Genomic DNA, 54,297 nt, shown 5'->3' on the forward strand with positions numbered 1-54,297 from the left:
AATCTCATCGGTGCGGACCGCGATTTCGAGGATATGGTTGCCGAGGTGGTCGGTTTCGTCGAAGCGCCGCGCATCGGGCTCGACCTGCCGCTTGATCTGCAAGGAACCGCGTTCCAGCAACGCGTCTGGCAGGCCTTGCGAGAAATTCCTGTCGGTAAAACAGTGAGTTATACAGAAATTGCCGAGCGCATCGGCGCACCGAAATCGGTGCGTGCGGTGGCGCAGGCCTGCGCGGCGAACAAGATCGCGGTCGCGGTTCCGTGCCACCGCGTGGTGCGCAACGATGGCGGCCTTTCCGGCTATCGCTGGGGGGTCGAGCGCAAGCGCGATCTCCTGAAGCGGGAGGGCCAGGCATGAACAAAAATGAACCCACGCAGGGCCAGAATATTCCCGCCTATGAATGGCAAAAAATCGGCGCCGAACTCGACCAGTTCGGTGCCACAATTCTCGAAAACATAATTTCGCCACAGGATTGCCGCGAGATTGCCGCAGGTTATCACACCTTGGCCGCATTTCGAACGGTGATTTCGATGCGAAAACACGGTTTTGGGCGCGGAGAATACAAATATTACGCAAATCCCATTCCTGCCTTAATTTGGAATCTGCGCCAGAAGCTCTATTTTCAGCTGGCTCCCATCGCCAATCGGTGGAGCGAAAGACTGGGATCGGATGTCCGGTTTCCGCCCACCCATGATGCCTTCCTGGAGCGGTGCCACGCGGCAGGGCAGACGCGTCCGACACCCCTCATCCTGCAATATGTAGAGGGCGATTATAATTGCCTGCATCAGGATATTTACGGCGATATCGCCTTTCCGTTGCAGGTGGCGATTTTGCTGTCCGAGCCGGAGAAGGATTTTACGGGCGGCGAATTCGTCCTGACCGAACAGCGCCCGCGCATGCAGAGCCGGGCCGAGGTCGTGCCGCTCCGGCAGGGCGACGGCGTGGTCTTCGCGGTCAATGACCGTCCGATGCAGGGCACGCGCGGGGATTATCGCGTCAAGATGCGGCACGGCGTCAGCCGCATCCGTTCCGGCAAGCGGCATACGCTGGGCATAATCTTTCACGATTCCAGATAGAGGTTGAAACCGGCGTTTCGATCGCCTTTGATCGCGACTGGAGCATGATTCCGAAAAGTGGGAACCGGTTTTCGGATAAAAACATGCTCAAACAAAAAGTTTGGAGCGGGATAATGGTTCAACCTGAAAACATCACGCTCTAAGCGATCAAAGGAGTCGGATATGAGCGTGACCATCTACGGTATCAAGAACTGCGACACCATGAAGAAGGCGCGCACCTGGCTTGAAGACCATGGCATCGACTATGCGTTCCACGATTACAAGAAGGAAGGGCTGGACGGCGAAACGCTCGACCGCTTTCTGAAAAGCGTTCCGTGGGAGCAGTTGCTCAACCGCGCCGGAACGACATTTCGCAAACTGCCGGAGGAAGAACGCCAGAACGTTGACGCCGCCAGGGCGCGGGCACTGATGCTGGCGCAGCCTTCCATGGTCAAGCGCCCGGTTCTCGACAGGGATGGAAAGCTTACGGTCGGTTTCAAGCCGGACCAGTACGAAAACTTCTTCAAGCCTTGAGGCGGGAAAATGCTGCCATAGATAGCTGCCGGTAAGCAGATGGAGAAATCGATGCGGCAGCGCGCCAAGAAGGTCGTTCAGCAATGGTCTGCGAGCTGGCGCGATTCCCTGATCGCTTCCTTCGCAGGCGGCGTCGCATGGCTGATCTGCCAGTTGCTTCTGGACCAGCCGAAACCCGTTTTCGCCATGGTGACGGCGGTGATCTGTCTGGCGCCGAACCTGCCCAACCACGGCAAGCAGGCGATCGGCGTGGTCGTCGGCGTTACGACAGGCGTGCTGGTCGGGGAGCTTTCGCTGCTTCTGCCCGAAACCGTTCCGGTCTTCCATACGAGCATCGTGACTTTCGTTGCCATGGTGCTGGCAACCTCTTTCGGCATGGCGCCTGCAATCGCCATCCAGTCGGGCGTTTCGGCCATTCTGGTTCTCGCCATGGGGCCGCAGGTCGCAGGCGTGACGCGGCTGGTCGATGTTCTGGTCGGCGCGGGCGTGGGCTTGCTGTTCAGCCAGATATTGATGACACCGAGCCCGTTGCTTCTGATCGACAAGGCCGCTCGCGGCCTGCTCGACCGGCTGGCAAAGGGCCTGAAACAATCGGCCGTGGCGCTGGAAAAGCAGGACCCGGTGCGGGCGCAAAGTGCGATCAACCAGTTTACCTCGGCCCACCGGGCGGTGATCGCATTGGGCGACGGCATCGCACTGGCCCGCAGCAATGCGCGCTGGTCGCTGCGCGGGCGGCTGGTGGCGCGCGAGGTCACGGAAATGGCGGGCCGTTATGATCGGCGCGGCATCCGTCTTTACGCATCGGCGCTGCTGTTTGGTGAAGCGCTGGGCAATGCGCTGCGCAAGAAGGAGGCACCGCCGCCGCCATGGTTGATGGAAGCCTTGCAGGTAGTCATTGCCAATTGCGAGCTGGAGGAAGGGCAGGAGCCGCGCCGGATCCCGTCCATGCCGAAGGATATTCCGTTCGGCTGGCGCGATTGCGCGCACCGGCTGTCGTCGGTTCAGGACACGCTTCTGCACTTCCTGCATTCGGATATTCCCGACAGCGTACCGGTGCCTGCGCAGCGGCAAAAGGATGAAGCCGCGGCCTGAAGATTTTCAGAAACGCAGCCGCACCTGATGTGCCAGTTCCTCAGCCGCCTGCCCTGCGAGCAGGGGATGGCTTTGCCAGTCGTCAACAGCCGCGCCCCGATAGGCCGCCTGCGCGAGCGCAAGGGCTGCGGCGGTCTCGGGGGAAACAAGCGGCAGCGCCCATTCGGCCGCGGCGTCCTTCGGCGCGAATGTTCCGGTTTCGAGCGTGTACCACATCCGCGCCAGCGTCAGCAGGACATTGCGCTCGTCGCCTGCAAGGTTGCCGATAAGGGCGGGCAGGGCATCGGCAATCGCCCGCCGCACGTCCTCATGCGGCACGGATGGCAGAAGATGCTCACGCGTGGGCCCCACAAGGCTTATTGCTTCTTGGCCGGCTTGCGCGAGCACCAGTGTATATTCGGGGTCGGTATGGGCCTGCGGCACGATCCCGGCCTCGAATTCGTCACGCAGCCATTCTCCATAGATGAAGGCGCACCGCGCAGGATAGCGAGAAGCGGCGAGGTCCTGCCGCAGGAAGATCATCACCTCCAGGCATCGGGGCATTCCGGGGGCGACCGGGTGCCGGCCCGATATCTGCATCAGCCGGTCAACGAGAAGCGCACTGGTTTCAGGTGCCGGATTCCGGTCGCAGACCGCCAGCAGGTCGACGTCGCTATTGGGACGAAGGCCGCCATTCACGGCGGAGCCATGCAGATATAGGGCCTGCAAGGATGAGCCCAGGCATTCCTGCAGGACGATCAAGGCCTTTGCCGCTTCTTCGGGGATTGCTGCGTGATTTCTATCCATCCGGCGTTGATACTGTTCCCGGGGGACATATACAACGCTGCTGGCGACAGAAGGCCCTGCTTCTCACGCCGCCGCAACTTCCCGCCGTTCTAGAATGCGGTCGATCAATCCCCATTCGAGACCCGCTTCCGCAGTCATGAAATTATCGCGGTCAAGCGCGCGTTCCACCTCTTCATAGGTGCGGCCGCAATGTTCGGCGTAAAGACGCGTCATCAGCCGCTTGGTTCGTTGGGCTTCCTCGGCATGGATGAAAATGTCCGATGCCTGCCCCTGAAAGCCACCGGAAGGCTGGTGAACAAGCAGGTTCGCATTGGGAAGGGCGGCGCGATGGCCGGGCTCCCCCGCCATCAGCAGGAAGGAACCCATGGAACGGGCCGTCCCCATGCAGAGCGTGTGCACCGGCGCGCGGGACATAGCGCATGGTGTCATAGATCGCGAGGCCGCTGGTCACGACGCCGCCCGGCGAGTTGATATAGAGATTGATCGGCTGTTTGGAATTTTCCGCTTCCAGAAACAGCAATTGCGCGCAGATCAGCGCGGATACGGTGTCGTTCACTTCGCCATTGAGAAAGATGATCCGCTCGCGCAGCAGGCGTGAATAGATATCGAAAGACCTTTCGCCGCGGCTTGACTGTTCGACGACCATAGGGACGAGTTGCATCGTTTCGCGCATGGCGAACTCCTCTCTTCCAAAATCAGGATGTAGGTGCTTCAGGCGGCGCGCATGACCGGCATCCGGTTGCTGTTGGCGGCAACCGGTGCGGCATGTTTCACCCGCGCGTCGTTCAATTCGTGGATGACGCGCAGACAGGTGCCGCCGGAAATGCCCGGCACGATGCGGAACGTCACCATGCTTTCCAGAAAGGGCGGCTCGCTTTCCCGCATCCGGTAGCTGATCTCCTCGCCGGGCTTGCAGGACGCAGGTTCCGGGTCGGCCAGTGCCTCGGATGGAAGCCAGTTTTGGCGAAATTCCGGAATGCTGATCGCGCGCCAGACTTTCTGCGGCGCGGCATCCAGCTCATATTCCAGCTCTATCGCTTTTTCGCGGTGTTCTTCCTGCCGGTCGGTCATTGGTCCATATCCTTCAGCAAGGTTTTGAGAGCATCGATACGTTCCGGCCAGTAGGCGCGGTATTTGCCAAGCCAGCTGGCGATGAGGGTCAGTCCGTTCGGATCGACTTCATAATTGACGAAGCGTCCCTCACGTTCCTCACGCACCAGTCCCGCGCCGCGCAACACCGCCAGATGCTGCGACATGGCGGGCTGGCTGATCTCCATCCCTTCCCGCAACGCACTGGCATTCATGCTGCCCGATGCCAGCTTCTCGAAGATCATGCGGCGGGTCGGATCGGCAAGCGCCCTGAAAACATCGTTGAATATATCGTTCTCATTCATGCCGTCACATAAGCACGCACTTATGCGATTCGCAAGAGAAACTTTTCGCTCGCTCAAAACGGGGGGAATGTCAGGCAAGTTTGTTCGCCGGCACCCAACCGAAAAATCCATTGGGCGCACTGCACCATGCCCATCCATGCGTTTCTTCGATGACGTGGAGGATGGTCCCTTTGTTGCAGTTCAGTTCCATCGCCGAGTAGTCGCGCAGAGTGATGACCGTATCGTCCTTGACCATGATGCTGTTATCGGGAATCCACCCCGCACGGCCATCCGCTCCCACGGCCCACAGCCACCGGTAGCCGTCCCAGATTTCGGCCTCTCCGGTCAGGGATACCGTCTGGCCTCGTGTGAAGGCGATGGGATCATCGTATGGTGCGACGTGATCTTCCAGCAGACGTCTGGCAACCGCCTTGTCTGGCATCGATCAATCCGCCGAATGAAACTGCATGGTGAAGACATTCCCGCCGATACCCTCTGCCAGCGAGGGCGCAAGTTTTAGCGGCGTGCATTTTTCGACCGCGTCGATAGCAGCGTTCACGAATGCCTTTTTCGCCTTGTCGTCGCCCTGAACGTTGATCGCGCTGGGGCGGGGCGGCCCCATCAGGCTGCCGTTGCGCTTGAAGCTGAAGCTGAGGGTCACGGCTGAATTCTTGCTGCCCGCAGGCGCGGTCCAGCACGCGTTCAATGCGCTGCCCACATCATCCATGGTCCTCAGTTCCTGTGCCTGGACGGATCCTGCGGTGGCGAATGTCACGGTCGCCCACAGACAGAATTTCGACCTGTTCATCCTGATCCTCCATCAAGAGAGTGCAATAGATCTATTGTAGTTCTGCTCCGGCAGAGTTCAAATCCAACTCTGTCGTCGGGTTTCGGAGATCGGGAGCGGTTTCAGCGTCAATCCGTGTGATCGATCCGATCAGAAAAATTCAATTGTCCCTGGATGAATGAAGCTTATTTTGCCGCCAATGACTGAGACCTCCCTGCAAATGACCAAGCCCGCATCTTCACACCATCGCACCGCCGTTCGCTATGCTTTCGGCGGGTTTCTTGCCATGGCTGCTGCCATGGGGATCGGGCGTTTCATCTATACGCCTATCCTGCCCGGGATGATGGCCGATATCGGCTTCACTGCCGCCGATGCGGGGTTCATCGCATCGGCAAACTATATCGGCTACCTGCTGGGGGCAGTCGTGGCCGGTTATGGCTGGTCTGCGGGCATCGAACGGGCAAGCGTGATCGCGGGCCTGATAATCAGCGGTTTGCTCTGCGCAGCCATGGCGCTTTTTGACGGCGTCTGGCTGTTTTCCATTATCCGCTTTGCGGCCGGTTTCATAAGCGCGGTGACGATGATCCTGTGCACGGCAATCGTGCTCAGTCATGTCACGGCGGCGGAAAGGGCCGGGCTTGGAGCCCTGCATTTCGGCGGCGTCGGCAGTGGCATTGCGCTTTCTGCCGTTCTGGTGGCGCTGATCCGCCTTGCCGGGCTCGACTGGCGGGCCGACTGGATCGGCGCTGCCATTCTCACCATTGTGATGGCCGTTCTGGTCGCGGCTTTCGTCCGGGAAGGTCCGGTCGGCGGAAACAGCGGCACGCGCGAACCGCCGCTCCCCAAAAGCCTCGCCTTCAATGCGCTGGCATTGGCCTATGGCATCTTCGGCTTCGGCTATGTGATCACGGCCACATTCCTCATTGCAATCGTGCGCGCGACCGATGGCGGTCCGCTGATGGAAGCGGCTGTGTGGGTGGTGACCGGCCTGATGGCAGCGCCCTCCATCTGGCTGTGGGCTCCCGCAGCCCGTAAATTCGGCCTCTTCAACGCATTTGCCCTGACGGCCACCCTTGAGGCGGTGGGCGTTGCGGCAAGCGTGGTTCTGGCGCCGCCACTCGGTCCATTGGTGGGCGGTGCGCTTCTGGGCATGACCTTCATGGCACTGACGGCGTTTGGATTGCAGATTGCCCGCACGCTCGCACCGTCTTCACCGAAACGCGCTCTGGCGCGGATGACCGTCTGCTTCAGCATCGGCCAGATCGTCGGCCCGCTGGTGGCAGGTTTCATGGCGCAGCGCTCCGGTTCGTTCACGTCGGCAAGTCTGGCCGCAGCGCTCTCGCTGGTGGTCGTCGCGGTGCTTGGCATCGTGGCGGGACGCGCCGCCCGAACAGCGGGTTGAAAACCTTACAGGAATTTAACTGGTAAACGCACAAGGACCGGCTTCTTATGAGGATAATTCCTCAGGAGTTGGATGTAACCCGGTGTTTGTGTCGTTTTTCCCCCGTCCGAAACTGTTCTTCTGGTCCGTCGTGATCTGGTGCCTGCTGGCGATAATCGGCTGGTACGAGGGAGGTGAACGGCTGGGCGCAGTGTTCGGCCTGCCGCCGCTGGCGCCCGACGCCGCGCCGATTATCGGCGCAAGCATCTTCTGGTCGGCGCCGTTTCTCTGGTTCTATATCTACTTCGCGGTGATGATATTCGCCTTCTATCTGTTCTGGGCGTGGTTTTCACCGCATCCCTGGCAGCGCTGGTCGATACTCGGATCGGCGCTGATCCTGTTCACCACCTATTTCGGCGTGCAGGTCAGCGTGGCGGTCAATGCATGGTATGGGCCGTTCTACGACATGATACAGAAGGCGCTGACAACACCCGGCGCCGTCAGCGCGGCCGATTTCTACTGGGGGCTGGTCACGTTTGCCAAGATTGCCTTTATTGGCGTCACGGTCAGCGTTTTGAGCCTCTTCTTCGTCAGCCATTATATCTTCCGATGGCGCACGGCGATGAATGACTATTATGTCAGGTACTGGCCGAAACTGCGTTCCATCGAAGGCGCTGCACAGCGTGTGCAGGAAGATACGATGCGCTTTTCAACAACGCTGGAACAGCTCGGTGTCAATCTGGTGAAAGCTATTCTGACGCTGATCGCCTTTCTGCCGGTCCTGTTCAGCTTTTCCGAGAAAATCACCGAGTTGCCGGTTATCGGCACAATACCACATGCGCTTGTATGGGCGGCTGTTTTCTGGGCTGCCTTCGGCACCGGTCTGCTGGCGCTGGTCGGCATCAAGCTGCCGGGACTGGAGTTCAACAACCAGCGCGTGGAAGCGGCTTACCGCAAGGAACTCGTCTATGGTGAAGATCATGACGATCGCGCCGGGCCAGTCACAATGGCCGAATTGTTCCGCAACGTCCGGCACAATTATTTCCGGCTCTATTTCCACTATGTCTATTTCAACGTGGCCCGCATTTTCTATCTGCAGGCCGACAATATTTTCGCGACCCTGATCCTCATACCGTCCATTGTGGCTGGAAAGCTGACGCTCGGCCTGATGAACCAGATCATCAATGTATTTTCGCAGGTACAGGAATCGTTCCAGTATCTCGTCAAGTCTTGGACGACGATCATCGAGCTGTTGTCGATCTACAAGCGACTGAGGGCTTTCGAGGCGACTATCCATGACGAGCCGTTGCCATCGGCCGATCGCGGAGATCTGGAAACGGTGCCTTCGGCCTGAAGTCAGGACCTGTTCTGGCCTGCGTGGACCGTCTCCTTGTCGAGACTGTCCAGATAATCGCCATAGGTCGTGCATTTGACATCCGGCCTGGTGCAGACTTCCGTCACCAGCCGTTCCATGGCGCGCCAGTAGGCGCCGTCATTCATCAGCACGAAATGAAAGCCGAGCTGAAGCGGAATGCGCTCGCCCGCATATTGCTTGTCGAACGCCGCCCGGAAAGCCTTGTAGGCCCGTTCCTCGAAAGCTGCCGATTGCTGCGGCGCTTCCTTGCCCTTGGAGTGGCGGACAAAGAGATTATAGTCCATCGCCACGATGGGGCGCTGCGACGGACCTTCCGGGATAAGCGGCAATCCGAATGAAGCGAACTGACCGGCGAGGATCGGCGCTTCCGGGCCGCGGGTAACGGACGATGCCTGATAGCGAAAGCCGTTTGCCTTGAGCGCGTCCTGCACCGGCTTCGACGCGGCGAGATAGGGCGCGCGGAAGCCGTTTATGCCCTTCAGCGCGAGGTCGCGCCAGCCTTCCGGCTCGCCGTCGATGCCGTTATTCCTGTAGGCGTCGGCGGTGATGCGGCGAAATTCCCTGATCTCCTTGTCCCAGTCGGCGGTCGACCAGTCGGTGCCGTCGAAATGGCCGCAGCCATGGCTGGCAATCTCGTTTCCCTCCAGATGCGCCTGCCAGATATTGCCAAGACGCGCGACGACTTCATCGCGGCTGAGCGCAAAGCCGACATTGGACGAACCCGCCCGCTTGTGCGGCGGCTGGTAATCGCGCCGGTCCTGTCTGGTCATCAGGAAGACGCAGGACAGGAAATAGGTGAAGTGGGCGTTGTTCTTCTTCGCCAGTTCGCGCGAGCGGGTCCACAGCGCATTGTCATGGGCACCGTCGAAGGAGATCAGCACATATTGCGGCTTTGCGGGCACCGGCTCCGCCTGCGCGGCGCAGGTGGAAAGAGCAAGGGCTGAAAGCAGAAATGAGCGGGGGGACAGAAAGCGCATGGACCACTAAACGAGGGGGAGGGGAAACAGTTCCGGAAATTCCGTGGCTAGTTCTTGAATAAGGCGATTGTCGGACCGGAATGCACTTTGTAACGCATGTGTTGGCTTATTTCGCATACGGGTCTTACATCTGGCGCGAATTCCGACTAAAAGCGCCAGAACGCATAAATATCGAACATCAATTTGGCTTTAGTGGCAGGTCCATGGCAGACGACAGTTTCATTCGCGAGGTAAACGAGGAAATCCGTTCGGAACGGGCAAAGCAGGTCTGGCGGAATTTCGGTCCGCTGGTGATCGGCGCCGCCGTGGCCATCGTGCTGGGGACGGCTGGCTGGGTCGGCTATCAGCACTGGACCGACAGCAAGGCTTCCGCTTCCGGCGACAAGTTCCTGGCCGCGCTGGATCTCGCCTCGGAAGGCAAGAACGACGAGGCGCTCGCCGCACTCGCCGATCTGGAAAAGACCGGCTACGGCTCCTATCCGGTGCTGGCGCGTCTTCGCGCCGCATCGGTCATCGCCGACAAGGGTGATGCCGCCGGTGCCGTGAAGGCTTTCGACGACGTTGCTGCCGACAATGCCGTGCCTGCGCCGCTGCGCGATGTCGCGCGCCTGCGCGCCGGTTATCTGCTGGTCGACAGCGGTTCCTATGACGATGTGGCCAAGCGCGTGGAAACGCTTTCCGCTGACGGCAATCCGATGCGCTCCAGCGCGCGGGAGGCCCTGGGCCTGGCCGCATGGAAGGCCGAACGTTTCGACGATGCGGTCAAGCTGTTCCAGCAGATCGCCAATGACAGTCTGGCCCCGGCCAATATCCGCCAGCGGTCCAACACGATGCTCGATCTGATGCGCAGCGCAGGCGTCAAGGTGCCTGACGCGCAAAGCACATAAATTCGCAAGTTTTGGAGTTATCTTCTTCCATGGGTTTTACAGTCGCCATCGTCGGGCGTCCCAATGTCGGCAAGTCCACGCTGTTCAATCGCCTCGTCGGCCGCAAGCTGGCGCTGGTCGATGACCTGCCGGGCGTCACGCGCGACCGGCGCATCCACGATGCCAAGCTCTACGATCTGAAGTTTCAGGTTATCGATACGGCGGGTCTTGAAGAAGCTGCCAATGACAGCCTGGAAGCGCGGATGCGCGCCCAGACCGAGGCTGCCATTCAGGAAGCCGACGTCATCCTTTTCGTCGTTGATGCCAAGAACGGCCTGACGCCGACCGACAGCACCTTTGCCGAAGTGGTTCGCCGTTCCGGCAAGCCGGTCGTGCTGGTTGCCAACAAGGCGGAAGCGCGCGGCGCGCAATCCGGCATGTATGATGCTTTCCAGCTTGGTCTCGGCGAACCATGCCCGATCTCTGCCGAGCACGGTCAGGGCATGCCCGACCTGCGCGACGCGATTGTCGAGCTTTTGGGCGAAGAGCGCGTCTTTGCCGACGAGAAGGAAGAGGAAGCCGAGGACGAGGTTTTCACGCCGAAGGTTGTAGGTGAACTGATCGGCGACGACATCGAAGACCCGGATGAAGAAGAAATCCCGGCCTATGATGCGACCAAGCCGATGCGCATCGCCATCGTCGGACGCCCGAATGCCGGCAAGTCCACGCTCATCAACACGATGCTGGGCGAAGACCGCCTGCTGACCGGACCGGAAGCAGGCATCACGCGTGACTCGATCTCGGTCGATTGGGAATGGCGCGACCGCAAGATCAAGCTGTTCGATACGGCTGGCCTGCGCCGCAAGTCGCGCGTGCAGGAAAAGCTCGAAAAGCTGTCGGTCGCCGACGGCCTGCGCGCGATCCGTTTTGCGGAAGTGGTGATCATCGTGCTCGATGCGACCATCCCGTTCGAGAAGCAGGATCTGCAGATCGCCGATCTCATCATCCGTGAGGGCCGTGCGCCGATCATCGCATTCAACAAATGGGATCTGATCGAAGACCGCCAGATGGTTCTGGCCGATCTTTACGAAAAGACGGCCCGCCTGCTGCCGCAGGTGCGTGGGCTGCGTGCTGTGCCGATTTCCGGCGAGCGCGGGCAGGGCATCGACAAGCTCATGGAGAATGTCGTCAAGACCCACGAAATCTGGAACCGCCGTGTTTCGACCGGGCGTCTCAACCGCTGGCTGGCAGGCGTCATCGCGCACCAGCCGCCGCCGGCAGTTTCGGGCCGCCGCCTCAAGGTCAAGTATATGACGCAGGTAAAGACCCGCCCGCCGGGCTTCGTCGTGTCCTGCTCGCGCCCCGATGCGATGCCGCAATCCTATGTGCGCTATCTCATCAACGGCCTGCGCGAAACCTTCGACATGCCGGGCGTGCCGATCAGGCTTTCCTTGCGTACCTCGGACAATCCGTTCGCAGGCCGCGCCAAAAAGAAGAAATAAAAAAAAGCCCGGAGCGATCCGGGCTTTTTGTTGTCGTCTGCAGCCGCGTCAGGCTTGCCGTGATTTCGATAGCCATGGATTATTAGACTTATCGTAAACATAGGTTCGCTTCGGTCTTGCGGAATAAAGAAGGTAGGGGACCCATATAATTGCCGGCAGCCATGATAGAAGCAGCACAAAACCGCTGGCGTCGGACTCCGCTGCGGTTGCGGGTTCTGCAAAAAGGGTTGGCAGCATATTCAATATGCCGGAGGCAAACAGGAATAGCACCATGAAATACCTGAAGCTTTTCAGATAGTAATAGTTTGCGTATAGCGCGTATAATGATCCAATGAAAAATATTATGTTTATCAATATGTGATATGACAAATTAAGAGACTGTGTTCCGAAGCCAATATTCATAATATATGATATTTTGATATAAATATATATCATATAAGCGCTGACTAATAGATTAATGATAATTCCCAATAGCAAGAGAAGGAGTCCACCGCCAATTGGGATATGCTCAGTCACTTCATCAGACATTTAGAAATTTCCTGTATTATTGGACAAATTGATGTTACCGGTCAATCAAATCTGGCTGAATAAGTCCAGCGTCGGAATCTCATAATTTAGTTGAAAAGACATGGGCGCTTTCATTTTCTGGAAGGAGCGCCTTCTGCTCGATTGAGGCCGCCTCTTTTTTTTAGAGCATTACCTGTTTCTGATGAATCATTGGAAATGCTCTGTTTGTTTTATCGCATGACTTTGACCCGAAACCGGTTCCCGCTTTCGGGAGACATGCTCTAGTCTGCGCCAAATCCACACTTTCGGGTTGAGCTTGGCTGCCACTGCTGCTAATCCGCCCGCTCCCCGATTTCCTCCAAAAAAGGTGCAGTGATGACGAAGGCTGACCAGAGCCCATTTGACGGCGTGACATTGGGCATCGATTTTGGCACGACCAACACGGTTCTTTCCGTTGCCGCAGCCGATGGCACGACGGCGGTTCTCAGTGTGCCGAAGGATGGGGTTGATATTACCGGCTACCGTTCGGTTCTTTGCTTCTGGCAGGATCGTGAAACAGGCGAGCGCACCGTCGAAAGTGGGCCATGGGCGATGGACGTATTCGTCAACGCGCCGCACTCCACGCGCATGCTGCAATCCTTCAAGACATTCGCGGCATCGAAATCCTTCACCGACACGCCGGTCTTCGGCAAGCGCTTCAAGTTCGAGGATATTCTGACCACTTTCCTCGAAACGGTTGCCGCACGGCTGGGCGACCGCCTGCCGCCAAAGGGCAATCGCGTGGTCATCGGCAGGCCGGTGATCTTTGCAGGCGCTTCGCCCGATGAAGCGCTGGCCATGCAGCGCTATGAAAAGGCGTTCCGGGCGTTCGGCTTCACCGACATTCATTATGTCTATGAGCCTGTCGCCGCCGCTTATTTTTATGCGCAGGAACTGACGGCCGCGTCCACCGTTCTGGTGGCCGACTTTGGCGGCGGCACCAGCGACTTTTCCATCGTCCGGTTCGACGTGGGCAGGCAAGGCCTGAGTTTCACGCCGCTCAGCCAGACGGGTGTCGGTATTGCCGGCGATACGTTCGATTACCGCATCATCGACAATGCCGTATCGCCGCTGCTTGGAAAGGGGACAGAATATCAGTCCTTCGGCAAGAGGCTGACTGTGCCGAACCATTATTATGCAAATTTTGCGCGCTGGAACACGTTGTTCCTGATGAACTCTCCGGCCACCATCCGCGATCTGGACGAACTGGCCCGGCAAGCGGTTGACCCCAAGCCGCTCGAACATTTCATCAACCTGATCGAGAACGATTATGGCTACGAAATCTATCGCGCCGTATCGGACCTGAAAGTGCGGCTTTCCTCGCAGCGCATGTCGGAACTGCACTTCAAGGCGGATGATTTTGAAATCCGTTCGGACATTACCCGCAATGATTTCGAAAACTGGATCGCGGACGATGTGCGCCAGATCGAAAACTCGGTGCAGCAGGCGGTCGAAAAAGCGGAGCTGGAAACCTCGTCTATCGACCGGGTTTTCCTCACTGGCGGCACGTCGTTCGTGCCGGTCATCCGAACCGTGTTTGAAAGCCGCTTTCCCGATGCCGAGGTGACAAGCTCGAACCAGTTCGATTCCATTGCCAACGGCCTCGCACTGATCGGGCAGAGTGCGGATATCGAACGCTGGTCGGTGAAGAGCTAGAGTATGTCTCCCGAAAATGCGAACCGGTTCCCGGAGACATGCGTAAAGAGAAACGATAGAGCATTTCCAGTGATTCAGTGAAACAGGAAATGCTCTGGAGGCAGTCTGGAAGGCTAGCGATACGTCACTGGCCGTCAGGGCAGAATTTCTATCGGCGTTCCGGTCGGAACCCTTGCCCATATGTCACGCATTTCCGCATCGGTGACGGCAATGCAGCCATCGGTCCAGTCCCAGAGCCGGTGTGCCGATTTAAGCCAGCCCCAGCCATTCGGCAGGCCGTGGATCATGATATTGCCGCCCGGTGCATGACCGGCAGCCGCTGCTGCCTGTTTGTCGTTTTCGTTGGGATAGGAAATATGCAGGCTCAGATGCGCCATTGAGCGCGGGTTGCGCCAGTCGATGACGTAATGCCCTTCCGGCGTCTTTTCATCGCCTTCGCGCTGTTTGTGACCGCCATCGCCGTTGCTGCCGAGCGATATGCGATAGGTGCCGATTGTTCTGCCGTCGCGCAACAGGGTCATCTGGCGGTTAGCCTTTTCAACCCTGATCGCATCGGCCTGTTGTTCGGACGGTGCGGCAAGCGGAGGTTCGGCCAGGCTTATCCTGGCCATGACCTTCGTATAGCCGAATAATGCGATGGCGATGAGCACCACGGCGAAGAGAGTTTTCTTGAACATGGTGCTCGCTTTGAACAGGTCAGTATCTGCCCGCTTTTCACAGATGATTGGGGCTTTCACAAGTCGAACATGGTCTGTGAAGTCACTGCATAACTTAAGGAGCAGTTGCCGTATCGGCAAAGCAGGCGGCAATTTCCTTGTTGGCACCAAGCTTTTCAGCCCATTTGACCAGATCGGGCATCTCGTCTCTTTCAGCCATCCCGCCCCAGACGTCCTTCAGTTTGGGCGACTTGCCGGAAAGATCGAAGAAGAAATAGCCGGGATCAGCGACCGGAACATCCGCATAGAGGACAGACCAGTTGCCATATTGCATGAAACTTTGAATGTCGACGGAAGCGGGTTTGACTTTCTTGCCGAGACTTTGTGCGATGAGCGACCTGTAGTCTGTTTTCTGCTGTTTGGTGAGCGTGGTCGTCACGCCATCGCAGGCGGATTTGGCAAAGGCGTTCCCTGCCGGAAGAGCCAACGCAACAGCAAGCAGAACTGCGGCACAGGCAGGCGAAAAGCGTGTGTTCATCATACCCCTCAGAAAAAAGCCAGCGCGATAATTCCGATTTTCAAGCGCCTCCATAAATTCCCTCCTCGAACCGGCTCGACCCATCGCGGTTGCGCTCATAGCCATGCATGTCCGGGAAAGGCGGCAGCCAGCTTTCGCGGCGGATGGTCCAGAGTTCGTAGGTCGGCTTGAACTGATCCGGCGCATCGAGCGAACCGAGGTTGATTTCGATCTCATCGCCGCTGTGGCCGAAAACGGACGACCCGCAGCGCGGGCAAAAATGCCGTCCCGCATAGTCGCCGGTTTCTCCCTCGACCGTAACCGCAGTCTCGGGAAATATCGCCGAGGCATGAAACAGCGCGCCATGATGCTTGCGACAATCGAGGCAATGGCAGATGCCGACCCGATACGGCTGTCCCGCCGCTTCGAAGCGGACTTTGCCGCACAGGCAGCCGCCCGTGACCTTATCCATGATGCACCTCCTCACCGTAGCTGTCCGCAATTTGTAAAGCGGAATTCGCTTAAACCCCGCATTAACCATATTCGTTCATGGTTAATGCGCTGCTGATAATGACTGTATTCGCCAGAGCTGCAAGCGTGTCCCCAACCCACAGGACAAGGTTAATACTCCGTTATCACCGGCATGGTTCAGTCAGTGTGAGTGGAGTGTGCGGTGCGTCTTGTATCTTTACGAGCGCTGTTTGGTCGAAGGAAGGCCGTTGCCGAGCCGGTGTGGCATTACCCTGTCACGGGCTATTGCCCGGAGGAGGGGCGCTATTACGCCGTCCGCGCAAAGCCTCGCCAGACAGTCCATAAACCGCACCGTATGGTGCCGCTGGTTCTGGCTGCCATTACCTATCTCTTCAATTCCAATGCGATTGCCTTTCAGGACATGGCGAGCCTCGTGCCTTCCGCCGACATGGGAACGCACCGCTGGACTGCTTTCGTCGCCAAGGCGCCGGTCGGCTCCGTCCATCAGGCCGAAATGCCCTTCGTCGATGCAACGACCGTGACGGGCAGCATTGCCAACAACGGCATAGAGGTGCCGGGCATAGGCCGCGTTGCGCTGTCGGGCGGGCGCAAGACGGCAAAGCTCGGCCCGGACGATCCGAACCCCGATGAAAACCGCATCCATCGCGCCGACAAGACGGGCCGTCTCGTCTCGGTAAAGCCCAAGGCGCCGGCCAAGGCCTTCACCGCCGGCAGCATGTTTGAAAAGATCAGCATGATCACGCGTCCGCCTGAAAAGACGGACGCGAAAATGGCTTTCTCCAGCAAGCTGGAAGGCAAGGAAGTCGCCATCACCATGGCGTTCCATGCGGTCCAGCCGCCGAAGCCGCGCGCCGAAATGCCGACCCAGCTTGCCAAGCTCATTACCAATGACCAGCCGGATGTGCTGGCCCTTGGTTATGCGCCTGCGACGCCGGACTACGGCAAGACATCGCCTTTCGAGAGCATCCTGAAGCCCCAGCCGGATGAAGGGCGCTTCGTGCCGCCTATCAGCGAACAGGATCATGAATGGGCCGCGACGCCGCTGCCGCCGTCCGCCTTCAGCAAGAGCGAGCAGAAGTGCCTTGCCGAAGCCGTCTATTATGAAGCCCGGGGCGAAACGGTGAAGGGGCAGGTCGCGGTCGCCCAGGTCGTCCTCAACCGCGTGCGCAATCCCGCCTATCCGGGAACGATCTGCGGCGTGGTGTACCAGAACCGCGACTGGCTCAATGCCTGCCAGTTTTCGTTTGCCTGCGACGGCCAGAAACACCGCGTAACCGAAATGCCGCAATGGCGCATGGCCCAGCAGGTGGCAAAGACTGTCTCCGCCGGACAGATATGGCTGCCGGAAGTCGGCTCCGCCACCCATTATCACGCGACCTATGTTCGTCCGTTCTGGGCTCCGACCATGAAGAAGGTCACCAAGATCGGCCTTCACGTTTTCTATCGGACCTATGGCGGCGGGTGGAGCTGAATATCCCGTCTGCGCCAGTAACGGGATCGGCGCGTTTCAACTCACGTTTTTGTTAGCGGACTAAAAGCCCGAACAGGCGCATATAACCGGCTTTGGAGCGGACCCGAATATGGCGCGATCCTCCAAAATCGATTCCGTTTTTTTGGCCAATAATGTGGCCAATCTGGTTCTTTGGTCGGAAAATGAGTCGCACCAATATCTAAGTAATTGAGATTGCTGGATAAAAAACCTTCTGGACCAATGCCTGCACCGCCTTGACTAGCGGACGGCGTGTCAATATGTTGCGCGCAACTTGGAAATGGGATTGAAATCCTCGTATTTCTTGAAAAAAGGAGCTGCCAATGGCGCGCGGGACTGAACCCGGAAAGCCATCCGGTGCGATCAAGAATGCGAGGAATGAGCCCGGTTCCGGGGAGCTGGATCAGCGCTTGAATCGCCTGGAGGCCGAACTGGCCAAAAAAGGTGTGTTCAAGCAGCCGGCTTCCGAGGATGAGCGATCGGCGACTGCAAGTTCGGTCGCGCAGGCCATGAAGATTTCCAGCGAGTTCATCGCAGGGGTTCTGGTCGGTGCGCTGATAGGCTGGTTCATCGATCGTGTCGCCGGTACATCGCCCTGGGGATTGATCGTATTTCTCCTTCTGGGCTTCGGTGCGGGCGTCCTCAACGTGCTTCGTTCCGCTGGATATGTTGCCGAACAGGGCAACGTCAAATCTAGCGCGGAAAAGAACGACAAGAAATAGGGCTTGACGGGCTTCACGGTAAAGTTCGTTCAAGTGTGAGTGAACAAGTGGGCCTTCTGGTCCGAGACTGAAACGCCCTTGGGCAAGCAACGTTGCCTTCGGGCAAGCGAAGTGCCTTCGGGCAGGCCAAATTGCCTTCGGGCAGGGAAGACAGACGAGGTTAAGGTGGCGAACGATCCGATCCATCAGTTCCAGGTTTCCCGGTGGATTCCCATCGACGTAGGCGGTGTTGACCTGTCGTTCACGAATGTTTCGGCCTTCATGGTCGCAACCGTCGTGGTCGCTTCGGGCTTTCTTTATCTGACGTCTTCGGGCCGCGGCCTGATCCCGACCCGTCTTCAGTCGGTTTCGGAAATGGCTTACGAATTCGTGGCCACCAGCCTGCGGGATTCAGCAGGGTCGAAGGGCATGAAGTTCTTCCCCTTCGTCTTCTCGCTGTTCATGTTCGTTCTGGTCGCAAACTTTCTCGGTCTTTTCCCGTATTTCTATACGGTTACGAGCCAGATCATCGTGACCTTCGCCCTTGCCGTTCTGGTCATCGGCACGGTCATCATCTACGGTTTCTTCAAGCACGGCTTCGGCTTCCTCAAGCTGTTCGTGCCGAGCGGCGTTCCCGGCATCATTGTGCCGCTGGTTGTCGCCATTGAAATCATCTCGTTCCTGTCGCGTCCGATCAGCCTCTCGGTTCGTCTCTTTGCGAACATGCTTGCCGGTCACATCACGCTCAAGGTTTTTGCGGGCTTCGTCGTCTCGCTGGCAGCCCTCGGCCCGATCGGCATCGGCGGCGCTGTCCTGCCGCTGATCATGACGGTTGCGATCACCGCACTCGAATTCCTCGTAGCCTTCCTGCAGGCCTACGTGTTTACCGTTCTCACCTGCATGTACATCAACGACGCTGTACATCCGGGACACTGAGTTCAAGCCGGCGGGCGACCGCCAGAACTGAAATCCGCGCTTATATTCAATCCAGAAGGAGCTTAACATGGAAGCGGAAGCAGCAAAGTACATCGGCGCCGGTCTCGCCTGTTTCGGTATGGCCGGTACGGCTCTCGGCCTCGGCAATATCTTCGGCAACTACCTCTCCGGCGCTCTGCGCAACCCGTCCGCTGCTGACAGCCAGTTCGGCCGTCTGGTGTTCGGTTTCGCCGTTACGGAAGCTCTGGGCATCTTCTCGCTGCTCATCGCGCTTCTGCTCCTCTTCGCCGTCTAATCAACGGTCGCAAGAAACGGGCTGGCCGCGAAGCAGCTTTTGGAACATGGTCCTTGAGGTCATGTCCGCTGGAAGATGCAGGCGCGGCTGGCCTTTGCATATGTCGTCTGAGTAAGGCATGGTCTTTCTCCATCGGGATCGGATCGTGCTGGATTAAAGGGGAAATCTGGATGTTCGTGTCCACGGCGTTTGCCCAAACCGCCACCGAATCGCAACTGGCACCTGCTGCTGGCGAGCACGGCGCAGCCGATGCTGTGCACACCGAAACCGGGGTCGCTCACGATGCCGGACACGGCAGCGGCGTATTCCCGCCGTTTGATTCCACCCATTACGCTTCGCAGCTCCTGTGGCTGGCGATCACCTTCGGGCTTTTCTATCTGTTCATGTCGCGCGTGGTTCTGCCGCGCATCGGCGGCGTGATCGAAACCCGTCGCGACCGCATCGCTCAGGATCTCGAGCAGGCAGCCCGCCTCAAGCAGGATGCCGACAACGCTATCGCTGCCTATGAGCAGGAACTGGCCCAGGCCCGCACCAAGGCTGCTTCGATTGCAGAAGCCGCACGCGAAAAGGGCAAGGGTGAAGCCAACGCAGAACGCGCTTCCGCCGAAGCAGCCCTCGAAGGCAAGCTCAAGGAAGCCGAAGAACGCATCGCCGCGATCAAGGCCAAGGCCATGAACGACGTCGGCAACATTGCCGAGGAAACCACGGCAGAGATCGTCGAACAGCTTCTGGGCACCAAGGCCGACAAGGCATCGGTAACAGCAGCCGTCAAGGCCGCCAACGCCTGAGGAGAGGACAATGGACGCTACATTCTGGGCACTGATTGGCCTCATCATCTTTCTGGCGATCCTCGCCTATCTGAAGGTTCCGGGCATGGTCGGCCGGTCGCTCGACGAGCGCGCTGACCGCATCAAGAACGAGCTGGAAGAAGCACGCACGCTTCGCGAAGAAGCCCAGCAGCTGCTGGCCGAATATCATCGCAAGCGCAAGGAAGCCGAAAAGGAAGCAAGCGATATCGTTGCTTCCGCCGAACGTGAAGCCAAGGCGCTTCTCGAAGACGCCAAGCGCGCGACGGAAGAATATGTTGCACGCCGCAACAAGCTTGCCGAGCAGAAGATCGCAACGGCTGAAGTCGATGCCATCAATGCGGTCCGCGCATCGGCGGTCGACCTTGCAGTCGCCGCAGCTGGCAAGATCGTTGCCGAAAAGGTCGATGCAAAGGTTGCAGGCAACCTGTTCAAGGATGCCTTGTCTCAGGTCAAGACAAACCTGAACTGATCACGGCTCCCATAATTTCAGAAACGCCGCCTCCAAAGGGCGGCGTTTTTGTTTTACGTCGAGAAAAGGTTTTTAGAACCGGTCGGATTCGGGGCCGGTTTCCGTCCCTCCCAATCTGCGGAACAGCGGGCGGTACTCTTCGAGCGCAAGGTCAGCCAATGCCTCTGCTTCCTGCGGCGTGAACCATCGCAGCTCGGTGTGCTCCCGGTCGCGAATGGCAGGCTGACCGTCCCATGCGGTAACGGTATAGAGATGGAATGACGCTGCCGGTATTGCGATCTCTATCGTCGTGAGAAAGGAAAACGAGCGGAGGGTCAGTCCAAGTTCCTCGTGGATTTCTCGTTGCAGCGCGCAATCAAGGTCTTCTCCGACCTCGACATGCCCGCCCGGAAAACTCCACCGGTTGGGGTAGGCCCGACGATCCGGGCTGCGACGGCCCAGAAGTATGCCTTGGGGTCCGAGGAGAACCGCACTGACGATGTCTGGCATGACAGGCTCCGATGGACAGACGTGCAATCAGTCTTCGTTCTCGGTCAGATGCGCAAGCGGCAGCTCTCCCTGCGATTTGACCGTCTGGATAGCAAAATTGCTCCGAATGTCGATCACGCCCGGAAGGCGCAGCAGCGTGCCGGATAGAAACCGTTCATAGGCTGCGAGATCGGCCACCACGACCTGCAACAGAAAATCGGATTCCCCGGATACGAGATGACAGGAGAACACCTCGGGCAGGTTCTGCACGGAGGTACGGAACGCGGTGGCCGTTTCCTCGTGATGGCGCTCCACGCGAATGCCGACGAAGACAGTCAGGCCAAGTCCGACCGCATTGCGATCCAGTGCTGCATGATAGCCTCGGATGACACCCGCTTTTTCGAGCATCTTGACGCGGCGCAGGCAGGGAGAGGGCGAAAGGCCGATTTTCTCAGCCAGTTGGACATTGGAGAGCCGGGCGTCTTCCTGAAGTGCCGTGAGTATCTTGCGGTCGATGGCATCTAGCTTAAGTTTTGGCATGATCCGGCAACTTGAGTTGATCTGTTGGCTGATTATATCAAAAAGGGTGAGCAATGCGCCACAAATCGCAAGGACATGCGCCTTCATCCCCGGATAGTCTGCGACATGACGCTGCTTCGCAATCGGCATCATTTTCGATGAGCCTCTGCGTCGCGACCAATTTGGCATGATCCTTACAGGCGATATTGATGAGCGAGATGTGGTTATACGCGGGCGCACTTGCTGCTGCATTTCTTATTCCGGGGCCGGACATGCTTCTGCTGCTCCAGACCGGCGCAGCGCAGGGCAGGGCCCATGCGCTGGCAACAGCCGCTGGCCTCGCAATCGCGCGCACGTGCCATGTGGCCCTTGCCGCGCTCGGTCTGGCGGCGCTTCTGCATGCCTTTCCTGTGGCGTTCCAGTGCGTGCGGATCGTCAGCGCCTGTTATCTCGTCTGGCTTGCCATAGGGATCATCCGCCATCCTCTGCCGACAGTGGATGCGGTTGGCGGTGTGCGTGAACGGCGGTCCTATCTGGCTTCGGCCCGCAAGGGCCTTCTCACCAATCTGCTCAACCCGAAAGCGCTGCTGTTCTGTTCCGTCCTATTGCCGCAGTTCGTGCATCCGGGAAATGGCAGTATAGCGCTGCAGTTCGCGATTCTGGGCGGCATCATGACCGCGGTCGGCTTGTTGTTCGATACGCTCTATGCCTTTACAGGCTCATCGCTCGGAACCCTGTTCAAACGTTATCCGGCCATACAGTCGGTCCAGCGCTGGGGCTTTGCGGCGCTGCTGTTCGGCTTTGCTGCCAGGCTAGCGACGGTTTAAACGCCGAAGCGATCTTTGATGGGGGCGAAGGTGTAGCGGTGGATGCCGGGCACGGGCCCCGCCGTCTCGATGGCGGCCCGGTGCCTTTCGGTGGCGTAGCCCGCATGAATTTCCAACCCGTAAGGTGGATGCGCCGCACCGGCCCGGATCATCATGCGGTCCCGCGTTACCTTGGCGACGATGGAAGCCGCAGCGATCGAAATGGAGCGCTGATCCCCTTTGACAAGCGCCGAACCGGGGCAAGCAAGCCCCGGCGGCACATCGCGGCCATCGATCAGCGCGTGACATGGGCGCAGGGTCAGCCCGATGGAAGCGCGCCGCATGGCTTCCAGCGCGGCCTTCCTGATATCGCTTCCGTCGATGCTGCGGGCGCTGAGGCTTGCAACCGAAACGGTGATGGCCTTCGCCAGGATGATTTCGTAGAGGGCCTCGCGTCTCGCAGCCGTAAGCCGCTTGGAATCGTCCAGCCCGTCCGGGAGGTTGTCGATATCGAGCACGACGGCAGCAGCAACCACCGGCCCGGCAAGGGGACCGCGTCCGGCCTCATCTATGCCGACGATATGTTTCAAGCCACGCGAAAGCAGCCTTTTCTCTTCCGAGAAGTCAGGCGCGATCGGGATGTCAAAGAGGAGCGGAGAATCAGAAGCCGAGCGTTTCATTTGGCGGCAATGCTCGCATTGCTTCCGATTCTCCGCAAGGGCCCTGCTTGAGGATGGTGGCGTGAAAGCAGGCGGCCCCTCCGTCTGAAGGACAATCAGACGGAAATTCAACAGGCAACTGGCAGGTCGAGCAGGTTGAAAAGCGACGCGGGGCCAGGCTGCCCCTTTGTGTTTATTCCACAACGGTTCCCTCGCAGAGAAACGCGGAAACCGCTCCGGCTATTTGTTTTATCGCCTTATCAAACGCAAAACCGGCACACGCTTTTGCTGGAAATTCTCTAGAACAGCGACAGCTGCTTGCCTCCCTTTTCGACCGGCTCGAACAGATCGGTGCGCAACTGAAGGCGGCGTGCATTGAAGCCGAGCTTGCGCGCGGTGATTTCGAAACGGCGACCGATCTGCCATGCATATGGACCTGTGCCGCGCATGCGCTTGCCCCATTCGGCATCATAATCCTTGCCGTCGCGCATGGAACGCACCAGCGACATGACGTGGCGGTAGCGATCCGGATAATTGCGCAGCAGCCAGTCCTTGAACAAGGGCGCGACTTCGAGCGGCAGGCGCAGCAGAACATAGCCTGCCTCCCGCGCACCTTGTGCATAGGCGGCATCCAGAATGCGTTCGATCTCGTGATCGTTGATGCCGGGGATGACCGGTCCCATCATGACCGAGGCGGGAATGCCCGCATCGGCCAGTTTGCGAATGGCCTGCAACCGCAGCGTCGGCGTCGAGGCGCGCGGTTCCATCGTGCGGGACAGATGGGCGTCGAGCGTCGTGACCGACAAGGCGACCTTGGCCAGCCCTTTCTCGGCCATGCGGCCAAGAATATCGATATCCCGCACGACCAGAGCGGATTTCGTCACGATGCCGACGGGATGATTGGCGGCCTCCAGCACTTCAAGAATTTCGCGCATGATGCGCCACTTCTTTTCGACCGGCTGATAAGGGTCCGTATTGGTGCCGATGGCGATGGTCTTCGGCTGGTAACCGGGCTTGGCCAGTTCACGCTCCAGAAGACGCGGGGCATCCGGCTTGGCAAAGAGACGGGATTCGAAATCGAGACCGGCAGAAAGTCCCATGTAGCTGTGGGTCGGGCGGGCAAAGCAATAGATGCAGCCATGCTCGCAGCCGCGATAGGGATTGATCGAGCGGTCGAAACTGATGTCGGGTGAATCATTGCGGGTGATGATCGTCCGCGGCTTTTCGATCTGCACGTCGGTCTTGAACGGCGGCAGTTCCTCAAGCGTAGTCCAGCCATCATCGAAGTCGTGGCGCGTGGTCGGCTCGAAGCGCCCGGTCGGATTGATGCCCGCTCCCCGTCCGCGCCTGCGGGCGTGATCGATGCGCAATCCGGCCTCGCCGATCACCGCATTGGCGTGATCCGCGCGCCCGCTACCGAAGGCAGCCCTGTCGGCCTGCTTGATGATATCTGCCTGCTGGATCACTTCCATCTTCGTCTCCCTGCATGGAAACATCTGGCTTTGTAGGATCACGACGAAACCCAGCCGGGACAGCGTCCTTCCAAGATCGGAGCTGTTCTACGGTGCGCGCCGTGCTGCCATGCGACTCTGTTCTGATGAATCTATTCCTATAACAAGAATTAGAACAAATCAAGAACATAAAAGTGTCAGCTTTCCGCTCACGCATTCTTGATATATGAAGCGCGCATGTTGTCAGTCGTCATAGAAACCCTGAATTCCGAGAGAGCGCTGGCTCACACGCTTTCGGCTTTGGTGCCGGCGGTCGTGGAGGGGTTGCTGCGACGTGTGTCGGTCATCGACAGGGGCTCGTCGGATGAGACCGCCCTGGTCGCGCTGGGTGCCGGCTGTGCGTTCCATGCGGAAATGGATATTGAGACCGCGCTCGATGAAATCCGTACGCCCTGGGTGCTGCTGCTGACGCCCGGTTCCATTCCGCAGGAGGGGTGGGAGGAAGTTCTGCGCCGACATATGGAGCATGGCGGTGGCGCCGCGCGCTTCTCGCTGCCGGAAGACGGCGGGTTCGGCGCGGTCCGCAAAGTCTTCGGCCACAAGGCGACGCTTGATGCCGGACTGCTGGTTCGCCTGGATGTCGTAAAGCCGCTGCTGCTCGACGGCGTGTCGTTCGAACAGCTTCCGCAGCGTTTGAAGCCGGTCCGGCTCAAACATTCCATACTGCCGCCCGACGAAGCCTGAACAAACAAAAAGGCGAAGCCTGAGGCTTCGCCTTTTTCAACAGACATGCTGTCTGGATTAGTTCTCGTAGCTGGAGGGCGAAGCGTCGCCGAAGCGATGAGCCGAGCCGTTCTGATAGACCGGAGCCTTCTGGATCGAGGCAGGAGCCGTGTAGTCGAGCTTCTGGCTCTGCGTTGCAACCGGCGTGCGGTCATTTGCATAAAGATCGGCAGGTTCGCCGACATGCGGGTTTTCAGCGAAAGCAGCACCGGCGCTAAGGGCAACGGCAACGGCAGCAAGAGCAAACTTCTTCATTTTCATAATCCTTCTGAAGCATTTTGCGGTCAAATGGACACATTCGGCTTCGCACAAATGCATTGAAACAAACCGCCCCTTCGGATGGCATAGAAGCCTTTCCGGGGCTCCCGGGTGGCGACCATGCCATCCATCGGGGAGATAACTGGGCGAAGCTGGACGGTTGGGAGGAATATCCAGCTCCGGAATTTACCGGGCGTCATCGGCTGGGAGGCCACTGACGACGCCCTGCGTCAAGTCGTCAAGTCTTGGGAAAAGACTTAGTTCTGGTAGCTCGAAGGCGATGCGTCACCGAAGCGATGAGCCGAACCGTCCTGGAACGAGGACTGGCCGATCGAAGCGGGAGCAGTGTAGTCGACCTTCTGGGAAGCGACCGGGGTGCGGTCGTTTGCGTAAAGATCGGCAGGTTCACCAACGCGTGGGTTTTCTGCAAAGGCGGCACCGGCGGTAAGAGCAAGGGCAGCGGCAGCAAGAACAATCTTTTTCATTTTTCCTATCTCCTTGGAAAGTGGAGCGGCGTTTTGTTCGTCGTTCCGATGCAGCTGAAATGGGTGACAGTGAGCAAAAGTTCCAGTCACGAAAATGTTTTCTTGATCACACATTCGTGCAGCCAATTTTTTGAAATCAGAACGAATAGTTCTAAATTATATAATAAATTCAATATATTGAGTTATATATCAGCCTTCACAAAACTGTTGTAGAAGGCCTTTTGTTCAAAAAGCACGAACAGTCTGTCCCAATATATTGTCCAATGAGAGTGAACAATCGGGCGATTTTGAAGGGTTTCACACCCGATGGGGGTCAGAAGTTATTCTCGGGAGAGGGGACGCTTTGGGTCGCGACGACGAACCAGTCGGGTCTTTCGGCTGAGAGGTGTTCGGCTGCCCGTTCAGTGGCGGCAATGTCTTCGTATATGGCGTAGCAGGTCGCACCGGAACCGGACATCTGTGCGTAAAGCGATCCGCTCTGGCGAAGAAGTTCGAGCTTGTCACCGATCCGTGGTGCGAGTTTCAATGCCGGGGACAGGAGATCGTTGCGGGTCGTCTGCAGATAAGCGCAAAGAGGGCCGATATCCGCGTGGGAGGCAAGTGCCAGCGCCGGATGGTCGCGCTTTTCGAGCGCGCGAAAGACATCCGGGGTCGCAACCGCTGTTCCGTCATTGACGAGCAGCATGGGCAAGGCCGGGAAACCGGCAATCGGCGTCAGGTTTTCGCCGATGCCGCGCGCGGCAAGCGGCGTCCCCTTCGATGCGCCATGCAGGCACATGGGCAGGTCCGCGCCAAGATCGAGGCCGATCGCGGCCAGTTTCTCGAAACCGAGATCGAGGCCCCATAGTTCATCAAGTGCGAGCAGGGTGGCGGCTGCGTCACTCGATCCGCCGCCTATGCCGGAAGCAATCGGCAGGTTCTTTTCGAGGTGTATGGCTACGGGCGGCAAAGCCCGCTGTGTCTGCTGCCGCAGCGCCTCGCGCGCCTTGAGAACCAGATTGCCGCCGTCGAGCGGTATGCCCGTGGCAAAAGGACCGCAGACCGTAAAGCTGTCCTCTACCGCAGGCTCGATACGGATGATGTCGCCAAAGCGGGCAAAGACCACCAGCATGTCGAGTAGATGATAGCCGTCGGCACGACGCCCCGTCACATGCAGCGCGAGGTTGATCTTGGCGGGAGCCAGGCGCGTCACCGCAGGCGCGGAACCGGCATCGGCATGTGTTTCGGTTTTCGGAAAAAGGGTCATTTCTGCTGGTGGACCGTGACACGAGAAAACACGGCGATCGCATCGCTTCGTCGGCAATCGTTCGTGGCGGAAAGGTCAGTCCTTCTTGACGTAATATTCGCCGGTTTTGGGGTCCTGCACCAACGTGCCGTGAGCCCGGTTCTGCGCTTCCTTTTCCGCCTGACGCACGCGCTGTGATACGCGCGAGGCTTCACGCTTGAACGAGCGGTAGCCGTACCAGGCGGCGGCGATGATCAGCAGCAGAAAAATGAGCTGGGGCATGGCCTCAAGTCCTTAAGGTTGCGCATCGGATTGCCGGATCGCGAAGGCCGAAACGCCGGATGTTCCCGAATGTTCATGGAGGGGCGGGAAGCGGCCCGCCCCGCTTTCTGACACCATATCATGGTGAAACGAAGGAATTCAAAGCATTGGTGGGAAAATCGTCGGTGTTTTTCGCCGGAGCGTTGTTTTTCCCACTATTCTTCAAAGACCGTAACGCGCCCAAAGCGCCTTTTCCTCTGCCACCGAAAGCAGGCCGTCGCCAAGATGCGCGGCAATGGAAGCCGGTTCAAGATTTGCGAGCGCCATGTCAACGCCGGGGACCTTGCGTCCCAAAAGGCTGCGCTTCTGTTCAACCAGCTTCAGCTTGACCTTGTCGCCATAGGTCTTGCGCAGAAAGCTTCGCATATCGCCCAGTCCATCGATCAGGCCAAGCTGTTGTGCCTTGATGCCGGTCCAGAACAGCCCCGTGAACAGATCCTGGTCTTCCGCAAGCTTGGCTCCGCGGCGTTCCTTCACCATGTCGATAAAGGTTTCGTGGATTTCAAGCTGCAAGGATTTCAGCCGCTCGATGTCTGCCTTCTTTTCCGGCTGGAAAGGATCGAGCGTCACCTTGTTGGAGCCTGCCGTATAGACGCGGCGTTCCACGCCGATCTTCTTCAAAAGCTCGGGGAAGCCGAACGAGGCCGATACGACACCGATAGAACCGACGATCGATGACGGATCGGCGATGATCTCGTCACCGGCCAGCGCGATCATATAGCCGCCCGAGGCGGCGACATCTTCGACGAAGATGAAAACTTTCTTCTGATGTTCGGCGGCAAGATCACGGATACGCCGGTAGATTAGGCGGGATTGCACTGGCGAGCCGCCCGGCGAGTTGAGCGAAATGGCGACGGCGGGTGCTTCCTTGTCGGTGAACGCCTTTTCGAGGATCGCTGCCGTCGACGCTATGGAAAGCGACGGGCGGAACGCCGAGCCTCCGGACATGATGGCGCCATGCAGTCGCACGACTGGTATCTCGATGGAAACCGGGCGGAAGCGGCGCGGAACAAGACGCGTCAATAAACCGGGCAAGGCAAACTCCTGAACTGAAATCTCTCAGCCGCAATGTAGGGAGCAATATGGGAAACACAAAGAAAACCGCCCGGAAATTTGTTTCCGGGCGGCGGTATTTGTTTCGTCAGGCGCTCTTCGGCCTGGTGACCAGCCGCAGCAGGATATAGCCGCAGATCGCCGACAGGCCCGAGCCCGCCAGCACGCCGATCTTGGTTTCCGCCTGCATGAGGTCGGACGGGAAGGAGAGGAGGCCGATAAAGATGCTCATCGTGAAGCCGATTCCGCACAGGATCGCCACGCCGTAAAGCTGCGTCCACGTGGCGCCAAGCGGCTTTTGCGCAAGTCCGGTCTTGATCGCGAGCCAGGCCGCACCGAAGACGCCAAGCTGCTTGCCGATGAAGAGGCCAAGCATGATGCCAAGCGTAAGCGTATCCCGCATGACCGAAGCGTCGAGGCCGGCAAACGATATGCCCGCATTGGCGAAGCCGAAAACCGGCACGATGATGAAAGCGACGGGCTTGGCCAGCGCATGTTCCAGCACATGCAGCGGCGACGACATGTCGTCAGGCTTTCCGGGGGCGGGTTTCAGCGGGATCATCAGTGCCGTTACCACGCCCGCGACCGTTGCATGAACGCCGGAATTGAGCACGAAGAACCACAGCACCGCGCCGCCGATCAGGTAGGGCAAAAGCTTCATCACGCCCATCCGGTTCATGATGAGCAGGACGATGGCGGCGGCAAAAGCCCCGCCGAGATAGGGCATGGAGATTTCAGCCGTGTAGAAAATGGCGATGATGACGACAGCCGCAAGATCATCCAGAATTGCAAGCGTCGCCAGAAACACCTTGAGGCTCGAGGGAACCCGTGATCCCAGAAGCGACAGAACGCCAAGCGCAAAGGCGATGTCTGTTGCGGAGGGCACGGCCCAGCCGCGCAGCTTGACGGGATCATGCCAGTTGAGCGCCGAGAAGATGATGGCTGGCAGGATGACGCCGCCAGCGGCGGCAATGCCGGGCAGCATGCGGTTTGGCCAGCTTGCCAGCTGTCCGTCGAGAAACTCGCGTTTGATTTCCAGGCCCACGAGAAGGAAGAACACCGCCATCAAGGCATCGTTGATCCAGTGAGAAAGGCTGAGCGGACCGATATAGAGGTGCAGCGCTTCGAAATAGACGTGCGAGAACGGAGAGTTCGCCACGATGAGCGCGAGCGCTGCCGCCACCATGAGGCTGATGCCACCCGCAGATTCGCTATCCAGAAAGCGCCGCATGATTGATACGGGGCGGCTGTTGTTTGAGCTGTGATTCATTGGTTCCCGTTGCCTGCTCTGTCGTTTGTTGTTTCGCTTTTTCGGAAAAGGGCGGCGGGGAGCCGCAGAACGAAAATTGCGGTTTAGAGATATTGGCTGGAATCCACGGTTTCAATCAAAATCGCCCCCCATTGTCCGAAATCGGCGGGTCCGGGCTGCCGGAACTTATGAAATGCTGCCGTGTTATCCGATCCGGGAGGAGACCACGATGGTGCTCACAACTATTGTCGCCCAATTAAGTTGTTCCGAACTCGAGCGCAGTACCGAATGGTTTGCCACGATCTTCGACCGTAACCCGGATGCGCGGCCGATGCAGGGGCTGGCGGAATGGCATCACGGCCCCTCTGCAGGCTTCCAGCTCTACCAGAATCCGGCCGATGCCGGACATGGCACGCTGACACTGATCGTCGGCGATGTGCGCGCCGAACATGCGCGGCTTTCATTCGACGGGATTCGCCCCGGAAATATCGAAGCAGCCGACTATATGATGATTCTGCGATTGCGCGACCCGGACCGCAATCTGGTCGTGCTGGCACAGCCGAGGAGTTAGTGCATTTTCCAGCAGAGATGCGAAGCGCCTGCGCAGGCAAATCGTTCACTGGATGGATGGCTTGTCCCGCTCCAACCGGAGCTGCTCTAAACGAGGGCGTCGAGCCCGTTATTGATGCCATCGGCGCGCGGCGTGAAGCCATGTCCCTCGCTTCCGTGCAGAACAAGTGCGGGCATCAGCGAGAGACCGGCGCGGCTTCCTCGTATTCCTGTCACGACGATACGGATTGCTGCCGCATCCGGGCGCGGCTGGACCGGAACGATTCTCAGGCCGCCGAACCGTCCCGACAGGGCTTCGAGAATGGGAGAGATGGAACCGGGCCGCGCGATGATGGCGATGCCGCCGCCGGGTTTCACGATTGCTGCCGCAGTGCGCACCCATTGTTCGAACATGCCTTCGGGCATGACATGCGCTTCCGCCTTCAGGGGGTCGGGCGTGCTGCGATCCCGCGCTTCGTTGAAGGGCGGGTTCATGATGGCGAAATCGAAGCTGTTGTCGGCAAGTCCGGCGGCGATGCGCGCCTTGCCTCTCAGGGCCACATCGGCTTCGATTACATTGACGCGGTCGGCCAGAGCCGCATTCAGCGGATGGTCGATGCTCTTGCGGGCAAAACCGGCCATGAAAGCGGAGCGCTCGACAAGGGTGACGGTGGCGCCAGCGCAGCGGGAGGCGACGGCAAGCCCGGCAGCACCCGCGCCGCTGCCAAGATCGGCAACGCGTCCGGCAAAGCCGTTCGGAACCGCACTGGCCAGAATCATCGCATCCACACCGGAGCGATGGCCCTTCAATGCGGGCTGGACGAGGTGAAATGCCCCACGATGGAACACATCGAGGGTTTCTCCTGCGTCATTTTCGGTTTCCGGATTCATTGATCGCGCAGTTCGTGTTCAATCTTGGCATCGATCAGGATTTGCCGTGCTTCCTCAACCTGGTCATCGCTGACCAGAAGGCGGCGCGGCAAAACGCCGAGAGAACCTTCAATGATGCTCATATTCGTGTCTGCGATGAAATAAGCGATCCCCGCCTCTTTCATCAAGGCTTCGGCAAAGGACAGCAGAACGGAATCATTCGTACGGATAAGTTCGATCATGTGAACACTTTGTAGCGAATGCACCGCATTGACAACAGCTTCCTTCAATGGTGAACAGGCGTCGGAATAGTAACGCTCGGGAGCGCTTTGGGGGCGCTATGGAGCCAGTTGCGACTTGAGCAATCCGGTCCCTTTCAATAATGTGGCCGGGCAGCTAGGAGAAATGGCATTGGGTTTGGTTCTGAATCTGGACGGTAAAAAGAAACAGGAAGGATCGGTTCAGCCGCTCGTCGATCTGACGAAAGCCGATATGGCGCGGGTGAACGAGATGATCCTTTCCCGCGCCGGGTCCGATGTCGAAATGATACCGGAAGTTGCCAATCATCTGATTTCCTCTGGCGGCAAGCGCCTGCGTCCCATGATGACGCTCGCAGCCGCCCGCATGTTCGGCTACGAAGGCGATGGCCATGTGCGTCTCGCCACCGCCGTGGAGTTCATGCACACCGCAACGCTTCTGCATGACGATGTGGTCGATGAAAGCGATCTGCGTCGCGGCAAAAGCACGGCGCGCATGATCTGGGGCAATCAGGCGAGCGTTCTCGTCGGCGATTTCCTTCTGGGGCAGGCCTTCAAGATGATGGTCGACGTCGGCTCGCTCGACGCGCTGGACGTTCTGGCAACCTCGGCCTCGGTGATCGCCGAAGGCGAAGTGATGCAGCTTGCCGCCGCCAAGAACATGGAAACCACCGAGGACGAATATCTGGCGGTTATCAAGGCCAAGACTGCGGCGCTGTTTTCGGCTGCCGGTGAAGTCGGCCCGATCATCGCTGGCGCGCGGCCGGCGGATCGCGTAGCCTTGCGCGACTACGGCCTCAATCTCGGCCTTGCCTTCCAGCTCGTCGATGACGCGCTGGATTACGGCGGTTCGGCAGCCGATCTCGGCAAGAATACCGGCGACGATTTCCGCGAAGGCAAGATTACCCTCCCGGTTATATTGAGCTATCGCCGCGGCACCGACGATGAGCGCGCTTTCTGGAAACACGCGATCGAAGAGGGCGCAAGCGACGACGCATCCTTGCAGAAGGCCATCGGCCTGATGACGAAGCACGGCGCGATTGCCGACACCGTGCAGCGCGCGCGCCATTTCGGCGAGATCGCCCGCGACGCCCTGGCGCCTTTGAAAGCGACGCCGCAAAAGGACGCGCTGATCGAAGTCATCGATTTCTGCATCAGCCGCGTGAACTGACCGGCCAGCATCCTTGCAGGCCAAGAATACTCGGGAAAAGCATTCTATCACGGATGCTTTTCTTGCCCCGCCATCCCAAAAAGGCCATGCTTGGGGTGCCTTTTCCGGCAAAGAGACAGCGCGCCCGGCACTTCGGAGCTTTTGTGGTTTGCTTGCCGGTATCTGTCACAGGGATTTGAGAAGAGGATAGGGCTTTATGCGGCAAGGATCGAAATACCGCCCGCTTTATGGTTTGCTGCTCTCGCTTCTGGCGGGAATTGCAATCCCGGCAAGCGGCGCTTTGGCCAAGGCGACAACCGATCCTGCATCGCCCCCTGTCCGCGCCGGTTCGTTCGCCGGGGCATATCTTGCCGCCCGCACAGCCGAATCCGACAACAATCTCGCCGCTGCCGTGGATTTCTACCGTCAGGCCATGGCCTTCGACCCGGGCAATGCGCAGATCAAGCAGGACCTGCTGCTGGTCTTGCTGACCGAAGGCCGGTTCAACGACGCGCTGCCTCTGGCGGAAGAGCTGAAGAATGTTCCCGACATAGAGCGGTTTTCCCGCGTGGCGCTGGCCATCGATGCGATCAATCGCAAGCAATATCGCAAGGTCGGTCCGCTTCTGATGCTGTCCCTGCAATCCGATATGGATCGTCTTTCGACCGGCTTCATGAGCGCATGGGTGAAGGTCGGGCAGGGCAATCCGAAACAGGCGCTAGCCGATATCCAGAAGATGCAGGGGCCGGAATGGTACGGCTTGTTCCGCACCTATAATTCCGCGCTGATAGCCGATCTTGCCGGTCAGAAGCAGGAAGCGCGTGATTTCTACCAGCAGGCAGTCGACGACCGACCGGGCGGAAGTGCTGCGCCCGATACATATGAGCGCATCGTCATGGCCTATGCCTCCTTCAAGCTCCGTCAGGGCGACAAGGAAGGCGCGATCAAGATTTTGAAAGATGCCGAGGAGCTTCTGAACGGTCGCATGACGATCACCGAAATGCGCGAAAAGATCGAGGCTGGCGAGAAATATGGCCGCCTGATCAAGACCGCGCAGGAAGGTGCCGCCGAGGCGCTCTATACGCTTGGAACCGCGATCAACCGCAGCGGTGCGGAAGCGTTCGCCAAGCTGTATCTGCAGATGTCGCTGCCGCTGCGCCCGGATAATGATGCGACGCTTTATCAGTTGGGCGATATTTCCGCGAAATTACGCCAGCCGGAAAAGGCCATCGAATATTATGGCCGCGTGCCGGAAAAATCGCCTTACCGCCGCGATGCCGAAATGCAGCGCGCGCTCAATCTGGCCGAAAACAGCCAGTCGGCGGACGCCATCAAGCAGCTCAAGATACTGCTGGAACGCGACAAGACCGACATGCGCACCTATCTGGCGCTCGGCGGCGTCTATGCGCAGGACAAGAATTTCGCCGACGCGGCGAAAATTTATGATGCTGCCGTCCAACAGATAAAGACGCCGGAACGCAAGGACTGGCCGGTCTTTTATCAGCGCGGCATTGCCTATGAACGCCTGAAGGAATGGGACAAGGCGGAGCCCAATTTCCGCAAGGCGCTTGAGCTTTATCCCGACCAGCCGCAGGTGCTTAATTATCTCGGTTATTCCTGGGTCGACCGCGGCGAGAATCTCGATGAAGCGCTGGGCATGATCAAGAAGGCGGTCGAGCTGCGACCGCAGGACGGTTATATCGTCGACTCGCTCGGCTGGGCCTACTACATGCTCGGACGCTATCCGGAAGCGGTGATCGAGCTGGAAAAGGCGGTCAAGCTTCGCCCGGAAGATCCGACGATCAATGATCACATGGGCGATGCCTATTGGCGCGTCGGGCGGCTTCTGGAAGCGACGTTCCAGTGGAACCATGCAATTGCAGGCAAGCCCGAACCCGAAGAACTGGTCAAGATCGAGGAAAAGCTCAAGAAGGGGCTGCCCGACGTCGCGGGCCAATCATCGGCCAAGACGGAAAAGCCTGCCGAAGACAAGCCTGCCGCGGATTGAGAGTTGCTGCGCCGTCGCATAGGCGGCGGTGCACAGCGCTTTCACTCTTCGTTGCTTGGCGCGTCTTGATCCAAACCGCTTCCTGTTCTTAGGCGTGCGTTTCAGAGCGGAAGGCGGGAGATAGATGTCGGGCTGACCGCTTGCAGCGGGTCTCATTTTCGTGGCGATGATGTGTTGAGGAACGTCGCCACCATTCGCAACACCAGCAGCCACAATGCCGGCATTGGCGCAGGCCCGGATGAATTTTACTCTGGCGCGCTGCTCTGCTGCGGCATTCTCCGGCCAGCTCAACAGGCATGACAACAATACCTCGTCCAAATCCGAAGGCTCAAACAAAGGCCAGTGCTTAAGCAGAAACCATTCTGAATTGCGTGCAGATTCAATATTATATAATAAATTATTCGATTTTACTACTACTGCCGTATTCCAAGTCACATGAAAACCTGTCGATTCCAAAATTGGAAGTGCCGTTTATCAAGATTCATGTGCGCTTTAAATAAGCAATTATTAGTATGTTATTTTGTATATTTAATTTCCGTTTTAATGATAAAGAACGTTATTATGTTTGGCCGATTGCATATGTCCGGTCTGGCCCGGTGCCGCAATGTTTGCCTGTCTGACGCTTTCAGCGATCAAATGTCATGCTTGACCCTGCCGTGCTGACAAATTAGACCGGGCCATCATTTCAATTACGAGGCCCGACCCCGTGTCCAGTACGTTGCCAGCACATATGCATCCCACCCGTTCCTTTCAGGGTTTGATCCTGACGCTCCATAACTATTGGGCGGAACACGGTTGCGCCATTCTGCAGCCATACGACATGGAAGTGGGCGCGGGTACGTTCCACCCGGCAACGACGCTGCGCTCGCTGGGGCCGAAGCCGTGGAGGGCTGCCTATGTGCAGCCGTCGCGCCGTCCCAAGGACGGACGCTATGGTGAAAATCCCAACCGTCTCCAGCACTATTACCAGTATCAGGTCATCATCAAGCCGTCGCCGCCGAACCTTCAGGATCTTTATCTCGGTTCGTTGCGCGCGATCGGTCTCGACCCGACGCTGCATGACGTGCGCTTCGTGGAGGACGACTGGGAAAGCCCGACGCTTGGCGCATGGGGCCTCGGCTGGGAATGCTGGTGCGACGGCATGGAAGTGTCGCAGTTCACTTACTTTCAGCAGGTCTGCGGCATTGAATGCTCGCCGGTTTCCGGTGAGCTGACCTATGGTCTCGAACGTCTCGCCATGTATGTGCAGGGCGTGGACAATGTCTACGACCTCAACTTCAATGGTCTCGAAGGCGACGAGAAGGTCACCTATGGCGAGGTGTTCCTGCAAGCCGAGCAGGAATATTCCCGCTACAATTTCGAGATGGCCAATACCGAGGCTTTGCATCAGCATTTTATCGATGCGGAGCGCGAGTGCGAGGCCATTCTGAAAGCCGGTGCGCCGGCGCCTGACGCCAATCATAAAATGCACAAGAGCGTTTTCCCGGCCTACGACCAGTGCATCAAGGCATCCCACGTCTTCAATCTGATGGATGCGCGTGGCGTGATCTCGGTTACCGAGCGCCAGAGCTACATCTTGCGCGTGCGCAATCTTGCGCGTCAGTGCGGCGAGGCATTTCTGCTCACCGATGCAGGCGGCTTTAATTACAAGAATGAGGCTGTGTGATGCCTGATCTACTGCTCGAACTCTTTTCCGAGGAAATTCCCGCCCGCATGCAGCGCAAGGCTGCCGGTGATCTGAAAAAGATGATTACCGATGGTCTGGTGGAAGCTGGTTTAACTTACGAAGCGGCGACCGCCTACTGGACGCCGCGCCGTCTGGCGCTTGATATTCGTGGCCTTACCGTGCGTTCCAAGGACGTGCATGAGGACATCAAGGGCCCGTCGGTCACAGCACCCGAACAGGCCATTCAGGGTTTTCTGCGCAAGGCAGGCCTGAGCGATGTATCGCAGGCGCATGTGCATTCCGACCCGAAGAAGGGTGATTTCTACGTCGCCCATCTGACCAAGCCGGGCCGCGCTGCGGAAGAAATCGTCGCCGAGCTGGTGCCGCACACGATCCGCAATTTCCCATGGCCGAAATCCATGCGCTGGGGTGCGGCTTCTGCCAAGCCGGGTTCGCTTCGTTGGGTGCGTCCGTTGCAGTCGATCCTCTGCACTTTCGGCCCTGAAACAGAGGAAACCGTGGTCATCGATTTCGATGTCGATGGCATCAAGTCGGGCAATGTCACCTACGGTCATCGTTTCCTGAGCGATGGTCAGGCAATCAAGGTGCGCCGTTTCGAGGATTATGTCGAAAAGCTCGAAAAGGCTTTCGTGGTTCTCGATGCCGAACGCCGCAAGGAAATCATTTCGCAGGACGCGCATAATCTCGCCTTCGCTTCCGGCCTTGAGCTGGTCGAGGACGAGGGACTTCTGGAAGAAGTGTCTGGTCTCGTCGAATGGCCGGTCGTGCTGATGGGCGAGTTCGAGGAAGAATTTCTGGCCATCCCGCCGGAAGTCATCCGCCTCACCATCCGCGCCAACCAGAAATGCTTCGTCACCCGCAAGCAGGGCGAAACGGAAGCCCTTTCCAACAAATTCATTCTGGTGTCGAACATCGCAGCCCGCGACGGCGGCACGGAAATCGCCTACGGCAACGGCAAGGTGGTGCGCGCGCGCCTGTCGGATGCGCTCTATTTCTGGCACACCGACCAGCATGATCTGCCCGACCTCGACAAGCTGGCCGCTTCGGCACAGAAGTTCGGTCTCGACCTGAAGAAGCCGCTCGATCAGCGCATGGCGCGTCTGGATGCACTGAATGTGACCTTCCATGCCAAGCTTGGCACGCAAGGGCAGCGCGTCGAACGCATTCGCGAACTGGCTGCCCAGATCGCGCCGCTGGTCAGTGCCGATCCAAAGCTTGCCACTCGTGCAGCCGTGCTCGCCAAGGCCGATCTCCAGACGGAAGTTGTCGGCGAGTTCCCTGAGCTTCAGGGCGCGATGGGCCGCAAATATGCGTTGCTTCAGGGCGAAGGCGAGACCGTCGCCGCAGCCATTGAAGAACATTACAAGCCGCAAGGCCCGTCTGATGTGGTGCCGAAGAACCCGGTTTCGGTTGCCGTCGCGCTTGCCGACAAGCTCGACACGCTGGTTGGCTTCTGGGCCATCGATGAAAAGCCGACGGGTTCGAAGGACCCTTACGCGCTTCGCCGTGCAGCACTGGGCGTGATCCGTCTCCTGCTGTCGCAGGAATGGAAATTCCCGCTGCTACCGCTCTTCCGTTCGGCCTTTGCCGCGCTGAAAGAGGGTCAGGTGCAGCGCAAGCTGCGCGAATTTGAAGCCAGGCTTGCTGCGGAAAATTCCGGCGATGTTGACGGCGAGCAGGATGTGGACAATGCCTTGGCCAGCTATGAAAAGCTGGCTCGTGCCGAAGCGGAAGCATCTTCCGAACCGGTGCTGGGCGATCTCCTCTCCTTCCTTCACGACCGTTTCAAGGTGCATCTGAAGGACGAGGGCGCCCGTTACGACGCCATCGACGCGGTGCTGTCGCCGGAAGCCGACAATCTGCTGCTGGTCGCCCGCCGTCTGGAAGCGCTGATCGTCTTCATCAATGAGGAAGACGGCAAGAACCTTCTGGCAGGCACCAAGCGCGCCGCCAACATTCTCGCTGCCGAGGAAAAGAAGGGTACGAAGGTCGCCGACCACGTGGACCCGGCTCTGTTGCGCGAGGCGGAAGAAAAGGCACTGTTTGAAGCCGTCAGTCTGGCTTCGAAGGATGCCGAAGCTGCCATTGCCCGTGAAGATTTCAACGGCGCGATGCTGGCGCTCGCCAAGCTGCGCGGTCCTGTCGATACGTTCTTTGAAAAGGTGCTGGTGAACGACGAGGATGAAAATGTCCGCGCCAATCGTCTGGCATTGCTCGACCAGATCCGTGCGGCAACTGGCAAGGTGGCGGATTTCTCGAAAATCGCTGGCTGATAATCAGCCACGTGCGGCTCCATTTTCCCTCATCCTGAGGAGCCTCCCTGAGCTTGTCGAAGGGAGGCGTCTCGAAGGGCTGAGGGAAAACGCACAACGCCCGTCGTGCGTCCTGCTTATTTCAAACCGGGTCTGAGTTCGAGGGAACCGAGATCGGTTTCACCCGATGCCGCTGCCCAGGCATCGCCAACCACCCGCACCGGTTTGGCGGGGTCGAAATCCTCCGCTGGCGTGGCGGCGGGCTCGAGCAGGTCATCCGGGACGGGCTGGCCTTGCATGCGGGCCATATAGGCGCGGGCGCGCTTGCGGCGTGCCTCGATTGCCTTCTGTGCGTCGAGTTCGGCGGCCTGCTTTTCCGCGCAGGGACCACAGACCGGCAGGCCGTTGGCCCCGATCTTGTCATAGCCGATATAGTCGATGGAGCCGACCTGATAGGTCGACGGCGCGCCTTCGCTTCCGTTGGCGAACGCAATTGCGGGCAAACCGACGGCCATTAGCGAAATAGCGATAAATCGCGATAACATTATTCACCTCACGCATGAATAAACGCACCATGCCCTGAAAAACCTAACAAAACGCAATTTTTCATGCGCCATCATGATCGTCTCGCCGTGAATGTGCCCGGAGAGAGGCGGAGCTTGCTTGCGCAGGGGCCTCAGCTTGTGTAGGCAGAACGGGCTTAACTTGGGACGCCCGAGAGGCGGAAAACCAGTGTCCGATATAGTCAAATTCGATGATGAGGCGGTCCTGCGCGCAGTGGAAGTGCTGCGGCGCGGTGGTCTCGTCGCCATTCCGACCGAGACAGTCTATGGCCTTGCCGCAGATGCATCCAACGGCGAGGGCGTGGCCGGTATCTTCGCGGCCAAGGGACGCCCGCAGTTCAATCCGCTGATTGCCCATGTAAGCGGCATTGCCATGGCCGAGCGCTATGTCACTTTCGACGCTCTGTCACGCAAGCTTGCCGAAATGTTCTGGCCGGGGCCGCTCACCATCGTGCTGCCGCTGAAAGACCGGCAGGATGCGGATCGGCCAATCCATCCTCTCGTGACCGCAGGGCTGCAAACCCTCGCCATCCGTATGCCGCTTGGCCGCGTGCGCGATATCATCGAGGGGCTCGACAGCCCGGTGGCTGCGCCAAGCGCCAACACCTCGGGCCGCATCAGCCCGACCAGCGCGAGCGCAGTCGCGGGCGATCTCGGCAACAGGCTGGACCTGATCCTTGATGCAGGCCCTTGTGGCGTCGGGGTTGAATCCACCATCGTCAAGGTTGACGGCAATAAGGTGCATCTGCTGCGTCCGGGCGGGCTGGCCGCGGAAGAAATCGAGGCTGTCATCGGCGAAAAGCTGGTGCGTGCCGACCACACTTCCGCAATTCAGGCGCCGGGCATGATGGCATCGCATTATGCGCCTGACGCGGCGATGCGGCTCGATGTTGGTTCGGTGCAGCCGGGTGAGGTGCTGCTTGCCTTCGGCCCGCAGCGCGTGGCTGGTGCAGAAGGCGCGGCAACGGTCATGAACCTGAGCGCCAATGGCAATTTGCGTGAGGCAGCGGCCAATCTGTTCGATTTCATGCGCAGGCTGGACGCGACAGGTGCCGCCACCATCGCTGTCGAACCCATCCCTTTTGACGGTCTCGGCGAGGCCATCAACGACCGTTTGAAACGCGCGGCGGCCCCGCGTTAATCCTCCCTTTGAATTCAAGAGACAGACTATGCTGGACACCGCTCTGATCGAACGTTTCTCCGCCATCGTGGGCGAAAAGAATGCGCTGACCGCGCCGGAAGATCTCGCCGCTTATCTCATCGAGCAGCGCGATCTCTATCATGGCCGCACGCCGCTTGTTCTCCGTCCGGGCTCGACGGAAGAAGTCGCAGCCATCATGAAGCTTGCCAGCGAAACGAAGACGCCGGTGGTGCCGCAGGGCGGCAATACCGGTCTCGTCGGCGGGCAGCAGCCCGATGAAAGTGGCACGGCCATCATTCTTTCGCTGGGCCGCATGAACCGCATCCGCAATCTCGATACGGTTGGCAATCTGGTAATGCTCGAAGCGGGCGTGATCCTGAAAAACCTTCAGGACGCCGTGGAAAAAGCCGGTCGCCTGTTTCCGCTGTCGCTGGGCGCGGAAGGCTCGTGCCAGATTGGCGGCAATCTTGGCTCCAATGCTGGCGGCACGGCAGTGCTTGCCTATGGCAATATGCGCGAGCTTTGCCTCGGCCTCGAAGTCGTGCTGCCGACCGGCGAGATTCTGAATGATCTTCGCTACGTCAAGAAGGACAATACCGGCTACGATCTGAAAGACCTGTTCGTCGGCTCGGAAGGCACGCTTGGCGTCATCACGGCGGCGGTTCTGAAAATCTTCCCCCAGCCGAAGGGCAAGGGCGTGGCTTATGCGGGCCTGCGCAGCCCGGAAGACGTGCTGCGCCTGTTCCAGCTTGCCACCGAACATGCAGGCCCCTCGCTGACCGGTTTTGAATTGATGCCGCGCGTCGGCGTGGAGTTTACCGTGCGCCATGTCGATGGCGTGCGCGATCCGCTGGAAAGCCCGCATGACTGGTATGTGCTGATCGATATTTCCTCTTCCCGCTCGGAAGAGGATGCGCGCACGACACTGGAAACGATCCTCACCGAAGCTTTCGAGAACGACATCATTCAGGATGCCGCCATCGGTGAAAGCGTGGCGCAGGCGCAATCCTTCTGGAAGATGCGCGAGGAAATGTCCTGGGCGCAGAAGCCCGAGGGCGGCTCGATCAAGCACGATATTTCGGTGCCGGTCGCTTCCATCCCCGCCTTCATCCGTGAGGCCAATGCCGCGACACTGGAAATGATCCCCGGCGCGCGCATCGTCTGTTTCGGCCATATCGGTGACGGCAATTTGCACTACAATGTTTCGCAGCCGGTGGGTGCCGACAAGGAGGCCTTCCTGGCGCGCTGGCACGAACTGAATCATCGTATTCACACGATTGTTGCGAGCTATACGGGGTCGATCTCGGCAGAACACGGCATCGGCCAGCTCAAGCGTGAGGAACTCGCCTTCTTCAAGCAGGATGTTGCGCTCGACCTCATGCGCCGCATCAAGGCGGCCTTCGATCCGGCGGGCATCATGAACCCCGGCAAGGTTCTGTAAGGTCTGCAATATTGCGGAAACAAGACGGGCGGTGTTTACCGCCCGTTTGTTTTAGTAAACGCTTATTCAGAAGAATTTCCGAATTCTTACACATGGTTGCATTCTGATAACCAAAGCCGAAGCCAAGGAAAAGTTAACTTAACTCATTAAGCCCATCGGTAATAAACCGCGCCTATTCTCCGTCTCAACAAGGGCAAAAGCCCAACCGGGAAACCGGACATAAGACAGAGAGACAGAGGCGTCGAAAATGATGAGCAAGGGACTGAAGCCCGATTGGGCAGGACGGGAATTGCGGCTCGATCCGTTTCATTTTCCGCAGGTCGTGACCTATGCGACCCGCGACGGCGGCAGCGACGTTACCTTCACCATCAACGAGCGCGGCGCGGTGATCCGGCAGGTTCTGCCTTCAAGCGGCCTGCCGATGTCGATCGCGCTTCCTGCCAACGCATTTCTGGGCGTTGCCGCCCGTGCGGTGGAAGATGAGTTCGGCGAAATCACGGTGACGCTGGAGTTGATGCATGAAGATCCGCAGCTTTCCGTTCCCCTGCTTGTCGCGCATGACCTGACCGACGTTGCCGCCGATTGGCGCGCATGGGCCGCAAGCTTCAATCTGCCGATGATGCTGGTCGAGGAAGACGGTGTTGCCCGCCCGCTTTATGAAAGCACCGGCGCTGTTCGCACCGGCCAGCCGCAGGCTCGCCGTCAGGGACAGGAGCCGCGACGTCGCCGCCCGCGTTTTCTCGCTCGCCGCAAGACCGGCACGCTCGGCGTCCGTCTGGTGATTTCGGGCAAGGAAATCATTGCGCGGAACTGAAAAAGAGCATTTCCAGCAAAAGTGTGAAGCGGTTTTGCGTAGGATAATGCGGCAAGCCAAGACATTTCCAGCAAAAGTGCGAAGCGGTTTTGCGTGAGGCAAATGCGGCAAGCTAATAACTTTGGCTGACCTCCAAAAAGCCCCCGGATGTTTTGGGGCGCATCCCGAAAAGATGCGCCCGTAAAAGAAACGTCCGGGTTTATTTTTTCCGGCTCAGAAATGCCATGACAGCTTCGCGGGCCTCATCCGAGGTAAGCCGTTCGGCAAAATGTCTGGCCTCCCGCGCGATGCGCTCGGAAACTTTTTCTGCGGGCATGCGTATCAGCGCGCGGGCAATCTGCATGGCCTGCGGAGGCTTGGCGGCGATTTCTTCCGCCGCCTTCATCACTTCCGCTTCCAGCGCATCGTCGGCTACGACCCGATAGACGATACCGGCTTCCTGTGCGGCTTCGGCGGTGAAACCGTGGCCAAGCGCCAAGAGCGCGAAAGCCTTCTGGTGTCCCATCAGCGGCGGGGCGAGCAGGCTGGACGCAGCTTCCGGCACAAGGCCGAGATCGACGAATGGCGTGCGGAACAAGGCGTGCGGCGTTGCAAATGTCAGATCACAATGCAGGTGGATGGTCGTGCCGATGCCGATGGCCAGTCCGTCGACGCCGGAAACGATTGGCTTCTTCGCGCTGGCAAGAGCGTTTAGAAAATCCAGAACCTCGTTGCCAAGGTCGCCGCCCGATGCCGCAACCATGAAATCCTGCATGTCGTTGCCGGACGAGAACGCACCCGGCACGCCAAGAAACCCATGCACACGCACCGCGTCATCGGCGTCGCCATCCTTGAGCGCTTTTGCCATGGTGGCATACATGGCGCGCGTGATGGCGTTCTTCTTGTCGGCACGGTTGAGGCGGATGATCTGGATCGCGCCTGTGCGCTCGATCAGGATATGTTCGCTCATGCTTACGCCTCCAGCGCAGATTTGGCGGCGGCAAGGCTGGCGGCGCCGGTCATGACGGTATCCTTCAGGGAGGAAACTTCGGCGAGCATGTTTTCCGCGAAGAAGCGGCTCAGGACCGCACGTCCGCTGTCGTCACCCGCAAGCGCCGCGCGCGCCAGATAGGCGCCGCCTGAAACGAGCGACAAGAGGCGCTGGTAAGGCGTGGCCCCGGCAAGGGCTGCCTCAAGCTGACCGTCCGCCACTGCCTTTTGCAGCCATTCGGTGGCTTCGCGGGCCTGTGCGATCGCCTTGGAAAGACGCGCGCCGGTTTCGCCCAGTTCCGGGCGATTGGATGCACTGGCCTTGTCGGCATCTGCCTGCAATTCGTCAAGGAAGCCCTTGATGTGTTCACCTTGCCCAAGCGGCAGCTTGCGCACCACAAGGTCGATGGCCTGTATGCCGTTGGTGCCTTCATAGATCGGGGTGATGCGGGCATCGCGCAGCAACTGTGCTGCGCCCGTCTCTTCGATGAAGCCCATGCCGCCATGAATCTGGACGCCCAGCGAAGCGACATCCACACCTGCATCGGTGGCAAAACTCTTGGCGAGCGGCGTCAGAAGCCCGGCGCGGTCTGACCAGAACTGCTGGTCTGCGCCATCCGTCGCATGGCTCATGTCGATGGCATGGGCGCAGGAATAGGTGATGGAGCGGGCAATCTGCGTCAGCGCCTTCATGGTGAGCAACATGCGGCTCACATCGGGATGCTCGATGATCGGGGTCATGCCTTGCTTCGGATCAGCGCCGATGGCGCGGCCCTGTTTGCGCTCCTTGGCATAGCTGAGCGCCTGCTGGTAAGCCGCTTCGGCAACGCCGACGCCCTGAATGCCAACCAGAAGGCGGGCATTGTTCATCATGGTGAACATGCAGGCCAGTCCACGATTTTCCTCGCCGATCAGATAGCCGACGGCACCCTGTTCCTCACCTTTAACGAAACCGTCCCCATAGATCATGGTGCAGGTTGGCGAGGCATGGATGCCCATCTTGTGTTCGAGGCCGGAGCAGAACAGATCGTTGCGGCGTCCGAGCGAACCGTCTGCGTTGACGAGGAATTTCGGCACGAGGAACAGCGAAATGCCCTTGGTGCCAGCCGGGGCATCGGGCAGGCGTGCCAGCACCAGATGCACGATATTGTCGGTCAGGTCATGCTCGCCATAGGTGATGAAAATCTTCTGGCCGAAAATGCGGTAAGTGCCATCGCCGGCGCGTTCGGCACGGGTGCGAAGTGCGCCGAGATCGGAACCGGCCTGCGGCTCGGTCAGGTTCATCGTGCCCATCCACTCGCCGCTGATGAGCTTTTCGAGATAGACGTCCTTCAATTCCTTCGAGGCATGCTTTTCGAGCGCTTCGACCGCGCCCATGGTCAGTGTCGGGGCGATGGCGAAGGCCAGCGTGCCGGAGTTCCACATTTCGCTGACAGCCACCGACATCGTCATAGGCAGGCCCTGGCCGCCATATTCCGGCGTGCCGGTCAGCGAGTTCCAGCCGCCTTCGATCCAGTCGCGGTAAAGCTCTTTCCAGCCCGGCGCGGTCGTGACAACGCCGTCCTTGACGGTCGCGCCGTGCTTGTCGCCGGTGATGCGCAAAGGCTCGACGCGCTCTGCGGCAAACTTGCCGGCTTCTTCCAGAATGGCAGCGGCAAGATCGGCGGAAAATTCAGGGAAGCGGTTGTCATCGAGGGCTTTTTCCAGCCCTGCAACCTTCATCAGCGTATGGGAAATTTCAGAAACCGGCGCGCGATACATCTTTCCTCCAAATATGATTTGTTGGCTTCTCCTCAGAAGCCTCCTGCATCGGCGCTGTTCGCATTCCGGCAGGCGCCAAACGGCTGTCCCATATAAGAGCTACCGGCTTATTACGTAAACGTCAATATTGAAGGTGCAACCTCGAACGGACGAAGAATGAAGCTTGGCAGAATAAGAAAAGTAAGCTTCTTTGATTCTAAGCTTAGGGGACTGCAATGGAAAAAGATGAAACAATATTGAGAATTGAATTTCGCAATTCGAAGCCAGTTGAACTTTTGGATTTGACTGCCAGTTTTATGGCATTAGGAGATTATTTTAAAGACTACGCTAATCAAACCACGGGTGATCCACAGCGAGATAATCTAAAACTTTACGTAAAAGAAATTAAGTCTGGCAGTCTAATCGCTGATATGGTTGCTCTGGCAGAGCAGGCCGAATGGATATTAGAGCACAAAGCAGTTTTGGCTGGATTTGTGGCTAATGCAAATGATTTGGTAGGGTATTTTTTAGGTAAGGATGAAAGTAAAACAAAATTTGATCCAAGTATAAAGCAAGCGAAACAAATCGCGCAGTTTGTTGAGCCGGTCGCAAAGGATTTTGGATCGCAACTAAATATGACCGTGATGGAAGGCGGAGTTGTAAACGTCTATCAAAGCTTCAATATTGGGGGGCTTGAAGCTAATGCCGTACAAAACGGAGTTGCTAAGTATCTTGGTCCACAGCTTCCATCATCCCAAATCCTAACTGATCAACTGATGGTGTTGGAGCAGGTTAAGAATGATGTTTCATCTAAATCGGGCGATAGAGGGATTGTAGAAACAATATCCCCGAGGCCAGTGAAATTACAGTTTGCACAAGAACCTGCAAAACGAGCTGTATTAGATTTAGAAACCAATCCACTTCAATGTATTTTTCAAGTAAATGTGGAAATAAGGTCCGTTGGCGGCAAGCCAGCAATGTATCGTATCATTGAGGTGACGGACGTTATTTCGAGAGAGGATGAATAATCGGCGGTGTCTCGTTTCACGGATTTCCAACCGCCACGACATATTAGATGAAGAAAAAGACCCACCTGCGCCCGCGATACCTCGCGGGCCTCAGTCGTGCCGGGCTGCTTATTTGCCTGAACGCTCCCGCTCCACGGCACGCCAGCCGATATCGGAGCGGTAGAAGCCTTCCGGCCAGTCGATGCGCTTCACGGCTTCATATGCGCGTGCTTGCGCTTCGGCGACCGTGCCGGCGATGGCCGTGACATTCAGCACGCGCCCGCCATTGGCAATAATGTTGCCGTCCTTCTGCGCCGTTCCAGCATGGAAAACCTTGACGCCATCGATGCCTTCGAGCTTGTCGAGGCCACGGATGACGCTGCCCTTCTTCACATTGGAGGGATAGCCTTCCGCAGCCATCACCACCGTCAGCGCTGGCTGATCCTTCCAGCCGAGCGAAACTTCATCCAGCTTGCCGTCCACGGCAGCATTGATGAGCGCGAGAAGGTCGCTGTTGAGGCGCATCATCAGTACCTGGCATTCCGGATCACCGAAACGGGTGTTGTACTCGATCAGCTTTGGGCCGTCCTTGCCGATCATCAAACCGAGGAACAGGATGCCGGAGAACGGCGCGCCGATTTCCGCCATGCCGCGCATGGTCGGTTCGATCAGTTCACGCATCGTGCGTTCAACGATTTCCTGCGTCATGACCGGGGCAGGTGCATAGGCACCCATGCCGCCTGTATTGGGGCCGGTGTCGCCGTCGCCCACGCGCTTGTGATCCTGCGCCGAGCCAAGCGGCAATGCCGTCTTGCCATCGCAGATGCAGAAGAAGCTTGCTTCTTCGCCGTCCAGAAATTCCTCGACGACCACCTCGGCACCGGCGGAGCCGAATGCGCCCTCGAAGCACGCGTCCACCGCGTCAAGCGCTTCATCGAGTGTCATGGCTACAACCACGCCCTTGCCTGCGGCAAGCCCGTCGGCCTTCACAACGATCGGCGCACCCTGCTGGCGGATATAGGCCTTGGCCTTGGGCGCATTGTTGAAGCGACCATAGGCGCCTGTTGGAATATCGAAGCGCGCGCAGAGATCCTTGGTGAAGCCCTTCGAGCCCTCAAGCTGCGCCGCAGCCTTGGAGGGACCGAACACGCGGATACCCTCAGTGCGCATTTCGTCGGAGAGGCCAGCCACGAGCGGCGCTTCCGGCCCCACGACAACGAGATCGATCTTCTTGTCCTTGGCGAAGGCGATCAGCGCCTTGTGGTCATCGGCGCTGATGTCGACCAGTTCCGCAACTGTCGCAATGCCGGGATTACCGGGTGCGCAATAGAGCTTTTCGAGCAAGGGAGAGGCGGCAAGTTTCCATGCCAGGGCGTGCTCGCGTCCACCGGAACCGATCAACAGAACTTTCATGCCTTGCTCCCTGCGCTTGAGGTAAGTAAACACTTAACTACCCGGCTCTCTATTGCCCATCGCACACGCGGGCAAGGGCAGGCTCGCGATTTTTCCAGAAAAAGCGGGTAGAGTCGTTCAGTTTCGAGAAAGCAGACGACCATGCAGCATCCGCAAACTAACCCACAGGTCAATTCTGGCATCCAGTCCCGCGATGCGCGCGGACGGGTGAAGGATGCTCCTTCCGGCCATTGGGTATATCGTGTCCTGCCGCATTGGCTGTGGCCCTACGCGCAGCTTGCCCGCTGGGACCGTCCCATCGGCTGGCAGCTCCTTCTCTGGCCGTGCTGGTGGTCGGCTGCGCTCGTGGCAGGAGCGGGCGCCAAGCCCGGCAATGGTGCATGGGCCGTGTTGCCGTCATTCTGGCATCTGTTTCTGTTTCTGGTCGGCGCCATCGCGATGCGCGGTTCCGGCTGCACTTATAACGATCTGGTCGATCAGGATATTGACGACAAGGTGGACCGTACCCGCTCGCGTCCTCTGCCCTCCGGACAGGTAACACGCGGTCAGGCCAAGCTGTTTCTGGTTTTGCAGGCGCTCGTCGGCCTCGTGGTCGTTCTGCAGTTCAACTGGTTTTCCATCGGGCTTGGTATTTTCTCGCTTCTGATCGTCGCTGCCTATCCCTTCATGAAGCGCATCACCGACTGGCCGCAATTCGTGCTTGGTCTTGCTTTCTCATGGGGCGCACTCATGGGCTGGGCTGCGGTGGAAGGCTCGCTGAGCCTTGCACCGGTGCTTCTCTATATCGGCGCCATCCTGTGGACGATCGGCTATGACACGATCTACGCGCATCAGGACAAGGAAGATGACGCGCTGGTGGGCGTGCGTTCCACGGCGCGTCTTTTTGGCAAGCATACCAAGACGGCGCTGATGGTGCTTTATGGTGGTGCGATCGGCTTCTTTGCGGCGGCTTTCGCCGTAGCGCAGGTGCCGATGCCAGCCCTTGCCGGATTGCTTGCCGCGAGCGTGCATCTCTATCGCCAGATCATCGTGCTCGATATCGACAATCCCGACCAGTGCCTGAAACTGTTCAAGTCCAACAATATCGTCGGCTGGCTGATTTTCCTCGGGCTTGTTCTCGGAAGCCTCTGGGTGGCGGTCAAGCCGCTGGTATAAAAAGAAAGACCACTGTTTTCAGTGGCCTTCTTGTTATCAGTTACGGATAGAGCCGATCCTTGTTCCAGTCGCCCTCCGGCGAGGGCCGTGTGAAAAGCACGCGGTCATGCAGGCGGAAGGCACGGTCATGCCAGAATTCAATCGAGACGGGGCGGATACGGAAACCCGACCAGTAGGACGGGCGAGGAATATCGCCGATGGCATATTTGGCCGTATATTCCGCAACCGCCTTTTCCAGCGCGAAACGGCTTTCCAGCGGACGTGACTGCTTGGATGCCCATGCGCCGATGCGGCTGCCGCGCGGGCGCGAGGCGTAATAGGCATCGGCTTCGGCGTCGCTGACTTTCTCCACCGGTCCACGCACGCGCACCTGACGGCGCAATGTCTTCCAATGGAAGCACATGGCGGCTTTTTCCGCCGACAGGATTTCCTTGCCCTTGGTGCTTTCATAATTGGTGTAGAAGACGAAACCCTGCTCGTCAAAATCCTTCAGCAGCACCATGCGCACATTGGGCAGGCCATCCGGGTCAACCGTCGCCAGCGCCACCGCATTGGGATCGTTCGGTTCGCTTTGTTTGGCGTCGGCCAGCCAGTCGGCAAAGAGCTTGAACGGCTGGGAGGATTCGGTGAAGTCGTCGCTTGCGTTTGTCATTTTGGATTTTCAACAGCCTGTCGGAAATGCGCGGATCATCCTGCAAGAGAATCCCCGCCGGAGACACCCCAATGGTGCGGGTCGGGACGGAGCTTCTTCGATAACCGCCTCTTTGTCCATGGCCTTGCCGGGATGCGTCGTCGCAGGGGCGCTTTACTTGAGGGGGAACTTCTAGTAGGGCGCCCGTTCAAGGTAGGGGCTATGCCAAAACTCGATTTCCTGACGCTTTACATCGTAATTTTCTTAAATTCGCTGACGGTCTGCATCATCTGGACCGCCATCGCCTTCTCTTACCGCAAATTCCGACCGGCCAGGCTCTGGCTGCTTTCGACGACGCTCCTGCTGGTTGGCGGCTTTGTTCTTTCGCTGCAAGGCAATGAGGGTGCGTTCTGGCCCGCCGTTATCGGCAACACCATCATCATCTATGGCTTCTGCCTGGCCTTTATCGGCGCCCGTTACTTCTACGGCCAGAAAGGCGGCTGGCGGATGGCGGTGGGAATATCGCTCGCAAGTTTCGCCGTCATGGCCGCGTTTCATGCGAGCTGGCAGGGGCGGAACATCGCCTATGCGGTGGGCCAGTCGGTGCCCATGGCGATGACGGTATTCTACCTGGCGCGGCAAAAGAGCCTCGGTCTCGGCGGCCGGATCGCCATCATCGCCTTTCTGCTGGGCATCATCGGGCATGCCATCGAGACGTCGCTGAACATCGCCGCATGGGCGGGAGAGTTCGACCAGTCGCTTTATTTTTCCATCGAAAGTTATGCGCTGGTCTGTGTGATCTATAGCGGCATGATCTGGAACTTCGGTTTCATCGTTATGGCGATGAATCGCCTGCACGGCGATATGGCAAGGGTCGCGGAGACCGACGAACTCACCGGGCTCCCGAACCGCCGCCATTTCATGAAAAGGCTGGCGAGAGCCGAACTCGCATTCAGTGAAGACGGGGTCGCCTATACCGTCATGCTGATCGATATCGACAATTTCAAACATTGGAACGACACATATGGCCATGCGCTGGGCGATCAGGCGCTTGTGCATTTCGCCGATGTCGGGGTCGATATCCTCAATCGCCGCGGTGTGCTGGCGCGCTTTGGAGGCGATGAGTTCTCGATTCTGCTGCCCGGGATGCATGAGCATGAGGCGACGGAAATCGCCCGTGAAATCGTCGGCGCAGTCAACCATACGCCGCTTGTTTTCAACGGGCGGAAACTCATCTTGACGGTCAGCATCGGCATTGCGAGCGAAGAACCGGGTGATGAGAGGAGTGACCTCGATGTTTTTGCGCGGGCCGATCTTGCGCTCTACAAGTTAAAGCAGGCAGGCCGGAACGGTTATGCTACCCGCACAACGACGGTCAACGCACCGCGTTCTTCTTTCTCCGGAAGGTCGCTGGCTGTTGGATGAGCGATAGCTGGCCTGAAGGACGCAGAGAATTGGGGGCATCATTTGCCGGCCCCATAAAGTATGGAGTTGGGCGTTGTGCTCCGATTCCGATTTGTTTACCTTTCCGGCACACCGCTTGTTAACTCAAGTTCACCCATAATCCCTGCATCTTTAGCGTGTAGAACAAGGGAATAGCGTTGGCCGTCGAGACGCTTCGCCATAAAGTAAATTTCTGGAGCCCGTGCCGTGGCGCCAAGGTGCTGCGCAAGGCTGCGATCGGCCTATGCCTCTTCTCGCTTGCCGGTTGCGCCATGGGTGGGGTGAGCATCGAAAAGGCTGTTCCTGATTCTTCCACGATCACCGGATCTGTGAAGCAATCGCAGCCGGTCGAGACCGATACCGGCAAGCTTTCCGATCAGTCCGCCATAAAGAACGTCGTTTCCGCGCTCAACTTCACGCAATGGGGAAAGAAGCCCGTTCCGTGGGCCAATCCCGATACGGGCAGCCAGGGCACCATCACCACGATTGCCGAGAACAACAAGAACAATCAGCTCTGCCGCGAGTTCGAAACCTCGCGTGAAGCTTTTGACGGTGTTTCCATCTATCGCGGTGAAACCTGCATGGAGCGCGGCGGTCAATGGACGGTAACTTCTTTCGCGCCGATCTGAAAAGAAAAGCCTGACCTGACTGGAACTTTGCCGGTCAGATGCGCATATTGTGGGCAACGAATCTTGTTTATCTCACAATTATTTCCTGAAAGAGGAACTATATGCGCGATCCCTATAGCGTGCTGGGCGTCGCCAAAACGGCGAAGCCCGAAGAAATAAAATCGGCTTTTCGCAAACTGGCCAAAAAGCACCACCCGGATCAGAACAAGGATGATCCGAAGGCGCAGGAGCGTTTTGCAGAACTGAATCAGGCCTACGAAATTCTGGGCGACAAGGACAAGCGCGGGCAATTCGACCGCGGCGAGATCGACGCCGAGGGCAAGCCCGCTTTCCAGGGCTTTACAGGCGGGCAGGGCTTCGGCGGCGCCCATGGCGACCCGTTCGCCGGCTTCCGGCAGGGCGGCGGCAACAGCCATTTTGAATTTCGCTCCGGTCCCGGCGGCTTTCAGCAGGGCGGCGGCTTCGGTGGCGCCGAAGATATCCTGAACGATCTTTTCGGCGGAGCTTTCGGTGGCGGTGCCCGCGCAGGCGGCGCACGGCAGCGCGGCCCGGCGAAGGGAGCCGATCTTTCGGCATCCATCGATATCACGCTGGAACAGGCCGCCGGTGCTGAAAAGGTCGAGGCGGTTTTCCCGAACGGCAAGCATCTCAAGATCAAGCTGCCGAAATATGTCGAGGACGGTCAGACCATTCGCCTGAAAGGGCAGGGCGAGGCATCGGTGGGCGGAACGGCTGGCGATGCGCTGGTAACGATTCACTTCAAGGCGCATCCCCGGTTTCGCCTGGAGGGGCGTGACGTGCACGTGGATCTCCCGGTCGAGCTTGCCGACGCCGTCCTTGGCGGCAAGCAGGAAGTGGAGACCCTCGACGGCCGGATTGCGGTGAAAATACCGGCATGGTCGAGTTCGGACCGCGTTCTGCGCCTGAAGGAAAAGGGCCTTCCGCTCAAAGCTGCCGGACGTGGCGATCTTTACGTGCATGTGCGGATCATGCTGCCGGAAGGTGGCGACAGGGAACTCGAAGAATTCCTGCAAAAACGCAAACAAGCCTGAACAGGTCTTCAATCGTTTGAAGCCGGGTGTTGTCTCTTTGCGGCAGTAAAGTGACAATGCCCGGCTTTTTCACTGCAATTGCTTGAAGGAGAGCCGAGGCTGTGCGATAGGGCAACTAGTTAATTGTTTTCAATGAGGACCCCTAATGACCGCACAGTCAGGTTTGTTGCAGGGCAAGCGTGGATTGATTCTGGGCGTCGCCAACAACCGCTCCATCGCATGGGGTATTGCGAAGGCCGCTCGTGATGCAGGCGCAGAGCTCGCATTCACCTATCAGGGCGATGCATTGAAGAAGCGTGTCGAGCCTCTGGCTGAAGAGCTTGGCGCATTCGTTGCCGGACATTGCGATGTGGCGGATGCTGCCAGCATCGACGCTGTTTTCGAGACGCTTGAAAAGAAGTGGGGCAAGCTCGACTTCGTCGTGCACGCCATCGGCTTTTCCGACAAGGATGAGCTGACGGGCCGCTATGTCGATACGTCGGAAGCCAATTTTACCAATACGATGCTGATTTCGGTCTATTCCCTGACGGCGATTTCGCGCCGGGCGGAAAAACTGATGGCCGATGGCGGTTCGATCCTGACGCTGACCTATTACGGCGCCGAAAAGGTCATGCCGAACTATAACGTCATGGGCGTGGCCAAGGCTGCTCTCGAAGCAAGCGTGAAATATCTGGCGGTCGATCTCGGACCGCAGAACATTCGCGTCAATGCGATTTCGGCCGGTCCGATCAAGACGCTTGCCGCATCTGGCATCGGCGACTTCCGCTATATCCTCAAGTGGAACGAGTACAACGCGCCGCTGCGCCGTACCGTCACCATCGAGGAAGTGGGCGATGTCGGCCTCTATTTCCTTTCCGACCTGTCACGTTCGGTGACGGGCGAAGTCCACCATGCGGACAGCGGCTATCATGTCATCGGCATGAAGGCGGTCGACGCTCCGGACATTTCGGTCGTGAAAGACTGAAGCAGCGAATACGAAATCCCGAAAAGTTGACCGCTTCTCCGGATTTTTCTTTTTCTTTCCCGGTTCGGGAAAGCTATCCAGACATTGACTGACGGCATATTGGGGTGGAGCTGTGGCTCGGGAAATCATCTACTTTTCACGTCACGGCGAGACAGACTGGAATGTTTCGCAGCGCATTCAGGGACAGCTCGACATCGATATCAATGCGCATGGCCGCACACAGGCGGATCGCAATGGCGATATGCTGAAGTCGCTGATCGGCGACGGCGCGGGCTTCGACTTCGTGGCAAGCCCTCTGCGTCGCACCCGCGAGACGATGGAACGCATCCGGTTGCGCATGGGGCTCGACCCTTATGATTACCGCACCGACCCTCAACTGATGGAAGTCAATTTCGGCGACTGGCAGGGCTTCATGATGAAGGACATTGCCAGGGAGCGCGAAGATCTTCTGGAAGCGCGCGCCCGTGACAAGTGGAATTTTGTGCCGCCCGGCGCAACCGCCGAAAGCTATATGGGTCTGTCGCGCCGTATCGGGCACTGGGTGGAGGCCGTGGAGTGGCCGACCGTCTGCGTGACGCATGGCGGCTGCATCCGCACGCTGTTTTACCTTTACGGCGACATGGACGGCCACGCTGCGGCAAATCTATCCATCCCGCAGGACAAGATCTTGAAGTTCGAAAACGGCAAGCTGGAATGGGTTTGATCCCGTAAATCAGTCTATAGTGACCGCGAACAGAATTTTGCCAGCGATGGAGGCGTTACATGCCCTTCGAACGTTTCGCGGTCATATCGGATATTCACGGTAACAGCGATGCGCTGGCTGCGGTGCTGGCCGATATCGATGCTTTGCAAATCGAGACGATCGTCAATCTCGGCGATCATCTGAGCGGTCCCTTAGCCGCGCGTGAGACAGCAGATATGCTGATGGCGCGAGAAATGATCTGCATTCGCGGCAATCATGATCGCTGGCTTGTGGAAAAGTCGCTCGCGG

Annotated in this window: 60 protein-coding genes and 2 pseudogenes (2 of these 62 cut by a window edge); 33 read left to right on the forward strand and 29 right to left on the reverse strand. The window is 58.5% G+C overall.

Annotated features, from left to right (window positions below):
- The 4 genes and pseudogenes from ada to OINT_RS02085 form a co-directional block, all read left to right on the forward strand.
- Positions 1–357, forward strand: a pseudogene (gene ada, locus OINT_RS02070) (bifunctional DNA-binding transcriptional regulator/O6-methylguanine-DNA methyltransferase Ada); it begins 730 nt to the left of the window's first position.
- Positions 354–1,076 carry a 2OG-Fe(II) oxygenase gene (locus tag OINT_RS02075; RefSeq protein WP_006466133.1) on the forward strand — a complete coding sequence of 241 codons (723 nt, stop codon included), beginning with the start codon at positions 354–356 and terminating at the stop codon, positions 1,074–1,076. The pseudogene ada and the gene OINT_RS02075 overlap by 4 nt, the downstream one beginning before the upstream one ends.
- A gap of 162 nt (positions 1,077–1,238) precedes the next feature.
- Entirely contained in the window at positions 1,239–1,589 is a 351-nt protein-coding gene (locus OINT_RS02080) for an ArsC family reductase (RefSeq protein WP_006466134.1), read from the forward strand.
- Between the two features lie 51 nt (positions 1,590–1,640).
- On the forward strand, positions 1,641–2,681 hold the full coding sequence (locus OINT_RS02085; RefSeq protein WP_039852851.1) for an FUSC family protein: 1,041 nt from the start codon (positions 1,641–1,643) through the stop codon (positions 2,679–2,681).
- Positions 2,682–2,687: 6 nt separating this feature from the next.
- On the opposite strand, the gene ant(9)-Ic is transcribed toward OINT_RS02085, so the two are convergent.
- The 6 genes and pseudogenes from ant(9)-Ic to OINT_RS02115 form a co-directional block, all read right to left on the reverse strand.
- Positions 2,688–3,467: an aminoglycoside nucleotidyltransferase ANT(9)-Ic gene (gene ant(9)-Ic, locus OINT_RS02090; protein ID WP_006466136.1), complete on the reverse strand. Its 780-nt coding sequence runs from the start codon at positions 3,465–3,467 to the stop codon at positions 2,688–2,690.
- A 63-nt stretch (positions 3,468–3,530) separates the two neighbouring features.
- A pseudogene (locus OINT_RS02095) lies at positions 3,531–4,140 on the reverse strand (ATP-dependent Clp protease proteolytic subunit).
- Positions 4,141–4,178: 38 nt separating this feature from the next.
- A complete protein-coding gene (locus OINT_RS02100) occupies positions 4,179–4,538 on the reverse strand; it encodes an SRPBCC family protein (RefSeq protein ID WP_006466138.1) in 360 nt (119 codons plus the stop codon).
- Positions 4,535–4,861 carry an ArsR/SmtB family transcription factor gene (locus OINT_RS02105; protein WP_006472917.1) on the reverse strand — a complete coding sequence of 109 codons (327 nt, stop codon included), beginning with the start codon at positions 4,859–4,861 and terminating at the stop codon, positions 4,535–4,537. The genes OINT_RS02100 and OINT_RS02105 overlap by 4 nt, the downstream gene beginning before the upstream one ends.
- A gap of 70 nt (positions 4,862–4,931) precedes the next feature.
- Positions 4,932–5,282 carry an SH3 domain-containing protein gene (locus OINT_RS02110; RefSeq protein WP_006466140.1) on the reverse strand — a complete coding sequence of 117 codons (351 nt, stop codon included), beginning with the start codon at positions 5,280–5,282 and terminating at the stop codon, positions 4,932–4,934.
- Between the two features lie 3 nt (positions 5,283–5,285).
- Entirely contained in the window at positions 5,286–5,648 is a 363-nt protein-coding gene (locus OINT_RS02115) for a hypothetical protein (protein WP_006466141.1), read from the reverse strand.
- Positions 5,649–5,847: 199 nt separating this feature from the next.
- Here OINT_RS02115 and OINT_RS02120 point away from each other — a divergent pair, with 199 nt between their 5' ends.
- Positions 5,848–7,029, forward strand: coding sequence for a YbfB/YjiJ family MFS transporter (locus OINT_RS02120; protein ID WP_006472918.1), 1,182 nt, complete (start codon positions 5,848–5,850; stop codon positions 7,027–7,029).
- 82 nt (positions 7,030–7,111) lie between these two features.
- Positions 7,112–8,362, forward strand: coding sequence for a peptide antibiotic transporter SbmA (sbmA, locus tag OINT_RS02125; protein WP_006466143.1), 1,251 nt, complete (start codon positions 7,112–7,114; stop codon positions 8,360–8,362).
- A gap of 2 nt (positions 8,363–8,364) precedes the next feature.
- On the opposite strand, the gene OINT_RS02130 is transcribed toward sbmA, so the two are convergent.
- The gene (locus tag OINT_RS02130; protein WP_006466144.1) at positions 8,365–9,360 is read right to left on the reverse strand and encodes a polysaccharide deacetylase family protein; all 996 of its coding nucleotides are present in this window, start codon (positions 9,358–9,360) and stop codon (positions 8,365–8,367) included.
- A gap of 203 nt (positions 9,361–9,563) precedes the next feature.
- Here OINT_RS02130 and OINT_RS02135 point away from each other — a divergent pair, with 203 nt between their 5' ends.
- A complete protein-coding gene (locus OINT_RS02135; protein ID WP_006472919.1) occupies positions 9,564–10,247 on the forward strand; it encodes a tetratricopeptide repeat protein in 684 nt (227 codons plus the stop codon).
- Between the two features lie 29 nt (positions 10,248–10,276).
- Positions 10,277–11,728: a ribosome biogenesis GTPase Der gene (gene der / locus OINT_RS02140; RefSeq protein WP_006472920.1), complete on the forward strand. Its 1,452-nt coding sequence runs from the start codon at positions 10,277–10,279 to the stop codon at positions 11,726–11,728.
- Positions 11,729–11,776: 48 nt separating this feature from the next.
- Here der and OINT_RS02145 read toward each other — a convergent pair whose 3' ends face one another.
- A complete protein-coding gene (locus OINT_RS02145) occupies positions 11,777–12,256 on the reverse strand; it encodes a DUF2569 family protein (protein WP_006466147.1) in 480 nt (159 codons plus the stop codon).
- A gap of 354 nt (positions 12,257–12,610) precedes the next feature.
- Between OINT_RS02145 and OINT_RS02150 the strand changes: the two genes are divergently transcribed.
- Positions 12,611–13,930 (forward strand): Hsp70 family protein, encoded by a 1,320-nt coding sequence (locus OINT_RS02150; RefSeq protein ID WP_006472921.1) that lies wholly within the window; start codon positions 12,611–12,613, stop codon positions 13,928–13,930.
- Between the two features lie 134 nt (positions 13,931–14,064).
- Here OINT_RS02150 and OINT_RS02155 read toward each other — a convergent pair whose 3' ends face one another.
- From OINT_RS02155 to OINT_RS02165, 3 genes are all read right to left on the reverse strand, one after another.
- Positions 14,065–14,607: a L,D-transpeptidase family protein gene (locus tag OINT_RS02155; protein WP_006472922.1), complete on the reverse strand. Its 543-nt coding sequence runs from the start codon at positions 14,605–14,607 to the stop codon at positions 14,065–14,067.
- A 94-nt stretch (positions 14,608–14,701) separates the two neighbouring features.
- Positions 14,702–15,124 carry a hypothetical protein gene (locus OINT_RS02160; protein WP_036565825.1) on the reverse strand — a complete coding sequence of 141 codons (423 nt, stop codon included), beginning with the start codon at positions 15,122–15,124 and terminating at the stop codon, positions 14,702–14,704.
- Positions 15,125–15,164: 40 nt separating this feature from the next.
- Entirely contained in the window at positions 15,165–15,575 is a 411-nt protein-coding gene (locus OINT_RS02165) for a GFA family protein (RefSeq protein ID WP_006466150.1), read from the reverse strand.
- Positions 15,576–15,776: 201 nt separating this feature from the next.
- Here OINT_RS02165 and OINT_RS02170 point away from each other — a divergent pair, with 201 nt between their 5' ends.
- The 6 genes from OINT_RS02170 (at position 15,777) to OINT_RS02195 (ending at position 20,294) form a co-directional block, all read left to right on the forward strand.
- Positions 15,777–17,066 carry a cell wall hydrolase gene (locus OINT_RS02170; protein ID WP_006472924.1) on the forward strand — a complete coding sequence of 430 codons (1,290 nt, stop codon included), beginning with the start codon at positions 15,777–15,779 and terminating at the stop codon, positions 17,064–17,066.
- A gap of 341 nt (positions 17,067–17,407) precedes the next feature.
- Positions 17,408–17,806 carry an AtpZ/AtpI family protein gene (locus OINT_RS02175; protein WP_006466152.1) on the forward strand — a complete coding sequence of 133 codons (399 nt, stop codon included), beginning with the start codon at positions 17,408–17,410 and terminating at the stop codon, positions 17,804–17,806.
- A 165-nt stretch (positions 17,807–17,971) separates the two neighbouring features.
- Positions 17,972–18,721: a F0F1 ATP synthase subunit A gene (locus OINT_RS02180; RefSeq protein WP_006472926.1), complete on the forward strand. Its 750-nt coding sequence runs from the start codon at positions 17,972–17,974 to the stop codon at positions 18,719–18,721.
- Between the two features lie 67 nt (positions 18,722–18,788).
- Positions 18,789–19,016 carry a F0F1 ATP synthase subunit C gene (locus OINT_RS02185; protein ID WP_006466154.1) on the forward strand — a complete coding sequence of 76 codons (228 nt, stop codon included), beginning with the start codon at positions 18,789–18,791 and terminating at the stop codon, positions 19,014–19,016.
- 170 nt (positions 19,017–19,186) lie between these two features.
- Positions 19,187–19,804, forward strand: a complete 618-nt coding sequence (locus tag OINT_RS02190; protein WP_039852280.1) for a F0F1 ATP synthase subunit B — start codon at positions 19,187–19,189, stop codon at positions 19,802–19,804.
- A 10-nt stretch (positions 19,805–19,814) separates the two neighbouring features.
- Positions 19,815–20,294, forward strand: coding sequence for a F0F1 ATP synthase subunit B (locus OINT_RS02195; RefSeq protein WP_006466156.1), 480 nt, complete (start codon positions 19,815–19,817; stop codon positions 20,292–20,294).
- Positions 20,295–20,366: 72 nt separating this feature from the next.
- Here OINT_RS02195 and OINT_RS02200 read toward each other — a convergent pair whose 3' ends face one another.
- Both OINT_RS02200 and OINT_RS02205 read right to left on the reverse strand, forming a co-directional pair.
- Positions 20,367–20,783 (reverse strand): NUDIX domain-containing protein, encoded by a 417-nt coding sequence (locus OINT_RS02200; RefSeq protein ID WP_039852283.1) that lies wholly within the window; start codon positions 20,781–20,783, stop codon positions 20,367–20,369.
- A gap of 27 nt (positions 20,784–20,810) precedes the next feature.
- Entirely contained in the window at positions 20,811–21,302 is a 492-nt protein-coding gene (locus tag OINT_RS02205; RefSeq protein ID WP_025089690.1) for an Lrp/AsnC family transcriptional regulator, read from the reverse strand.
- Between the two features lie 188 nt (positions 21,303–21,490).
- Here OINT_RS02205 and OINT_RS02210 point away from each other — a divergent pair, with 188 nt between their 5' ends.
- Entirely contained in the window at positions 21,491–22,108 is a 618-nt protein-coding gene (locus OINT_RS02210; protein WP_039852285.1) for a LysE family translocator, read from the forward strand.
- Here the strand turns inward: OINT_RS02210 and OINT_RS02215 are convergent.
- Positions 22,105–22,767 carry a ribonuclease HII gene (locus tag OINT_RS02215; protein ID WP_006472838.1) on the reverse strand — a complete coding sequence of 221 codons (663 nt, stop codon included), beginning with the start codon at positions 22,765–22,767 and terminating at the stop codon, positions 22,105–22,107. The two genes, OINT_RS02210 and OINT_RS02215, sit on opposite strands and share 4 nt — an antisense overlap.
- A gap of 278 nt (positions 22,768–23,045) precedes the next feature.
- Complete coding sequence (locus tag OINT_RS02220; RefSeq protein ID WP_025089688.1) at positions 23,046–24,218, reverse strand: PA0069 family radical SAM protein; 1,173 nt, start codon at positions 24,216–24,218, stop codon at positions 23,046–23,048.
- Positions 24,219–24,434: 216 nt separating this feature from the next.
- Between OINT_RS02220 and OINT_RS02225 the strand changes: the two genes are divergently transcribed.
- Positions 24,435–24,941 carry a glycosyltransferase family protein gene (locus OINT_RS02225; protein WP_039852286.1) on the forward strand — a complete coding sequence of 169 codons (507 nt, stop codon included), beginning with the start codon at positions 24,435–24,437 and terminating at the stop codon, positions 24,939–24,941.
- Between the two features lie 57 nt (positions 24,942–24,998).
- Here the strand turns inward: OINT_RS02225 and OINT_RS02230 are convergent, their stop codons facing one another.
- The 6 genes from OINT_RS02230 to nhaA form a co-directional block, all read right to left on the reverse strand.
- A complete protein-coding gene (locus OINT_RS02230; protein WP_025089686.1) occupies positions 24,999–25,235 on the reverse strand; it encodes a hypothetical protein in 237 nt (78 codons plus the stop codon).
- A gap of 260 nt (positions 25,236–25,495) precedes the next feature.
- Positions 25,496–25,723, reverse strand: a complete 228-nt coding sequence (locus tag OINT_RS02235; protein WP_006473370.1) for a hypothetical protein — start codon at positions 25,721–25,723, stop codon at positions 25,496–25,498.
- Positions 25,724–26,036: 313 nt separating this feature from the next.
- Positions 26,037–26,969: a 4-(cytidine 5'-diphospho)-2-C-methyl-D-erythritol kinase gene (locus tag OINT_RS02240; RefSeq protein ID WP_006466163.1), complete on the reverse strand. Its 933-nt coding sequence runs from the start codon at positions 26,967–26,969 to the stop codon at positions 26,037–26,039.
- Between the two features lie 75 nt (positions 26,970–27,044).
- Entirely contained in the window at positions 27,045–27,230 is a 186-nt protein-coding gene (locus tag OINT_RS02245) for a membrane protein (RefSeq protein WP_006466164.1), read from the reverse strand.
- A gap of 201 nt (positions 27,231–27,431) precedes the next feature.
- Positions 27,432–28,304: a S49 family peptidase gene (locus OINT_RS02250; protein WP_006466165.1), complete on the reverse strand. Its 873-nt coding sequence runs from the start codon at positions 28,302–28,304 to the stop codon at positions 27,432–27,434.
- 106 nt (positions 28,305–28,410) lie between these two features.
- Positions 28,411–29,592, reverse strand: a complete 1,182-nt coding sequence (nhaA, locus tag OINT_RS02255; RefSeq protein ID WP_039852289.1) for a Na+/H+ antiporter NhaA — start codon at positions 29,590–29,592, stop codon at positions 28,411–28,413.
- 208 nt (positions 29,593–29,800) lie between these two features.
- On the opposite strand from nhaA, the gene OINT_RS02260 reads away from it, so the two are divergent.
- Positions 29,801–30,142, forward strand: coding sequence for a VOC family protein (locus OINT_RS02260; RefSeq protein ID WP_039852856.1), 342 nt, complete (start codon positions 29,801–29,803; stop codon positions 30,140–30,142).
- A gap of 86 nt (positions 30,143–30,228) precedes the next feature.
- On the opposite strand, the gene OINT_RS02265 is transcribed toward OINT_RS02260, so the two are convergent.
- Both OINT_RS02265 and OINT_RS02270 read right to left on the reverse strand, forming a co-directional pair.
- Positions 30,229–31,011, reverse strand: coding sequence for a tRNA1(Val) (adenine(37)-N6)-methyltransferase (locus OINT_RS02265; protein ID WP_006466169.1), 783 nt, complete (start codon positions 31,009–31,011; stop codon positions 30,229–30,231).
- Entirely contained in the window at positions 31,008–31,232 is a 225-nt protein-coding gene (locus tag OINT_RS02270) for a putative signal transducing protein (RefSeq protein WP_025089683.1), read from the reverse strand. Before OINT_RS02270 ends, OINT_RS02265 begins: the two co-directional genes overlap by 4 nt.
- Positions 31,233–31,401: 169 nt before the next feature.
- Here OINT_RS02270 and OINT_RS02275 point away from each other — a divergent pair, with 169 nt between their 5' ends.
- Complete coding sequence (locus OINT_RS02275) at positions 31,402–32,418, forward strand: polyprenyl synthetase family protein (protein ID WP_039852859.1); 1,017 nt, start codon at positions 31,402–31,404, stop codon at positions 32,416–32,418.
- Positions 32,419–32,614: 196 nt separating this feature from the next.
- A complete protein-coding gene (locus tag OINT_RS02280) occupies positions 32,615–34,405 on the forward strand; it encodes a tetratricopeptide repeat protein (protein ID WP_006466172.1) in 1,791 nt (596 codons plus the stop codon).
- On the opposite strand, the gene OINT_RS23445 is transcribed toward OINT_RS02280, so the two are convergent.
- Complete coding sequence (locus OINT_RS23445) at positions 34,355–34,840, reverse strand: DUF982 domain-containing protein (protein WP_138920911.1); 486 nt, start codon at positions 34,838–34,840, stop codon at positions 34,355–34,357. The genes OINT_RS02280 and OINT_RS23445 overlap by 51 nt on opposite strands.
- Before the next feature lie 295 nt (positions 34,841–35,135).
- On the opposite strand from OINT_RS23445, the gene OINT_RS02285 reads away from it, so the two are divergent.
- Complete coding sequence (locus OINT_RS02285; protein ID WP_039852290.1) at positions 35,136–36,071, forward strand: glycine--tRNA ligase subunit alpha; 936 nt, start codon at positions 35,136–35,138, stop codon at positions 36,069–36,071.
- Positions 36,071–38,365, forward strand: a complete 2,295-nt coding sequence (gene glyS, locus OINT_RS02290) for a glycine--tRNA ligase subunit beta (RefSeq protein ID WP_039852291.1) — start codon at positions 36,071–36,073, stop codon at positions 38,363–38,365. Before OINT_RS02285 ends, glyS begins: the two co-directional genes overlap by 1 nt.
- A gap of 116 nt (positions 38,366–38,481) precedes the next feature.
- On the opposite strand, the gene OINT_RS02295 is transcribed toward glyS, so the two are convergent.
- Positions 38,482–38,889, reverse strand: a complete 408-nt coding sequence (locus OINT_RS02295) for a hypothetical protein (RefSeq protein ID WP_006466175.1) — start codon at positions 38,887–38,889, stop codon at positions 38,482–38,484.
- 187 nt (positions 38,890–39,076) lie between these two features.
- Here OINT_RS02295 and OINT_RS02300 point away from each other — a divergent pair, with 187 nt between their 5' ends.
- The 3 genes from OINT_RS02300 to OINT_RS02310 all read left to right on the forward strand — a co-directional run bounded on the left by OINT_RS02300 (position 39,077) and on the right by OINT_RS02310 (position 42,303).
- Positions 39,077–40,048 carry an L-threonylcarbamoyladenylate synthase gene (locus tag OINT_RS02300; RefSeq protein ID WP_039852293.1) on the forward strand — a complete coding sequence of 324 codons (972 nt, stop codon included), beginning with the start codon at positions 39,077–39,079 and terminating at the stop codon, positions 40,046–40,048.
- Positions 40,049–40,076: 28 nt separating this feature from the next.
- Positions 40,077–41,489: an FAD-binding oxidoreductase gene (locus tag OINT_RS02305; protein ID WP_006466177.1), complete on the forward strand. Its 1,413-nt coding sequence runs from the start codon at positions 40,077–40,079 to the stop codon at positions 41,487–41,489.
- Positions 41,490–41,736: 247 nt separating this feature from the next.
- Positions 41,737–42,303, forward strand: a complete 567-nt coding sequence (locus tag OINT_RS02310; protein WP_006466178.1) for a DUF6101 family protein — start codon at positions 41,737–41,739, stop codon at positions 42,301–42,303.
- A 199-nt stretch (positions 42,304–42,502) separates the two neighbouring features.
- Here OINT_RS02310 and OINT_RS02315 read toward each other — a convergent pair whose 3' ends face one another.
- Entirely contained in the window at positions 42,503–43,252 is a 750-nt protein-coding gene (locus tag OINT_RS02315) for a crotonase/enoyl-CoA hydratase family protein (RefSeq protein ID WP_006466179.1), read from the reverse strand.
- A 2-nt stretch (positions 43,253–43,254) separates the two neighbouring features.
- A complete protein-coding gene (locus OINT_RS02320; RefSeq protein ID WP_006466180.1) occupies positions 43,255–45,033 on the reverse strand; it encodes an acyl-CoA dehydrogenase in 1,779 nt (592 codons plus the stop codon).
- 215 nt (positions 45,034–45,248) lie between these two features.
- On the opposite strand from OINT_RS02320, the gene OINT_RS02325 reads away from it, so the two are divergent.
- Entirely contained in the window at positions 45,249–46,040 is a 792-nt protein-coding gene (locus tag OINT_RS02325) for a hypothetical protein (RefSeq protein ID WP_006470655.1), read from the forward strand.
- A gap of 108 nt (positions 46,041–46,148) precedes the next feature.
- Here OINT_RS02325 and purD read toward each other — a convergent pair whose 3' ends face one another.
- Positions 46,149–47,432: a phosphoribosylamine--glycine ligase gene (purD, locus tag OINT_RS02330; RefSeq protein WP_006470656.1), complete on the reverse strand. Its 1,284-nt coding sequence runs from the start codon at positions 47,430–47,432 to the stop codon at positions 46,149–46,151.
- A gap of 141 nt (positions 47,433–47,573) precedes the next feature.
- On the opposite strand from purD, the gene ubiA reads away from it, so the two are divergent.
- Complete coding sequence (gene ubiA, locus OINT_RS02335; protein WP_006466182.1) at positions 47,574–48,587, forward strand: 4-hydroxybenzoate octaprenyltransferase; 1,014 nt, start codon at positions 47,574–47,576, stop codon at positions 48,585–48,587.
- A gap of 40 nt (positions 48,588–48,627) precedes the next feature.
- Here ubiA and pdxH read toward each other — a convergent pair whose 3' ends face one another.
- Positions 48,628–49,239: a pyridoxamine 5'-phosphate oxidase gene (pdxH, locus tag OINT_RS02340; protein ID WP_006466183.1), complete on the reverse strand. Its 612-nt coding sequence runs from the start codon at positions 49,237–49,239 to the stop codon at positions 48,628–48,630.
- A gap of 201 nt (positions 49,240–49,440) precedes the next feature.
- Between pdxH and OINT_RS02345 the strand changes: the two genes are divergently transcribed.
- The 6 genes from OINT_RS02345 to OINT_RS02370 all read left to right on the forward strand — a co-directional run.
- Positions 49,441–50,643, forward strand: coding sequence for a GGDEF domain-containing protein (locus OINT_RS02345; protein WP_039852297.1), 1,203 nt, complete (start codon positions 49,441–49,443; stop codon positions 50,641–50,643).
- Positions 50,644–50,879: 236 nt separating this feature from the next.
- Positions 50,880–51,290, forward strand: a complete 411-nt coding sequence (locus OINT_RS02350; RefSeq protein ID WP_244629904.1) for an RT0821/Lpp0805 family surface protein — start codon at positions 50,880–50,882, stop codon at positions 51,288–51,290.
- Between the two features lie 101 nt (positions 51,291–51,391).
- Positions 51,392–52,342 (forward strand): DnaJ C-terminal domain-containing protein, encoded by a 951-nt coding sequence (locus OINT_RS02355; RefSeq protein WP_006466186.1) that lies wholly within the window; start codon positions 51,392–51,394, stop codon positions 52,340–52,342.
- Positions 52,343–52,487: 145 nt separating this feature from the next.
- Positions 52,488–53,306, forward strand: a complete 819-nt coding sequence (gene fabI / locus OINT_RS02360; protein ID WP_006466187.1) for an enoyl-ACP reductase FabI — start codon at positions 52,488–52,490, stop codon at positions 53,304–53,306.
- A 112-nt stretch (positions 53,307–53,418) separates the two neighbouring features.
- Complete coding sequence (locus OINT_RS02365; RefSeq protein ID WP_006466188.1) at positions 53,419–54,009, forward strand: histidine phosphatase family protein; 591 nt, start codon at positions 53,419–53,421, stop codon at positions 54,007–54,009.
- A 59-nt stretch (positions 54,010–54,068) separates the two neighbouring features.
- Positions 54,069–54,297, forward strand: partial view of a metallophosphoesterase family protein gene (locus tag OINT_RS02370; protein WP_006466189.1) — the beginning only. 530 nt of this gene lie beyond the right edge of the window; 229 of the gene's 759 nt are visible here — the first part of the coding sequence; it begins with the start codon at positions 54,069–54,071; the stop codon falls past the right edge of the window.

Origin of the sequence: Brucella intermedia LMG 3301, from assembly GCF_000182645.1 — a bacterium.
GTDB lineage: Bacteria > Pseudomonadota > Alphaproteobacteria > Rhizobiales > Rhizobiaceae > Brucella > Brucella intermedia.

Excerpts from the sequence above, each read along its gene's own strand:
- OINT_RS02075 (WP_006466133.1), top strand. The coding sequence starts at position 354 with ATGAACAAAAATGAACCCACGCAGGGCCAGAATATTCCCGCCTATGAA.
- OINT_RS02080 (WP_006466134.1), top strand. The coding sequence starts at position 1,239 with ATGAGCGTGACCATCTACGGTATCAAGAACTGCGACACCATGAAGAAG.
- OINT_RS02085 (WP_039852851.1), top strand. The coding sequence starts at position 1,641 with ATGCGGCAGCGCGCCAAGAAGGTCGTTCAGCAATGGTCTGCGAGCTGG.
- OINT_RS02100 (WP_006466138.1), bottom strand. The coding sequence starts at position 4,538 with ATGACCGACCGGCAGGAAGAACACCGCGAAAAAGCGATAGAGCTGGAA.
- OINT_RS02105 (WP_006472917.1), bottom strand. The coding sequence starts at position 4,861 with ATGAATGAGAACGATATATTCAACGATGTTTTCAGGGCGCTTGCCGAT.
- OINT_RS02110 (WP_006466140.1), bottom strand. The coding sequence starts at position 5,282 with ATGCCAGACAAGGCGGTTGCCAGACGTCTGCTGGAAGATCACGTCGCA.
- OINT_RS02115 (WP_006466141.1), bottom strand. The coding sequence starts at position 5,648 with ATGAACAGGTCGAAATTCTGTCTGTGGGCGACCGTGACATTCGCCACC.
- OINT_RS02120 (WP_006472918.1), top strand. The coding sequence starts at position 5,848 with ATGACCAAGCCCGCATCTTCACACCATCGCACCGCCGTTCGCTATGCT.
- OINT_RS02130 (WP_006466144.1), bottom strand. The coding sequence starts at position 9,360 with ATGCGCTTTCTGTCCCCCCGCTCATTTCTGCTTTCAGCCCTTGCTCTT.
- OINT_RS02135 (WP_006472919.1), top strand. The coding sequence starts at position 9,564 with ATGGCAGACGACAGTTTCATTCGCGAGGTAAACGAGGAAATCCGTTCG.
- der (WP_006472920.1), top strand. The coding sequence starts at position 10,277 with ATGGGTTTTACAGTCGCCATCGTCGGGCGTCCCAATGTCGGCAAGTCC.
- OINT_RS02145 (WP_006466147.1), bottom strand. The coding sequence starts at position 12,256 with ATGTCTGATGAAGTGACTGAGCATATCCCAATTGGCGGTGGACTCCTT.
- OINT_RS02150 (WP_006472921.1), top strand. The coding sequence starts at position 12,611 with ATGACGAAGGCTGACCAGAGCCCATTTGACGGCGTGACATTGGGCATC.
- OINT_RS02155 (WP_006472922.1), bottom strand. The coding sequence starts at position 14,607 with ATGTTCAAGAAAACTCTCTTCGCCGTGGTGCTCATCGCCATCGCATTA.
- OINT_RS02160 (WP_036565825.1), bottom strand. The coding sequence starts at position 15,124 with ATGAACACACGCTTTTCGCCTGCCTGTGCCGCAGTTCTGCTTGCTGTT.
- OINT_RS02165 (WP_006466150.1), bottom strand. The coding sequence starts at position 15,575 with ATGGATAAGGTCACGGGCGGCTGCCTGTGCGGCAAAGTCCGCTTCGAA.
- OINT_RS02175 (WP_006466152.1), top strand. The coding sequence starts at position 17,408 with ATGGCGCGCGGGACTGAACCCGGAAAGCCATCCGGTGCGATCAAGAAT.
- OINT_RS02185 (WP_006466154.1), top strand. The coding sequence starts at position 18,789 with ATGGAAGCGGAAGCAGCAAAGTACATCGGCGCCGGTCTCGCCTGTTTC.
- OINT_RS02190 (WP_039852280.1), top strand. The coding sequence starts at position 19,187 with ATGTTCGTGTCCACGGCGTTTGCCCAAACCGCCACCGAATCGCAACTG.
- OINT_RS02195 (WP_006466156.1), top strand. The coding sequence starts at position 19,815 with ATGGACGCTACATTCTGGGCACTGATTGGCCTCATCATCTTTCTGGCG.
- OINT_RS02200 (WP_039852283.1), bottom strand. The coding sequence starts at position 20,783 with ATGCCAGACATCGTCAGTGCGGTTCTCCTCGGACCCCAAGGCATACTT.
- OINT_RS02205 (WP_025089690.1), bottom strand. The coding sequence starts at position 21,302 with ATGCCAAAACTTAAGCTAGATGCCATCGACCGCAAGATACTCACGGCA.
- OINT_RS02210 (WP_039852285.1), top strand. The coding sequence starts at position 21,491 with ATGAGCGAGATGTGGTTATACGCGGGCGCACTTGCTGCTGCATTTCTT.
- OINT_RS02215 (WP_006472838.1), bottom strand. The coding sequence starts at position 22,767 with ATGAAACGCTCGGCTTCTGATTCTCCGCTCCTCTTTGACATCCCGATC.
- OINT_RS02220 (WP_025089688.1), bottom strand. The coding sequence starts at position 24,218 with ATGGAAGTGATCCAGCAGGCAGATATCATCAAGCAGGCCGACAGGGCT.
- OINT_RS02225 (WP_039852286.1), top strand. The coding sequence starts at position 24,435 with ATGTTGTCAGTCGTCATAGAAACCCTGAATTCCGAGAGAGCGCTGGCT.
- OINT_RS02230 (WP_025089686.1), bottom strand. The coding sequence starts at position 25,235 with ATGAAGAAGTTTGCTCTTGCTGCCGTTGCCGTTGCCCTTAGCGCCGGT.
- OINT_RS02235 (WP_006473370.1), bottom strand. The coding sequence starts at position 25,723 with ATGAAAAAGATTGTTCTTGCTGCCGCTGCCCTTGCTCTTACCGCCGGT.
- OINT_RS02240 (WP_006466163.1), bottom strand. The coding sequence starts at position 26,969 with ATGACCCTTTTTCCGAAAACCGAAACACATGCCGATGCCGGTTCCGCG.
- OINT_RS02245 (WP_006466164.1), bottom strand. The coding sequence starts at position 27,230 with ATGCCCCAGCTCATTTTTCTGCTGCTGATCATCGCCGCCGCCTGGTAC.
- nhaA (WP_039852289.1), bottom strand. The coding sequence starts at position 29,592 with ATGAATCACAGCTCAAACAACAGCCGCCCCGTATCAATCATGCGGCGC.
- OINT_RS02260 (WP_039852856.1), top strand. The coding sequence starts at position 29,801 with ATGGTGCTCACAACTATTGTCGCCCAATTAAGTTGTTCCGAACTCGAG.
- OINT_RS02265 (WP_006466169.1), bottom strand. The coding sequence starts at position 31,011 with ATGAATCCGGAAACCGAAAATGACGCAGGAGAAACCCTCGATGTGTTC.
- OINT_RS02270 (WP_025089683.1), bottom strand. The coding sequence starts at position 31,232 with ATGATCGAACTTATCCGTACGAATGATTCCGTTCTGCTGTCCTTTGCC.
- OINT_RS02280 (WP_006466172.1), top strand. The coding sequence starts at position 32,615 with ATGCGGCAAGGATCGAAATACCGCCCGCTTTATGGTTTGCTGCTCTCG.
- OINT_RS02285 (WP_039852290.1), top strand. The coding sequence starts at position 35,136 with ATGCATCCCACCCGTTCCTTTCAGGGTTTGATCCTGACGCTCCATAAC.
- glyS (WP_039852291.1), top strand. The coding sequence starts at position 36,071 with ATGCCTGATCTACTGCTCGAACTCTTTTCCGAGGAAATTCCCGCCCGC.
- OINT_RS02295 (WP_006466175.1), bottom strand. The coding sequence starts at position 38,889 with ATGTTATCGCGATTTATCGCTATTTCGCTAATGGCCGTCGGTTTGCCC.
- OINT_RS02305 (WP_006466177.1), top strand. The coding sequence starts at position 40,077 with ATGCTGGACACCGCTCTGATCGAACGTTTCTCCGCCATCGTGGGCGAA.
- OINT_RS02310 (WP_006466178.1), top strand. The coding sequence starts at position 41,737 with ATGATGAGCAAGGGACTGAAGCCCGATTGGGCAGGACGGGAATTGCGG.
- OINT_RS02315 (WP_006466179.1), bottom strand. The coding sequence starts at position 43,252 with ATGAGCGAACATATCCTGATCGAGCGCACAGGCGCGATCCAGATCATC.
- OINT_RS02320 (WP_006466180.1), bottom strand. The coding sequence starts at position 45,033 with ATGTATCGCGCGCCGGTTTCTGAAATTTCCCATACGCTGATGAAGGTT.
- OINT_RS02325 (WP_006470655.1), top strand. The coding sequence starts at position 45,249 with ATGGAAAAAGATGAAACAATATTGAGAATTGAATTTCGCAATTCGAAG.
- purD (WP_006470656.1), bottom strand. The coding sequence starts at position 47,432 with ATGAAAGTTCTGTTGATCGGTTCCGGTGGACGCGAGCACGCCCTGGCA.
- ubiA (WP_006466182.1), top strand. The coding sequence starts at position 47,574 with ATGCAGCATCCGCAAACTAACCCACAGGTCAATTCTGGCATCCAGTCC.
- pdxH (WP_006466183.1), bottom strand. The coding sequence starts at position 49,239 with ATGACAAACGCAAGCGACGACTTCACCGAATCCTCCCAGCCGTTCAAG.
- OINT_RS02345 (WP_039852297.1), top strand. The coding sequence starts at position 49,441 with ATGCCAAAACTCGATTTCCTGACGCTTTACATCGTAATTTTCTTAAAT.
- OINT_RS02355 (WP_006466186.1), top strand. The coding sequence starts at position 51,392 with ATGCGCGATCCCTATAGCGTGCTGGGCGTCGCCAAAACGGCGAAGCCC.
- fabI (WP_006466187.1), top strand. The coding sequence starts at position 52,488 with ATGACCGCACAGTCAGGTTTGTTGCAGGGCAAGCGTGGATTGATTCTG.